Here is a 57,671-nt window from a genome sequence, read left to right as displayed (position 1 = left end):
ACCCAAGATTCCAAAAATGCTGAAATACATGAGGTTAGTGTTCTCATCAAATATTCTGCTTGTATATCAGTTATAGTGGTATCAGGAAAGAAAATTCTTTATGGGGAGCTAGATATTTCATATGAGCATTGTAAATAAAGTCCATCCTATTAGAATCAACTATAGCCTTTAATAGCACTCTATTTTCCATCCATAGTCGTATGAATCTTAGAGTAGTTTCTTCGGTACTAAAATATTCCATAGTTGTATGCTCATAATTTACCTTTTCAAAAATTTGTTCACATAAATATGAAAGAACATCAGAGGTATTATCAAATAGTCTGTAGAAAGTAGCTCGACTAACAGAAGATGCTCTCTGAATATCTGAAATTGTAATTTGGTCTATATTTTTTTCATTTAGGCATTGTAAAAATCCTTCACAAATTAGTCTAGCTGATTTTTGTGCTCGTTTATCATTTTGGATATGATACATTTTTAGCCTCCCTTGTATTATAAGTTGTAGCGTTATTGTATAATAAAAAACGTTTTGATACAATAGTCTCACAAAATCATGATATATACTTAAGGGGGATAAATATATGGAAAAATTTATTAAAGGTTGGCTTTCATGCTGGCTATATGTCATAACTGCAATCGGTAGTTTTCTTACTATATTACTTATCGGTAATTGGAATATATGGACTGTACCAACTAAATTAGCTGTGGCATCTGTTATTAGTTTGGTACTTCATGTATTGGAAGAATGGAAGTTTCCAGGTGGATTTTACTATATGTATAATTTACAACATGGCTCAAAGGAAGAAATTGCAGACCGTTATCCAATGAATCAGCTTACTGATATGTTGACTAATTTCATTCCTATTGCTTTTGGTTGTATTATGCTTTGTTTTGGAATGCCTTATATTGTTTGTCTAATATGGTTTTTACTATCTGCTATGGAAGTATTTGTTCATACACTTGCAGGCTTCCAAATGAAAAAAAGATTTGCTACTAAGGGAAAGAAGACTATATATAATCCAGGGTTTGCTACTACTTATTTATGCTTCCTTCCTGTATTTATTGGTTTTATCATTTCTTTCTTTAAATATCGTATGCCTACAATTTTAGAGATACTTCTTGCTATCGTGTTTACTCTGATTATGGCAAGAATTTGTATAAACTGGGCAGAGGATATATTTAAGAGTAAGAACTCTCCTTATCCATATAACTGGGGCAAAGGCTATTTTGATAAATTTGTTTCATCTAATCAAAGTGTAATAAAATAAGAAAATTATATAAAAGCTATAAAAAATAACTGTATTTAATAGGCAAAATATTATAATTGCCAATATACAGCTATTTTTTGTTTTAGGTTATATTATTTATTAAGTTATTTTATAAGTATTTTTTCCAAGATGCCTATTTGTAATATAATCTACTTGCAAAATTCAAATTTGTTGAATTAGGATTATACTCAAATAATTAACGTATATACAAATAATAATGCTAATAAGTCCATCTTTAAAAATTGGCCAATAATTCACTCTATTATTAAAAACATATATTTCTGCTATTCTTGATAAATCTTTTTTTGTTGCTTTTCTAATATTCATTATTTATATCTCCTCAATAAATTCCTATGAAACTATATAATAATATACCTTTTTACAATCCATTTAATTGTATATCAACATGAATTAGAAAATAACTACATTATTTGTTTTAAATAGAAAATTTTCAGTTCAATACAGAAAAATTAAAAGCATAGGCGATGAGGAGTATGATTTATAATTTTATATTTGATACAATAGTAATTAGTTGGTAAAAGTGAGAGTATTTAATAATGATTAAACTTTCTTTAACAAGACAGATTTTATTTTTGTTACCATTAATAGTTGTATTACCTTTATTTATGGGCATTGATGGAATAATGTATTCTGGTCCTATTGCTGACTTTATTGCAGGAAATGTATCAATAGTAATGATATATGTTGAGTTTAAGGATATAGGTAGTAATAGGGTTTCTCAAAAGAAAGTTGTTTAATGATAATGACTTAGATGGTTCAATTAGAAATTAAGATAAAATATTTAATTGAATATAATTTTCATGGAAATAACTTGCTATCAATATGAATTATTTACAAAGTGAATTCTTAATTTAAGAAGGAATTTTAACTCTACATTAAGGTTAATATACCTATCTAGGTTCTACTAGATAGATATATTAATCTTTTATTTATCCTTTTTTATTTCAAGTGATGCAAAAGCTTGCACTCTATCACAACATTCAACTTGATATTCTGGTATAGAGTAAGGAGAGTTTATATCTTTAAGTAGTTGCACTGGTAAAATAGTAGTTACAATTAGGGCTATAATAAATGCTATAGCACCAAAAAGCCAATCCCATCCAGTTACTAGATTATTATTAACAACATACATTATGTAGTAAATGCTTATTGGAACAAATAGAAAAATTACTGAAGCTAATCCAGGATTATACCAAGTTTTCATTCCACGATTCATTTTAATTCCATGTCCTAATAATTGAAATAGATTAAAAAACATAGTTGCAAGCCCAAGCCAAATAAACTGTGGCCAAATTATAGCAGCAATATAAAAAATATAAGCTGAATTATTTACTATCATTGAAGATTGCATATTTCCAGGAAAGTTACGGAAGTTAACTTTTTCACCGAAATTAGCTTTATTTATAACAACAGGACCGCCACCAGGTAATACATACTCTTCAAACTGATGAACAAGCAGTGCCATAAAACTAAACATAAGAATATTCTGAATAGGAGTTAATATATTAACGCCCCAAAATCCCATAAAAAATGATAAGAAAATAAAAGCAACTATAGTGAGCTTATACCAATTATTACGATAAAAATTCATAATATACCTCCTCTTGGTTTAATATATATTTAACTTAATAGTATATGCTAGTATTTAAAAGGTAAGTTTAATTTGTGCATAGCAACTTTTAAATATCTAGCAAACTATCATATAATAATTATAACAATGAAATATTGCTCATCAACCAACAGTTATAGTGTTGATTGTTGGATTTTATGGAGGGATAGAAAGAGTGAATAAACAACCAGAAGTATGTAAACAAACTAAAGCAAACTTGATAGAAGCATTTTGGCATTTGTATAAGGATAATAAGTTATATAAGATAAAAATTAAAGATATAACAGATAAAGCAGGTTATAATCGTAGTACATTTTATGAATATTTTTTTAATATTGATGATTTGCTTGAATATGCTGAAGAACAACTCATTAATAAAATGATTCAGCAATTAGAAGAGGCGGTGGAGAATTTTGATTCAGAAGAGCTTATTGTGAAAGCTGCAAAAGTGTATGAATATTATGGATATTATTTAAGTATATTACTTGGTCCTACAGGAGATCCTGCCTTTGCAGAAAAATATAAAGCAGCTGTTAAATTATTGATTATTAAAAAATTTAATCTAAAAGAAGATGATTTTCGGATTGATATCTTATGTGAATATAGTTTTGGAGCTATTTTATATTCAATTACTTATTGGTATAAAAATGGTAAGTCTTTTTCAGCTGAAGAGCTTGCCTCATTATTATATACAATAATGAAAAAGGGAATGTTTTCAGTATTAACATAAATGTGAATCAATATCTTATTGTTGATTTTCCAACATACGTTTTAAAACTGTCGGTTGATAAGGCAACAGGTGTAAATTATAATTCCATTATGTAAGAAGCAAGGAGGTCATAAAATGAAGAAAAGTATTAAAAGTTGGTATTATATTTCAGTTTATATTGCAAGTATGTTTGCCTTAATACTAGCAGTGGGAGAGTGGACACTAAGAGAAAAAACATTATTGATTTCACTAGTATTTATATTTCTACACTTTTTTGAGGAATTTGGATTTCCAGGAGGATTTCCTTGGATTGGTATGAAAGTTGAAAAGAACATAAACGATACTAATCCTAAGAATTGGCCATTTAATCAAATTGCGGCAATGTTTGGTAATGTATGGTTTGCAGTAGTTGTATATTTGTTACCTTTATTTTTACCAAAGGTTCGTTTTTTAACTTTGGCTGTTATTCTTTTTGCATTTGCTGAAGTCTTAATGCATTTAATAGTATTTAATATTGCACTAAAGAGTTGGTATAATCCAGGATTATTTACATCAATATTTGGTTTACTACCTGTTTCTGTATTTTATTTAAGTAAAACATTTGGTATGCATATATATACTGGAACAGACTTTATTATAGCTTTAGTATGGATTGTATTTAACTATTGGGTTGCATTTCGCTCTCCAATATTTAAGCGTTTGATAAAAATGCCAGACTATGAATTTACAACTGAAGAAGTTTATCGTGCAAAGAAATATATAGATAAATTTAAATAAAAGAAGATTGTTTAATGACATTATTTATATTAAATAAAGTGGTAGATTGAAACTATTATAAAGGGAGTAAAAGAAAGATTTAAAGTATTTCTTTTACTCCTTTTAATCTTTGATAAGCATTGTATGGAAGTAAACAACTTTATTTCTTGAAATAATAGATTGGAGCTTTAAATGATATTTAGTATTATCTGCTTGCATTTAAGACTCTAAGCTACCTCTTACACTTTAAAGCCATAATGCAATATTATTTGACTTTGACTATATATATTTATTAGATTATACTAAGGTTACAAGTTAAGCAAGAGCGCTTACAAAATATAATATCGCGGGGTGGAGCAGTTGGCAGCTCGTTGGGCTCATAACCCAAAGGTCGTAGGTTCAAGTCCTGCCCCCGCAACCAAAAAATAAATCTTATATTTTTTATAAGATTTATTTTTTTGCATAAATTATATAAAATTAAATTCTACTATGTGAGGAGAGTAAACTGTGAGAATAATACTAGAAAATAATCTATGTGAAAATAGAGGAAGATGAAAAGACCATAGTATATAGGCCTTTTTATCTTCCTCAAAATTTAATTAATATTCTTTTAGTAAAAATAAGTTCTTAAAGTTTTGCAGATTTTAAAGCATCACTTATTGCATTGATACATCCTTTAGAACTATAAGTTGCACCACTAACAGTATCTACATTAACACTTTGAGCTTCAATAACAGCAGCAAATATAGTAGAACTTGCTCTAGTTATAAATGGCTCGTCATCAACAGAATCAAAAATATCAATATCTGATATATTACCATCTTCAATAGTTACTTCTACGGTAATATTACCATTATACCCTGAACCACTACCAGTAAAGGTTCCGTCAGCGTAAGAAGGTCTTGTTGTTGAATCAAAATTATCAGCTTTAATAGATGGATAAACTACATAAGCACAACCTAAAGAAAAAATTACAATTGTTATAAAGTATATAAAGAAAGTAATTTTCTTATTTTTATATTTTTTTGATAAAGCTTTGTTTATTCTAAGTGCAGCATAAGTTAAGTATATAATACTATAAACTAAAACATTTATAAGATATTTAGCATTTCCAGTTCTAGCCATAGGCATCATTACAAGCAGTATGTGCAAATAAGTTAATCCATAAAAAGCATAAGCAAATCTTTGAAGGTTTTTCCAAGATTTATACTTCATTTTCTTTCTTACATTAGGAAAAGATGTAATCATAAGTGGAAGCATAATAGCAATTAATATTAAACTAATGATTGCAGCTAAAAGCATATTTAGTGCCATTGATTTTGGATTAGTAAATAATGCAACAAAGTGATATCTACCCCAAATTATGTTGTGAGCAAGGGTAAGAATACTTGCAATTATTGATAATTCAGCTCTTATAGGAAACAAAAGCTTCATAAGCTTACTACCATTTTTTAATGCGCCAGTATACATAACTATTATAAATAATGATGTTGCAAAAGCACTATTTGTAAAGAGTGGTAATATATAAAATCTTATAAATTCAGGAATATTAGCCATTGCATCAGTGTATGAAATTATAACTAGTATTAAAGAAATAATAGTAGCTAATATGTAACAAAGCTTAGAGTGTTTTTTTATAAAAGCATGTCCAACTCCTACTATTAGAATAGCAATAAATAAAGAAATTAATAAATTCATATAATTCTCCTTTATAAAAATATTTTTAAATAATATTAAGTATATAATAAGTCAATGATTCTATCAATAATAATTTTCAATTGATAGAAATTTTCAAAATAGATTTATAAAAAAATTAAATATATAATTAAATTGAAATTTCAATATTCATTAAAAAACGTTATCTATAAATAAAAATAGTCAAAAGGGTTGAAATAGAATGTGATTTTAGTAAAATAATAAAAGTAAAGATTGCGAAAAAAGTCGAAACGATATCAAGAAAATGGTACTAGTTAACAATATTATTAGTTGATTTGGTGATGAGAATGAATAAAAAAGGAATATTTATAATTGTTTCTTTGTTAATTATTATTTGTGGTTTAAATTGTTTTTATCATAAGGATACGAGTTCTTTGTATATGTATCCTAATTACAAAGAGAAAAAAATAAAGGTTGGATATTATTCATATTATCCCTATTATTATAAAGATAAAAAAGGGAATGTTCATGGATATTATCATGAATTATTAGATACTTTATGTTCTAATTTAAATATAGAATATGAATATGTAGATGTTAATATTAATAATGCAATAGAGATGTTAGAAAATGAAGAAATAGATATTTTAATGGGATTATATAATATACCAAATAAAAATTCTAAATTAATATATTCTGATAGTCATATAGAATTTGATAATCGATACATATATATATATGGTGATATTAATGAATCTCAATATGCGAATTTAAATGATTTAAATGGGAAAAAGTTTGCATATCTTGATGGAGACATAAAAAGTGAATGGTTAATTCAACTGTTAGGATATTATGATATAAATGTTGAACCAGTAAAGGTTAAGACAAATGATGAATGTATAAGCTTATTAAATTTGAAAGAAGTAGATGCAATATCTTCTAGTAAAATTTATGGAAGTGTAGAAGCTTATAAAGAAACAGTAAAGTATTACGTAGGTAGTGTTTATATTGTTGGTAATGGTAAAAGTAAAGAGGTCATAAAGTACTTTGATTTTTTCCTAAATAATAAAGTTGATAAACTAACATTTATATATAATAAATATTTTCAGAAAGGGTTAATTTTAAGGAATATTATATTAATTGCTCTTTCAATAATGACAATTGTTGGTATTATATATGTAATAATATATCCATATATAAAAAAAACAATTATAAAACGAAGAGTTACTAAAAATATAACAGAAGGAAACTTTTTATTATATTATCAGCCAATAGTAGATCCCTTTAAAAATATTGAAGTAGGGTTTGAAGGGTTATTAAGGTTAAAAGATAAAAATAATAATGTTTTATCTCCTTTTAACTTTCTTAAAGAGATAGAAAAAGGGGATATGTTTTATGAACTTACACTTTGGATATTAGAAAAAGTAATTTGTGATTATAAAATAATAAGTAACTATGAAAATTACAAAAATAAAAACTTTTATTTATCTCTTAATTTATCATTTAGAGAACTTGAAAATACAGAATTTATAAATAGAGCAATTAAATTAGCAGCAGATTATAATATTAAAAAGGGAAGTATTTCTCTTGAGATTATAGAAAAGGTTCATGCTAGGGATTTAGAAAAAATACAAATAGCAATAGCTTTATTAAAAGAAAGTGGATATAAAATTGCAATAGATGATTTTGGAGTAGAATATTCTAATCTTAGTATTTTGGAAGAAATAGATTTTGATAGTGTTAAATTAGATAAATGTTTTGCAGACAATATTTCAATATCACAAATTACTAGTGAAGTAATAGCATTTATATCTAAAATAACCCTAATAACAGATAAGATCCTTGTTATTGAAGGTATTGAACAGAAATATCAAATTGAAGAAATAAAAAAAATAGTAAATAAAAATGTATATATACAAGGATATTATTATAGTAAGCCTATGAATATTGTTGAGTTAAAAGAATTTTCCTTGGAATAATAGGATTATGAAAATGATATAAAATTAAAGTAAGCAGCCTTTATGTAAGGTTGCTTTTTATTTTAGATAATTATATACACTTAGTATTTATTTAATGGACATTTGTACAGAATATAATAAAGTTTAACAATAATTTAGGGTACATAAGTACATTTTTTTAGCACCACAAAGCCTTAAATACAAAGTTAATTAAAAATATAATAATTATATAAAGAATTTATTATATTAAAAAAAGAGAGGAATTTTTATGGAAAGTTTCACGTTAAGAGAAGCAACAAAAGGAGACTCGAAAATTATTGCAGAGCTGGTTTATAAAACAGAAGATGATCCTGAGCAGGTATGGGGTTATGGAAGTAAGGATGCAATAATAGACAGAATAAAAATATTAGTTGAATGCGAGAATTCTAGATATTCTTACAATAATGTTAAGGTTGCAGAACTAGACGGAAAGGTTTGTGGAGCTATTATATTATTAAAAGGTAAAGACTTATCAAAGTTAGATTTGATAACAAGTATTAGGTTAATTAAGAATATAAATGGTATTAAAAATAAGATAAGATTTATTAGAGATATTATTTTAGAGTTTAATTTTTTTGAATGTGGTGAAAATGAACTTTATATTGCTAACTTAGCAACTTTTGAAGAGTATAGGGGAATGGGAATTGGAAAAGCTCTTATTAAATTGGCTGAAAATAATGCTAAGGAAGAGGGATATAATACTTGTTCTCTACTAGCAAAAGATAAGGGGGTTAAAAGTTTTTATGAAAATTTAGATTTTGTTTTTGAAATCGAAGAGCCGTATTATTCACATGTTTTATATCGAATGGTTAAAGCTGTTTAAATTTTAGACTTTTATAATAAGTTTTATGGTTTTAGCTATAATTAATAATTATTTTAAAGAAAAATATAGATAATTTATATAAAGATTATTGTAAAAAGTATTATAAGAATATATAATATGAAAGAATTAAATAAAATCTAGTAGGATTACTAGGAGAGGTTCGTATGACCATCCCTCTATAAAAAACTAGGCTTAGTTATAGGAGTAATATTCTATAACTTAATAAGAATAAGTTTTGTTTATAGGACCTCTAAGTTTATAACTTAGAGGTTTATTTATTTTTGGACGGCAGAAGAAATCTCTCTTACACTTACTAATTTAAGAATAGGAGTGAAAAGAGTGAAAAAAAACAATACAAACAAATTAGTACTTATATCATTATGTATAGGTATAAATGTCGTAGGAGCACTGATAGCAGTAGCATTAAAGCTTCCTATATTTCTTGACACAATAGGGACATTTACAGTAGCATTTTTATTTGGACCAATATCAGGAGTGGTAACAGGAATATTAAGTTATTTAATAACTACGGTGACATTTGACCCATATGCAATATATTTTATACCTTCACAAATGGTAGTAGGACTTTTAGCAGGTATACTTTATAAAAAAGGTGGATTTAAGAAGACGGTTATTGCACCATTTAGTATATTATTAATTGCTTCATGTTCTGCTTTTGTTGCAGCAATTGCTTCAGCTTATGTATTTGGAGGAATTACTTCATCAGGTAATTCAATTATTGTAATGTATTTAAATAGTATAGGTTTAGAATTAGTGCCAAGCGTATTTATAACTCAAATATTAACGGAATTTATTGATAAAATTATAATAGTAGTATTAGTATTTAATGTTATTAAAGTGATACCTAAAAATTTTAAGTTACAAAGAAATGCTTAAGTATAGGAGAAAAGATGGACAGGTATAATAAGATTACTAATAAAAATAATAGGGAAATTGTTTTATTAAGAGCTTTTTCATGTGTTTGGGGAAAGTGTAGTTTTTGTGATTACATAGATGATAATGGAAAAGATGAGGAAGAATTAAATAAGCAAAATATAGAGATTTTAGATAATATAACTGGTGAGTTTGGTGTTCTTGAAGTAATTAATTCAGGAAGCTGTTTTGAAATACCTAAAAAAACTTTAGAGTATATAAAAAAGATAGTAGATGAAAAGAAAATTAAGTTGTTATTTTTTGAAAGTCATTGGTGTTATAGAAATAGATTAGATGAAATGAGAACCTTCTTTAATATTCCTATAATATTCAAGATTGGAATTGAAACATTTGACTATGAATTTAGAAATAATTATCTTAATAAAAATGCTAAATTTAAGGATGCGAAAGAAGTTGCAGAAAAGTTCCAATCGGTTTGTTTAATGGTTGGAATAAAGGGACAAACTAAGGAAATGATTGAAGAAGATATTAAAATAGTTTTAGAACATTTTAAGTATGCAACTATTAATGTTTTTGTTAATAATACTACTCATATTAAGAGGGATGAGGAATTAGTACAGTGGTTTAAAAAAGAATATAGTTTCTTAGATAATCATCCAACAATTGAAGTTTTATATCATAATACTGACTTTGGTGTAGGTGATTAATAATAAAAAATTAAGAAGTGGTGTTTATATAGTAATATGTATAGACACTACTTTTTTATATTTTGCTTGAATAAAAAACAAAAAATAAATATAAACCATTACAGGAAAATGTATAAAATATTCTTAACAATACCAATATAGAATACTATAGATAAAACTATAAGAATTAAAAAAGAGATTTAAAATAAATGGAAGGAGAATAAGTTATGAAAAGCTACAATGCACAAAATGATATAAAGATAAATAATATATTTAATAACAATATTATGATGTGTTGTTCCAACTGTATGTATAAATGTACAGTTAATTATTGTACGCATTTGTATATCTGATTCTTAAGTTATTTTTTAGATAAGCAAGAAAAACAGGTAAATGTGTAATAAGCATTTACCTGTTTTTTATATATATAATATAGTTCAAAATTAATTATTGATTAGGGGGATAAAATATGGATATGAGTTTTATACAAACTCACTATAAGCTATATGTAGAAGCTGGAATTTTAACTATAAAGATTGCAGTAATAGGAATACTATTATCATTAGTTATAGGAATTATTTGTAGCTTAATTAAGACTATGAAAATACCGGTACTTAAAACAATAGTCTCAATATATATTGAATTATCAAGAAATACGCCGTTATTAATTCAGTTATTCTTTTTATATTTTGGTTTGCCAAAGATAGGCATTGTCTTAAGCTCAGAAGCATGTGGAATTATAGGACTAGCCTTTTTAGGAGGAAGTTATATGGCAGAGGCATTTAGATCAGGAATTGAAAATGTGTCAGTAGTACAACATGAATCAGCCTTAAGTTTAGGGATGACAAAATCACAAGTCTTTTGGCATATTACATTGCCGCAAGCCTTTGAAACTTCAGTTCCAGTTTTATGTGCAAATATTATTTTCTTAATAAAGGAAACTTCAGTGTTTAGTGCTGTTGCTTTAGCAGACTTGATGTTTGTAGCTAAAGATTTAATAGGTATTTATTATAAAACAGATGAAGCATTATTTATGTTAGTAATAGCATATTTAATTATCTTGCTTCCTATTTCTTTAATTTGTACATTTATAGAAAGGAGAGTTCGTTATGCAGGATTTGGGAATTCGAGTGCTATTTGAGGGTAGTAATTTCTTAAGACTATGCCAAGGAATATGGGTATCTTTAAAAATTGCTTTAATTTCAATGATTCTTTCAGTAGGGCTTGGAATTTTAATGGGAGTAATAATGACTAGTGAAAATAAAATTGTTCGTGCAGTTTGTAGAGTTTATCTTGAAATTGTAAGAATAATGCCACAGCTTGTTTTATTATTCTTAGTATATTTTGGTGCCGCAAAACACATAGGAACTAACTTTTCAGGTGAAACTGCTGCAGTAATAGTATTTACTTTTTGGGGAACAGCAGAAATGGGAGACTTAGTAAGAAGTGCACTTATTGCAGTACCAAAACATCAATATGAAAGTGGATTTGCGCTTGCAATGACAAAGACACAGGTATTTATACATATTATAATACCTCAAACTATTAGAAGATTAATTCCATCAGCAATGAATTTATTAACTAGAATGATTAAAACAACTTCTTTAGTAGTACTTATAGGTGTAGTTGAAGTTGTTAAGGTTGGTAAGCAAATAATAGATGCAAATCGTTATACTACACCAGATGCAGCACTTTGGGTATATGGAACAATTTTTATAATGTATTTTGTAATTTGTTTTCCATTTTCAAAACTGTCAGAAGTATTAGAGAGGAGGCTAAGAGATTAAGATGGGGGATAAAATATTAGAAGTCAAAAATTTAACTAAGTCATATGATAAATCAAAAATAGTTTTAAATAATCTTTCATTTTCATTAGAAAAGGGAGAGGTTGTAGTAGTGGTAGGACCTTCTGGTTGTGGGAAAAGTACTTTTTTAAGGTGCTTAAATAAGCTAGAGCCAATAGATTCAGGGAAAATTATTTTAAATGGAAAGGAAATATCATCTGATAATAATAAGGTTCATGAAATACGTGAAAAAATAGGTATGGTATTTCAAAGTTATGAGTTATTTCCAAACATGAATATAATGAAAAATTTAATTTTAGCACCAACTTTAGTGCAAAAAAGAAATAAGGAAGAGGCTAAAGCGGAAGCAGAAAAACTTTTAGAGAGAGTTGGACTTTTGGATAGAAAAAGTGATTATCCAAGACAATTATCTGGAGGGCAAAAGCAAAGAGTAGCTATTGTTAGAGCTTTAATTATGCATCCACAAATATTATTATTGGATGAAATAACTGCAGCATTAGATCCAGAAATGGTAAGGGAAGTTCTTCAAGTTGTATTAGAATTAGCAAAGGATGGAATGACTATGCTAATAGTAACACATGAAATGGAATTTGCTAGAGCTGTAGCTGATAGAGTTATCTTTATGGATATTGGTAATATCATTGAAGAATCATCACCAGAAGAATTCTTTACAAATCCAAAGACTGATAGAGCTAAACAATTTCTTAATACATTTAGTTATGAAAGTGTATAAAGAATTAAAATTAATAAATTTAAAGGGGGATTTTACCATGAAAAAATTTTTAGGAGTACTTTTATCAATCACATTAATAATGGGGCTTTTAGTTGGATGTGGTTCTAGTACAAATGATTCAAACAATGGATCAAATGATGCAGGAAGTACTGACACAAGTGGAAGTGCTAAGGCAAGAACTTTAGATGAAATTAAGGAAGATGGGAAAATTAAAATAGGTGTCTTTAGTGACAAAAATCCATTTGGATATGTTGATTCTAACGGGGATGTTCAAGGTTATGATGTAGAGTTTGCAAAAAGAATAGGTAAAGACTTATTAGGTAGTGAAGATGCAGTAGAGTTTGTTTATGTTGAAGCTGCAAGCAGGGTTGAATATCTGAAATCAGGTAAAGTAGATTTAATATTAGCTAATTTTACAGTAACAGATGAACGTAAGGAAGCTGTTGATTTTGCTCTTCCATATATGAAAGTTGCATTAGGAATAGTATCACCAGATAGTGCATTAATTACTGATGTTGATCAATTAAATGACAAGAAGTTAATTGTTGTTAAAGGAACAACTGCAGAAACATATTTCTCACAAACTTATCCTGATTTAACTCTTGTTAAATATGATGAATATCAAGAAGCATATGATGCATTATTAGATGGAAGAGGAGATGCTTTTGCAACTGATAATACTGAAGCTTTAGCTTGGTCAAACCAAAATGAAGGCTTTACTACTGGTATAGAAAGCATAGGTAATATTGATACTATTGCACCAGCTGTACAAAAAGGAAATACAGAGCTATTAAATTGGATTAATGATGAAATTAAAAGCTTAGCAGATGAAGAGTTTTTCTTAAATGATTATAAAAAGACATTAGAACCTGTATATGGTGATGCTGTAAATCCTGAAGATATAGTAGTTGAAGGCGGAGAAGTAAATTAATAAAAAAAGTATTAAAAAAATAACAAAAACAGTTATTAACATATATTTGAAATAGCGTTATATTAATAACAACATTAAAACTACTAATTCCTGCAGCGTTACAGCTGAGTGATAAGGGGGGGAATTAATAGGTGGTTTTTTACGCACTAGAGTTTATTGTCTAGTGCTTTTTATTTTGCAAAAATATACATGTATATAAATTGAATTCTTAGCTTAAGATTAGAATTCATTATCTAGGGGCATGCCTGTTGTTATATCTCACCTGAACAGATGGGAATATTACAATGGCTAGCCATGAGACAAATATTTCATAGTAAGGGTAGGTAAAAAGATGAAGATAATGTGTTAATTTTTAAAGAAAATTATTAGAACTCCTGTTATTCCAGGTTTTAATGATAATGATGAAGCCATAAATGAAATCGGAGAATTTATTAAGGACAAAGAAAATGTAACTTATGAATTATTACCTTATCACGAGTATGGAAAAAAATAATTATATTTTTTAGAAAGAGAGTATTGGAGATTGCTAATAAATGCCTTAGGAGAGGTTGCACATATGTGTATTTTCCACTAAGGCAATAAACATGTTAAAATTGAAAAAAATGTAGAATGTAGTATAATAGAGAAAAGTTAGTAAATAAAATGAAACATATACTATATAAATTTTAATGTTAAAATATATAGTATAAAAGATGAAAAGGGAGAAAAGTAAATATGATACAAGTAAAAGATTTAACTGTTGGTAACTTTCAAGGTATTATTACTCTTATTTATGAAGATAAGCCAGCAAATAATGAAACTGTTGATATTTTAAAAGCTAAGAAAGTTTTTGAAGGAAAGTCAGGTCAAGTATTTTATAAGACTACAAATGATTTAAATTATGAGATTTTTGTAGGTCTTGGAAAATATGATGAATTAGAAAGAACTGATTTAGTAAATGCTGTTATTAGAGGAATTAAACAAGCTGAAAAATTAAAGATAAATGATTTAAGTATTAATTTTATAAAAGCAAATGGATTATGCACAGGTGGAGTTACAAAATCTATAGCTCAAGGTGTAAAATTAGCAAGTTATAAATTTGATAAATATAAGGGAAATAATGAAGCTTACACTCCTAACGTAACTATAATAGGTGGACCAAAAGAAAAATTTGATAAGATGAGAGAAAAAATCGAAGAAGCAAGCAATGTTGCTGATGGAATTATTTTAGCTCGTGATTTAGTAAATGAACCAGCTAATATATTATATCCTGAAACTTTAGCAGAAAGAGCTGTAGAAGCAGGAAAAGAAAGTGGATTTGAAGTAGAAGTATTTGATGAAAAGCAAATTGAAGCTTTAGGAATGAAAGCATTCTTAGAAGTAGCAAAAGGTTCAGTTCATAAACCAAGATTAATAGTTATGAGATACATGGGTAATGAAAATAGTGATGAAAGAGTTGGTCTTGTAGGAAAAGGTCTTACTTTTGATACTGGTGGATATTCACTTAAACCTTCAACATCTATGGATACAATGAAGAGTGATATGGGTGGAGCTGCAGCAGTTATAGGAACAATGCAAGCTCTTGCTAAAAATAAAGTAGAGAAAAATGTAGTTGCAGTAGTAGCAGCTTGTGAAAATGCTATTTCAGGTGGAAGCTATAAGCCAGGAGATATTATAGGTTCAATGGCTGGTAAGACTATTGAAGTATTAAATACTGATGCAGAAGGTAGATTAACTTTAGTTGATGCTGTTACTTATATTATTGAAAATGAAAAAGTAGATAAGGTAGTTGATGTTGCAACTCTTACTGGAGCTGTGTTAGTTGCACTTGGAACTGAAGTAACTGGAGTTGTAAGTAATAATGATGAGTTTTATGATGAACTAATGGTTGCTGCAAAGAGAAGTGGAGAAAAGTTCTGGAGATTACCTAATGATAAATGCTATAAAAAGTTATACAAAGGTGATTTTGCAGACCTTAAAAATACTGGTGGACGTTATGGTGGATCAATCACAGCAGGTATGTTCATTGGAGAATTTGTACAAGATAAGCCATGGCTTCATTTAGATATAGCAGGTACTTCTTGGAGTGATAGTGGAAATGATACAACACCTAAGGGGGGAACTGGAGCACCAGTTGCTACTTTATATGAATTAGTTGTAAAGCATGAGTGTAAGCATAAATAATATATAGAAATTTATAAAGGGCAATCTTATATTTAGATTGCTCTTTATTTATAATAAGGAGCACAGTTTATGAAGTTAAATAAAATACATCATATTGCAATTATTGCATCAAATTATGAAGTTTCAAAAAGGTTTTATACTGAAATTTTAGGGCTTGAGATAATAAGGGAAGTTTATAGAAAGGAAAGAGATTCTTATAAGCTTGACTTAAAGATTGGTGATAGTGAAATTGAGTTATTTTCATTTCCTAATGCACCAGTAAGACCAAGTTATCCTGAAGCAAGAGGGCTTAGACATTTAGCTTTTGAAGTAGATAATATTGATGAAGCTGTAGAAGAACTAAATTTACATGGAGTTGAATGTGAATCAATTAGAATTGATGAATTTACAGGGAAAAGATTCACTTTCTTTGAGGATCCTGATAAATTACCATTAGAATTATATGAAAGATAAATTTAAATATTATAATCATACAATAATTATTTTAGAAATTTAATATAGTATATTTTATAAATAATAAGTGTAATATTATAGTGGAACCATATTTTGGAGGAAGATCCATGTCATCAGACATTAAAGAAATAAGCAATTTAAAAGAATTATTATGTAGAAAAAAAGTTTCTAAAATAAAAAGTAAATATTACAAAGCTGAAAAGAAGATTTATAAAAAATATTTAAGAGATAAAGAAGAGGATTCAGAATTTTTGCTGAAAAGTAGCTTTATTGAATTTAGAAAAAGATATTTTAGCAATTTGTACAAGACTATTAATAATATAGTTGATAATTCTATAGGTAACTTAGAAAGTGATATGCTTGAATATATAGCGGAACGAGATAGATATAGAAGCTTTGAAGTTATATCATTAATAAAGAGCATATTTGATAGAAATCATATAATATGGGCACTTTATGATGAATATATTGAATGTAGAAAAAATGGAAAATGTCCTGAGACTATTATTATTGTTGTAGGACAAGAATATAGAAACATAGCTTTAAATATTTTTAATGTATTAGGAGAAAGAGTAAATAATGTGGTTTTTCTTATAAATAATATAAAAGTTCAACTTGCATTTACTTTTGAACTTGAAAATAATACTTATTATTTAACTAATAATAATATAAAATACTGCATTTTAGAAGATAAAAGAATACCTATATTAACACCATAAATAAGAGATATTAATATTTAAATATAAGAACAGTAGATTTTGTATTAATTTACTGTTTTTATGTTTTCTTAAAAAGAAAAGTTAAATAATACAAAAAGATTAATAATTATAGTGTATAAGACAAGGCAATAATTATTGTAGTTGTATAATAATTATTGCTATTATATTAACTTTTTTTAGATAATACTAATGAAAATTATGAGATATATATAATATTTGGATTTGCAAGATAATTTTTAATAAATATGTTATAATAAATAACAATATACATAAATTAGGATTAAATGTTAAATTTGTGTAAAAAGTGAATAGGGGTAAATTATGTGTAAGAATATAATAAATAAAAGAAATTATACAATAGAAGACCTAGAGGAGCTATTAGATAAAATTCCTTATGAAGTTTATATTAAAAATTTAGATGGGGTATATAACTATGCTAATAAAGCAACGGCAGATAGGATAGGCTTAAAAAAGGAAGAGGTAATTGGTAAAAAAGATTATAATATACGTACACCAGAAATGGCAAGAATTTGCGTTGAAGGAGATAAGGCTGTTTTAAAAAATGGAGATAGAGCTTTTATAGAAGATAAAATAATAACAGGTGAGATAGAAACTAGTTATGAGTTATTTAAAGTTTTGTTAAAAAATAATGAAGAAAATGAAGTAAAAATAGGGGGTATTGCAAAGTTTATAAGTGAAGATAATTCCATATGTAAAAGTATTAAGAAAAATTCAAATAATATAATGAATAAATCTAGGGATTTAAATAGTACTTCACTTTATAGTGAAATCTTAGAAGATTTAAAATCAACCATTGAATGTGAGGATGTTGCATTTTATTTGTATGACAAAAATCAAAATATGATGAAATTGCATGAGCATTTAGGTGAGCACCAGGTATTATTTAAAGATAAATATATTATAACTGATGAAATTAAGAATATTTATTATGAAAATTATGAATGTGAAATTAAGGAAGAGTTAAATAATGATAGCATCAAGTATATATATTTATTAAAAAATAATAATAATTTATTAGGATGTGTACATATTTATTATGAAAATAAGCCACAAAAATTAAAAGAAGAATTTATTAAGTATATATGCATAGTTTTATCATTTACTGAAGATAAAGAAAATCTTGAACATGCTGTAGAACTTGAAAGCTTAAAGACAGAATTTTTTGCCAATGTATCCCATGAATTTAAAACTCCTTTAAATATAATATTATCTACAGTGCAATTAATAATAAATTATATAGAAGTTAATAATGAGTACCCTGATTATGATAGTTGCAAAAGATATCTTAATAATATAAAACAAAATTCATATAGACTTTTAAAGTTAGCAAATAATTTAATTGATATTAGTAAAATTGATGGGAATTTTTATAATATTAATATGGGTAACTATAATATAGTAGAAATTGTAGAAAATATAGTTCAGTCTCTTGTAGTATATATGAAAAATAATAAAAGAAACATTATATTTGATACAATGGAAGAAGAGATAATAACTGCATGTGATCCAGATCAAATAGAGAGGATAATATTAAATTTACTTTCAAATGCAATGAAATTTACAGCTCATGATGGGAATATTTATGTGGTTATGGATATTAATAAAGAATGTAATAAGCTTATTATTAGAATAGCAAATGATGGGGAACCAATAAGTCTTGAAGATAGTTCTAAAATTTTTGGAAGATTTACTCAATCACAAAGTCTTTTAACAAGAAGAATAGAAGGTAGTGGAATAGGCCTTGCGTTAGTTAAATCATTGGTTGAACTTCATAATGGATGTGTTTATGTAAATACCGAAGTTAAGGAAGGAACAGAGTTTTGTATTGAACTACCAATAAGAAAGATAAAAAATTCTGTTAATACTGATGTTAGAGAAAAAAGTATTGTTTCTAAGGTAGAAAAATTCAATATAGAATTTTCGGATATATATAATTAAATGAAGCACTCTTTATCATAATGAAGTGATAGAGGGTGTTTTCTATTATATTTTATATAATATAAAGAAGTTTTAGTATTAATAAAAGGATAGAACTTTATTTTTAAATGTAAAATATTATTTAATTAGGGCGTAAAAGTTAAAGTGCTAATATAGTGAATAAAATTTTGAATATTAATTTACTTAATGAAACTTGTTTGTGATTCAAAATATTAACTAAAATCTAAATGAAATATTTAGTTAGTGGAAAGCACAATTTAATACATTCAGCAGGTGAAGAAAGCAGAGTTTCATTAGGTTAAGTATAGTAAGAGGTGTTTAATATGAATAATAAGAGACAATATTCAGATTCATTAAGAGTAGGAATTTTGCTGGCATTAACAGGAGGATTTTTAGATGCATACAGCTATATAAGTAGAGGAAAAGTATTTGCTAATGCACAAACAGGTAATATGGTTATGCTTGGGATTAATTTTATGAAAGGTAATTTTAGAGGAATTATAAATTATATTGTTCCTATTATTGCTTTTGCAATAGGAGTTTTATTAGCTGAAGTAATAAGAACAAAGTTATCAAAAAGTGAAAAGTTCCATTGGAGACAAGCTGTTTTGGCAATAGAAATAGTATTATTAATAATTGTTGCATTTATACCATTTAATTATTTAGCAAATACAATAATATCATTTATTTGCGCAATGCAAGTAGAAAGCTTTAGGAAGTTTCATGGAAATGCTTATGCAACAACAATGTGTACAGGAAACTTAAGAAGTGGTACAGAAAAGTTAGTTATATTTATAAGAAATAAAGATAAAAAACATTTAAAAATAGCATTTCAATATTATTTTATTATATTGATTTTTTGCTTAGGAGCAACAATAGGTGGTTTAATAACTTTAAATATGGACTTAAAGGCTGTGTTAATTGCAATTATTCCATTAATATTAGCATTAATAGTAATGTCCTATGAATAAAATTATGAAGGGCGCACAAAACTTTGCGTTTAGAATGTTTTGGATATTTAAGAATTAACAAATTCCATAAAGTTCTTGACTTGGAGTTAACTTCAAGGAGTAACATTAATATAAAGGTTAAATTTTAACTAAAGAATAATTAAGGATAAAAGGAATTAGAGAAATTATTTTTTATATGAGGTGAAATTAATGGAATCAAAAAAACTAGGATTTGGACTTATGAGACTACCACTTACAGAAAAGGATAATCAAGAAAGTATTGATATGGAACAGTTAAATAAGATGGTGGATACTTTTATAGAAAGAGGATTTACTTACTTTGATACTGCATATATGTATCATAATTTTAAAAGTGAAATTGCTTTAAGAGAAGCAGTTGTTAAAAGACATAAAAGAGATACTTTTACTGTTACTACAAAAATGCCAACAATGTTTTTAAAAAAGGAAGAAGATTTAGAAAGAATTTTTAATGAGCAAATGGAAAAGTGCGGTGTAGAGTACTTTGATTATTACTTGCTTCATAACTTAGGAGTAACTAACTACGAAATAGCTAAAAAGTTTAATGCATTTGATTTTGTTCAAAAGAAAAAAGATGAAGGAAAAGTTAAAAAAATAGGTTTTTCATTTCATGATACAGCAGATGTTTTAGAAACTATATTAACTGAACATCCAGAAGTTGATTTTGTACAATTACAAATTAATTATCTTGATTGGAATGATGGTGGAATTCAATCTGGTAAGTGTTATGAAGTGGCTAAAAAACATAATAAGCCAGTAATAGTAATGGAGCCAGTTAAAGGTGGAACATTAGCAAAAGTTCCAAAAGAAGCTGAAAAACTTTTTAAAGATTATAACAAGGATATGTCTATATCATCTTGGGCAATAAGATTTGTTGCTAGTTTAGATAATGTAATGATGGTTTTAAGTGGAATGTCTAATATGGAGCAGCTTTTAGATAATACTGGGTATATGCAAAACTTTAAAGCATTTACAGAAGAGGAACATAAAATAGTAGATAAAGCAGTTGAAATTATTAATGATTCAATAGCTATTCCTTGTACAGCTTGTGAATATTGTGTTGCTGGATGTCCTAAAAATATAGCAATTCCAAATTATTTTGCATTATATAATGCTGAAAAACAAGCATTAAATTCAGGATTTTCAACTCAAAAGGTATACTATGATAATTATACAAAAACTAATGGAAAAGCTTCAGATTGTATAGCCTGTAGAAAGTGTGAAAAGAGTTGTCCTCAACACATAAAAATTACAGAAGAGTTAAAGAAGGTAGCTAAATTATTTGAATAATAATTTTAATATTATAGGGTAAAAGAAGGGCAATATGGAGGTAACTATGGAGACACGTGAGATATTAGAAAAAGTTAAAAATAAAGAAATTTCTATTGAAGAGGCTGAAGGGTATTTTAAAAGAAAGCCTTTTGAGGAAATGGGATATGCAAAAATTGATACTCATCGTAAAGTAAGATCAGGATTTTCTGAAGTTATTTTTTGTAGTGGAAAATCTGATGAGCATTTAATTAATATATTTAGCAAGCTATATGAAGCTGATGGCGAGGTATTTGGGACAAGAGCTAGTAGCCATCAATATGATTTAGTAAAAGCAAAATATCCAGAAGTAAATTATGATCCTATATCAAAAATATTAAAGATTGAAAGAAAAGATAAAAAGCATGTTGGGAAAATTGTTGTATGTACAGCAGGTACTGAAGATATTCCTGTAGCTGAAGAAGCTGCACAAACTGCAGAATATTTTGGTTCAAAGGTAAAACGTATTTATGATGTAGGAGTAAGTGGTCTTCATAGGTTACTTTCACAGTTAGAAGATATTCAAGATGCTAATTGTATAATTGCAGTTGCTGGAATGGAAGGTGCTATTGCAAGTGTAATAGGCGGGTTAGTAGATAAGCCTGTTATTGCAGTGCCAACATCTATTGGATATGGAGCAAATATGCATGGAATATCTGCATTATTAACTATGATTAACTCATGTGCAAATGGAATAGCTACAGTTAATATAGATAATGGATATGGTGCAGGATATATTGCTACACAAATCAATAGGTTGGGGGTAAGAACTTGTGAATAGGTTATACTTAGAATGTTACTCTGGAATTAGTGGAGATATGTTTGTAGCATCACTTATTGATTTAGGTGCAAGTGTTGAAGTTTTAGAAAATGCATTAAAAAGTATACCAATACAAGGTTTTGAAACTAAAATAACTAGAGTTTCTAAAAGTGGTATTGATGCTTGTGATTTTAATGTTATTTTAAATGAAAAATATAATAATCATGATCATGATATGAAGTATTTATATGGTGATAATAAACAAGAAAATTTAGGTGAAAATCATAATTATAATATAAATAATGGTAGTAATAATCATGAGGAAAAAGAAATTTTAATTGAAGATTATAATATAAATAATCATTTGGATAATCATGAGGAAAAAGAAATAATAAATTTAAAAGCACATAATCGTGATCACCATGAGCATAGAGGATTAGAAGAAATAATAGAAATTATAAATAATACTGATATTACTAAAAATGCTAAAAAAATTGCAATTAAGATTTTTAAAATCTTAGGTAAGGCAGAAGCAAAGGCACATGGAGTCGAAATATCTGAAGTTCATTTTCATGAAGTTGGGGCTATAGATTCAATAGTTGATATTATAGCTGCAGCTGTTTGTTTAGATAACTTAAATATTTCAGAAGTTATTGTACCTGTTTTATATGAAGGAATAGGCTTTATAAGGTGCCAGCATGGAGTAATTCCAGTACCAGTTCCAGCTGTAGTTAATATTGTTTCTGAATGCAAATTAAATATAAGTATAACTAGTACAGAAGGAGAGCTAATAACTCCAACAGGAGCAGCAATAGTTGCAGCAATTAGTACTTCAAATAAACTTCCAGAAAAATTTTCTATATCTAAAATAGGAATTGGTGCAGGTAAGCGTAATTATGAAAAACCAAGTATTTTACGCGCTATGATTATTGAAAATATTTCTAATGAATATGAGGCATGTAATATTGAAAAAGATGATTATATTTATAAGTTAGAAAGTAATATTGATGATTGCAGTGGAGAAGCTTTAGGATTTGTAATGGAAAGGCTTTTTGAAGCTAAAGCAAGAGATGTATATTACACACCAGTTTTTATGAAGAAAAATCGTCCGGCATATAAAATTAGTGTAATTTGTAAAAAAGAAGATATAGAAAATATTGAAGAAATAATTTTTAAAGAAACTACTACTATTGGAATTAGAAAGCAAAAAGTAGAAAGAACTATATTAAAGCGTGAAGTTATTAATATGAAAACATCATTAGGGGAAGTTCAAGTGAAAGTTTGTGAACTATCAAATGGAAAAAGAATTTACCCTGAGTATAGTTCTATAGTAGAAATATGTAAAAGTAGTGGTTTATCATATCAAGAAGTATATGACATTATAAGAAAAGAAGTAAATTTATAATTTTATAAAATAACTCTGCCTCTAGAATAATCTAATATTTAGATTGTTTCTAGAGGTAGTTTTTTATAAATTTAATGCCATATCACCATGTTTAATCCATTGCTTCTTACGCATAAATTCAGAAATTATAAATGTAAGAAGAGCAGGAAGTGCAAAGTGCATAACTATAATTTGTAATAATACTATTTTTGATGAAGTGGTTTGAATCATAGTTTGATAAGCCATGATTTGTCCTACAAAACCAGCAGATCCCATTCCAGATCCAGTTGCATTATTGGTCATTTTTAAGAAAGTTGATGAAATAGGACCAAGGATAGCACTAGAAATTATTGCAGGAAGCCAAATAACTGGTTTTTTTAATATATTAGGAATTTGAAGCATAGATGTTCCAACACCTTGTGCAAGCAATCCACCAAATTTATTTTCTCTATAGCTTGCTACAGCAAATCCAACCATTTGACAACAACAACCAACAACAGCAGCTCCTGCTGTAATTCCATCTAAATTTAATATTACACCAATTGCAGCAGAACTTATTGGTAAAGTCAATAATATACCCATAATTACAGAAACAAGAATTCCCATTATGAAAGGTTGTTGTTCCATTGCAAACATAATTATTGTTCCAAGCCAGGTCATAAACTCTGAAATTGGAGGACTTAAAAGTAATCCAACTGTAGATCCAACCCCTATACAAACAAGAGGAGTAATAATTATATCTATTTTTGTTTTACCAGCAATAAGATGTCCAATTTCTATTCCAACTAAAGCTGCAATAAATGCACCTAAAGGTTCACCAGGTCCAGCTAAAGTTATAATACCAGTATCAGTCATTATATTTCCTGCAAGTAATTTTGTTGCAAATCCACCTACCATACCGGACACTGCAGCAGAAATTACTACTAAAGGAGTTTCTTTAAATTTATAAGCAACCCCAACACCTATTCCTGCACAAGTTACAGAAGCGGCTATTTTACCTATTAAAAATATAGTTAAACCTAAATTCCCAGAAATAAGATTTCCTATTTGCTGAAGAATTGTGCCTATTATTAGTGTTGAAAACAAGCCTAATGCCATTCCACTTAAGCCATCTATAAATATGTGATGTAAATAATTCTTAAATTTTTGCATTTTGTTAATCCCCCTTTTAATAAATCGGTGTATATACACGTGTTTACATAAATTAAGTTTATCATAAATTTTACAATAGGGTCAAATATATTATGTTTTTATAAAAAGTGTTAAGTAATGTTATAAAAAGTAAAAATATTGGTAAAACTTAATAAAAGTGAAAAGAAAATAAGTTTAAGGAATTGCAGAAGAGGAGAGAGTATTAATGGTTCCAAAATGTAATATATGCGGTAAGGTTGCAAGCTATTTAGACGTTAATTCAGGACAGTGGATGTGTGAAGATTGTTATAAAGAAAATTATAATAAAATAAATTTAGGAGATTATAGAAATAAAGTTAATTATGAGAAGTGTGATGAAGAAATTCAAAATATGTTAAATACAATGGAAAATATGATTGATGATATGATGAAACATAAGATGGCAAAGCTAGATAAAAGATTTAATAGTACAAAATTTACTAATGATATAGAAGAAATATTAAAATCTATGCCTAAAAGTGATATAGAAAGTATAGCAGAAAGGTTAAACTTTGGTAAAACTTATAGGTACAATAAAGATAAATTAATATTTAACTTAATTAATAGTTATAAAGAAAAAGTGTTAGAAAAAATTTATCTTTTTGATGACAGTGCATTAAAGGCATTTAAGTACTTTTCAAAAAATGATGGAATTATAATTTTAAATAATATTGATCATAAATATGTAAAGTTTGTTGAAGGTTTTATGGCTATAGGCATTTTATATCCATCAAAAAATGAAGAAAAAAAAGCGGTATTATTAATGCCTTCTATCGTAAGGGACTTATTATCTAATTTAAATGATTTTAATTTTAGATTAAAAATTAAAAACAATTCTAAGATTATAACTTTGGTTTCTGGAATGGCAAATGTTTATGGAGTATTAACTATAAATGATGTGGTAAATAAATTAAATAAATTTGGGTTTAGTAATATGGACTTTAGAGAAGTTTACGATATTGTTAACTCAGGTAGTAATTATAGTACGTCATATGTAATAAAAGATGGATATGTTTTTAACTGCAATATTAAATATTATAAAAAATTATATGAAAAGATTAAAAGTGAAAGTAAATCGATTGAGTATAAAGAGTATTCAGAAAAGGAGTTATTAGCATTTGGAAAAGATAATTGGCTAAGAAACTGTAAATGTGGTAAAGAATTTATCACAAGTTTTACAAATTGCTTTGAGCTTGACAATGAAGAGATAGATGATTTCTTAAATCAATTATATTATATAATTCAAGAAGATAGTTTAGATAATGTTCTTAATGAAGTTAGAAATATGATTGTTGAAGAAGAGGGTAAAGAGGTTGGAGTAAACATTATAAAAGAATATATATGTAACTTACCTATTTGGTATAAGAAGGGAAAGTGCATTAATGAAATAGAAGGAAAAACTATCTAAGTGTTAATTATAATCATATTTATCTTATTAAATTAATATAAAAATTAATAGTATTCCCTAAAATAGAAAATAAATTTCTTTTTTAGGGAAAATTTTTAAAAATATATAGAAATGTGAGAAAAGTATGATATAATAAACTTGTAGAGAGAAAACGTATACAAAATTATGGGAGGGTTAAAAATGAGAGAGGATTTAAGAGTTGTAGAAAAAAATGAGGAAGTTAATGAAGAATTAAATAAAGATGAAAAGGAAAAAATTCTTAAAGAATATGAGGATGAATTAGGATACTAGAAATGACACACCAATAATTAGTATTAAATAAATTTATTTAATTTTATTATTAACATATTAGTGCTCATAAATATAAGGGTATAATATTTTCAAAGATAAAAATTAGAGGGTAAATAATTTTTATAATTTCTATGGTATAAGGATAAATTTTCAATTAGGTATAAAAGGTATAAAGGGTTAAAAAGATAGTAATTTGGACAAGCAAATTACTATCTTTTTTGTTGTAGAAAATAAAAAAATACGAAGTAAAAATATAAGAAAACATGTAAATATAACCTTTAAGTTAGTATATAAATTTAATTAATATTTTTTTAGAAAATAATTTTAAAGATAATAAAAATATTTAGTATAATGGGGAATATGGATTAAATTACTAGATAATTATATGCATATTTCGACAAAGGAATGTCCAAATAAGCTATATAATAAGGTTGTAAACAATTTTGAAGTAAGTTCTAGGGGGATGAATATGGGTAGAAAAGAAAAATTAGTACAGCAATCAATAAAAGCTATTAATTTAATTAATGAAGTTAAAAATAGTACGAAAAAAGAAAATACATTAGAAGAAGTTACGGCTAATGAATGTGGGGACACAATATTCTTTAAATTTAATAATGGGAATATTATAGAATATAGTTTAAGTGAAATAGGATATATATTTAAAGATGATTTAGATGGGTTTGGGATATTTAATATTAGAGATTATAATGGTATTTATGATGATCTTAAGTTAATCCAAAAGGAAATTCAAGGTTTGTAAAAGTTTAAGGGATTATTTTGATAATTTAACTACTTACAATAAGTTTATAGAAAGTTAGTACAGTTTAAAATACAATATTATTTTATATAGAGAGGTGTACTAGCTTTTTATTTTTATATTTCTTAGGAAATATTTCCAAATGTACAGGAGATTTTAATTTGTGCTATACTTAATAGGACATAGTAAAATTTATAGTATACAAGGAGAATTATATGTACTTAGTAGATTACCATTTACATTCTAATAATTCATTTGACAGCAATGCAACTATAGAATCAGTTTGTGAGGCTGCAATTGAAAATGAAATTGACGAAATTTGCTTCACAGAACATTTTTCGGTTAAGGAAGGAATAAAGAGCCATGGCTTTTTAAATTTAAAGAAATATAGTGAAGAAATAAGCGTATGTAAAGAAAAATATAAAGGTAAATTAAGAATTAAAGTAGGAATAGAAATATGTGAGCCACATGAAAATGAGGAGATGCTTAAAGAAGCAATAGAATATATTCCTTTTGATTTTATATTAGGGTCTATTCATAATTTTGATTATAATGTAGGACTTAATACATATATGAGTAAGAATACAAAAGAAGAAAGTTATAGCAGATATTTTAAAGAAGTAAATAAGGTGTGTACATCACCATATATTGATGTAGTAGCTCATTTAGATTTGATGAAAAGATACGCTTTTAATACTCATGGTAATTATGATTTTAATGAATATATTGATATGATTAAAGAAGCATTAATTAACATAATTAAAAGTGGAAAAGGTATTGAAGTAAATACTTCAACATTAAGATCAGCAGTAAATGAAACTATGCCATCAGTAGATATTTTAAAGCTATATTATGAGTTAGGCGGAACTATTATTACTGTGGGATCTGATGCTCACAAAAGTGAAGATGTTGGTGCTGGAATTAGAGAAAGTATTGAAGTTTTAAAAAATATTGGATTTAAGAATATATATGTATTTGAAAATAGAAAACCTATAGCAGTAGAAATTTAATCACTTAATAATATAAATATATAAATCTAAAATTTCGAATTAATGAGAAATAATGTATAATATTTAATAAAATATAAATATTAATATGAGATTGAGGATAAATATGAGTGAAGAAGTTAAAGGTACAAAGGTTTATACAAAAGTAATAAAATATATTAAAGAAAAAATACTTAGTGGTGAGTTGAAAAATGGAGATAGATTACCTTCAGAGCGAGAAATGGCAGATAGATTAGAGGTTTCAAGAACTTCAATAAGAGAAGCTATTAGAATTTTAGATATTATTGGGTTAGTTGAAAGTAAAAGAGGTTCAGGCAATTATATAGCAGATAGCTTTGGTAATTCACTTTTTGAACCACTATCAATGATGTTTATGATACAGGAATATTCTACAGGGGATATCCATGAACTAAGAGAAACGTTAGAAATAGAGTGTTGTAGAGTTGCAACTAAATTAATATCTAAGGATAATATTAATTTACTACATGAAATAGTAAATGAAATGTATAAAAATCATGATGAGGAAAAGAGTTTATTATTAGATATTAAATTTCATGATATAATAGTAAAATCATCAAAAAATCCATTAATTATTAACATTCTTGAAGTGATATCTCAACTTATGGATAAATTTATTAAAGATTCTAGAAAGATTATTCTTTGTGAAGAGAATAACAGGGAAATTCTTTTAAAAATCCATAAGGAAATTGTTTCTTCTTTAGAAGAAAGAAGTGAAGATAGGGCTATAAGAGCTATGAAAAAGCATTTTAATATAATAAAAGTTGCTTACGAAAATTATAATGAATATTAAATTATTTAAGGAAAGAATATTGTAAATATGTTTATTTGCAATATTCTTTTTAATTTTACATGGGAAATGTTTACTGTTAATATAATAACAATTATTTACATTTGTTTTTGATAGATCTATAATAAAGATAAATTGGTAATACCAATTTAAGGAAAATGGGAAAGGGGTAGATTGATATTCTTAAACAATGGATTATAGTTTTATGCGTTTATTTCTTAGGGGAAGGCGTTTCTAAAGTTTTATCATTACCTATTCCAGGAAATATTATGGGTATGATTTTTTTATTTCTTTTTTTAGTTACTGGAATTATTAAATTGGAAAAAATAGAAGTTGCAGCAAAATCATTATTGGATAATCTAGCATTTTTATTTATTCCAGCAGGCGTTGGTCTCATGAATTCTTTTGGTATAATAAGCAGCTATGCAGCACAAATATTATTTATAGTTTTAATAACAACTTTTATAGTAATGTCTTCTACGGCATTAACGGTTCAATATGTTATAAAAAAGGTTGAAGCTATGTATAGTAAAAAGCTAAGTAGCAAAGATAAAAAAACAAAAGTTTCATTTGAAAGGATTGAATAGTATGGATTTTTTAACTTCTAATATGTTTTTTGGAATTTTTATTTCCTTAGTTGCTTATGAGATTGGCCAAATAATTTATGAAAAAACAAAGCTACCAATATTTAATCCATTATTAGTTGCTATAGTCATAGTAATAGCCTTACTAAAGATATTTAATATTGATTTTGAAACATATAATCAAGGTGGGCAATTTATTAATATGTTTTTAGGTCCAGCTACAGTAATATTAGCAGTACCACTTTATAAGCAATTATCATTACTTAAGAAAAATTTTATTCCTATAATTATTGGTATAACAGTAGGGTGTTTTGTGAGTGTAATATCAATAATATTATTATCAAAAGTATTTGGATTAGATAATAATATTATTATTTCATTATTGCCTAAGTCTGTAACTACACCAATAGGAATTGAAATATCTAATAGTCTTGGAGGCGTAACTGGAGTAACTGTATTAGCAATTATAATTACAGGTATAACAGGAGCTATTATTGCACCTATTGTATGTAAAATTTTTAGAATAACTAATCCTGTTGCAATCGGTATTGGAATAGGAACTGCATCTCATGCTGTAGGAACTTCTAAGGCATTAGAAATAGGAGAAACTGAAGGAGCCATGAGTTCGCTTTCAATAGGAATTGCAGGACTTATGACAGTTGTAATTGCTCCATTATGCTTTAGCATTTTAGGAATGATATTATAAAAGATAAGAAATTTTTATATGTTTTATTTAAGTCATTTTATGATAACTTAATTCAAAAACTTAGAATTTGATATTTATAATTATTTATTAGTATATTATGCCTTTAAAATTGGTAATACCAATTTAATTAATAAATAAAGGTTATGAGAATTTTTTAATTATAGGAGGAGAAGTTATGAATATTTTAGTATGTATAAAGCAAGTGCCTGGAACATCAAAAGTTGAAGTTGATCCAGTTACAGGGGTATTAAAAAGAGATGGTGTTGATTCTAAAATGAATCCATATGATTTATATGCATTAGAAACAGCTTTCAAAATTTCTGAAGATAAGGGCGGAGAAATAAGTGTAATTACTATGGGACCTCCACAAGCAAAAGAAATTATTAGAGAAGCTTATTCAATGGGAGTAGATAAAGGGGTCTTATTATCAGATAGAAAATTTGCTGGTGCTGATGTTTTAGCAACTTCCTATACATTATCTCAAGGTGTAGAAAGTATGGGGGATTTTGATTTAATAATTTGTGGAAAGCAAACCACTGATGGAGATACAGCACAAGTTGGACCTGAAATAGCAGAGTATTTAGATATACCTCATGTTGCAAATGTTAGAAAAATTGTAGAAGTGAAAGATAAATCAATAGTAGTTGAAATGGACATGCCAAATACTATTGAGTTAGTAGATATTAAATTACCAGCCTTAATTACTGTAGAAAAGGGAATATTTGAACCAAGATTACCTTCTTATAAGAAAAAAGTAGCAACAAAAGATAGAGATATTAAAGTAATGAGTTTAAGTGATTTTAAAGATCAAAGTGAAAATAATTATGGATTAAATGGTTCAGCTACACAAGTTGAAAGAATTTTTCCTCCAAAGGTTAATGATAAGAGAGAAATTTGGGAAGGAAGCAGTGAAGGAATAGCTGAGAAGTTTGAAAGTACATTAAAAGAATTAAAGTTTATTTAAGGGGGCTAGGAAATGGGAAGATTAGTAATAAATCAAGATAAAGTTATAAATAAAGAAGAGTTAGTTAAGATATGTCCTTTTGGAGCACTTGAAATAAAAGATGATAAATTAGATATAAATAGTGGATGTAAAATGTGTAAATTGTGCGTTAGAAAAGGACCAGAAGGTGCTGTTACATTTATTGAAGATGAAAGAGTAGAAATTGACAAGAGTCTTTGGAACGGAATAGCTGTTTATGTGGATCATGTAGATGGAGAAATTCATCCAGTAACACTTGAACTTATTGGAAAGGCAAGGGAGCTTGCAGATAAGGTAAATCAAGAAGTGTATTGTATAGCTATGGGAGAAAAAATTGAGGAAAATGTTCATGAGCTATTACATTATGGTGTAGATAAAGTATTTTTATATGATGATCATGAATTGAAATTTTTTAGAATTGAGCCATATACTTCAGCAATAGAAGATTTTATAAATAAAGTTAAACCTTCTGTATTATTAGTTGGTGCTACTACAGTAGGAAGGTCACTAGCTCCAAGAGTATCAGCTAGATTTAAAACAGGGCTTACAGCGGATTGTACAATTTTGGATATAAAAGAAAATACAGATTTAGTTCAAATAAGACCAGCTTTTGGTGGAAATATTATGGCTCAAATAGTTACGCCTAATTCAAGGCCACAGCTTGCCACAGTTAGATATAATGTTATGTCAGCACCAGAGAGAAGCGAAAATGAAAGCGGGGAAGTAGTTAAATTATCTCTTAGAAGAGAAAAGTTAAATTCTAATATTAATGTTTTAGAGGTAGTTCCAAAATCTAAAGAAAAGGAAATAAGTGAAGCTGATGTTTTAGTTGTTGCAGGAAGAGGAGTAAAAAGTGAAAAGGATTTATCTATGGTAAGAGAGCTAGCTCAAGTTTTAAATGGAGAGCTAGCAAGTACAAGACCATTGATAGAAGCAGGTTGGGTTGATGCAAAAAGACAAGTTGGATTAAGTGGAAGAACAGTAAGGCCAAAATTAATTATTACATGTGGTGTTTCAGGTGCAGTTCAATTTACAGCAGGAATGAATAATTCAGATTATATATTTGCTATAAATACAGATGAAAAAGCACCAATTTTTAAGGTAGCTCATTATGGAATTGTTGGTGATATATATGAAATACTACCAGCTCTTATTGAAAAAATAAAATATGCTAAGTGTGAAAAAGCTAATATATAATGGGAGGAATAAAGTATGAATTATAAAGTATTTGAAGAAAGTGATTATAAAAATATTTTAAATTTAATTGGTGATAATGATAGGGTATTATATGGAGAAAATATAAATGAGGATTATAGTCGTGACGAACTTGGTTCTGTAAGAGTTATGCCTAATGTGGTAGTACAAGCATTAAGCACAGAAGAGGTTTCTATGGTTATGAAATATGCTTACGATAATAATATTCCAGTAACTCCAAGGGGATCAGGAACAGGTCTTGTAGGAGCAGCAGTACCAATTAAAGAAGGTATAGTCATTGATTTAAGTAAAATGAACAAGATTTTAGAATTAGATGAAGAAAATCTTACATTAACTGTTGAACCTGGTGTATTACTTATGGAAATAAGTAAATATGTAGAAGAATTTGACTTGTTTTATCCACCAGATCCAGGTGAAAAAACTGCTACTATAGGTGGTAATATTAGTACTAATGCTGGTGGAATGAGGGCAGTTAAATATGGGGTAACTAGAGATTATGTTAGAGGACTAGAAGTTGTATTACCTAATGGAAAAGTTGTTAATGTTGGAGGAAAGGTAGTTAAAAATAGTTCTGGATATGCTTTGAAAGATTTAATAGTAGGATCAGAAGGAACATTGGGTATTGTTACTAAAGCAATTTTAAGATTGTTACCATTGCCTAAAAAGACAATAAGTCTTTTAATTCCATTTGATACCTTAGATAATGCAATAGAAACTGTGCCTAAAATTATAAAATCTAAATGTATACCAACAGCAATTGAATTCATGCAAAGGGCGGCAATTGTTGCAGCAGAGGAATTTTTAAAGAAGCCATTTCCAGATAATTCTTCAGATGCATATTTGTTATTAACATTTGATGGTAATTCTAAAGAAGAAATAGAAAAAGCATACGAAGGTGTAGCTAATATTTGTCTTGAGTCAGGGGCATTAGATGTATTTATATCAGATACAGAAGAAAGACAAGAAGCAATTTGGAGTGCTAGGGGTGCATTTTTAGAAGCAATAAAAGCATTAACAACTGAAATGGATGAAGTTGACGTAGTTGTTCCAAGAAATAAGGTTGCTGAGTTTGTTAAGTTTACTTATGAGGTAGAAGAGTTGCAAGATATAAGAATAAAGAGCTTTGGTCATGCTGGAGATGGAAATCTTCATATTTATATATTAAGAGATGATTTAAATGCTAGTGAGTGGAATGATAAGCTAAATAGTGTCATGGAAATATTATACAAGAAATCAAGAGAGTTAAATGGGCAAGTATCAGGTGAACATGGTATAGGATTTGCTAAGAAATCATATTTAAATCAATCTTTGCCAGAGGAATCTATTGATATTATGAAAGGGATTAAGTTAGCTTTTGATCCAAAGAATATTTTGAATCCAGGTAAGGTTTGTCAATAAATATTTATAGATTAAAATTGTAGCAAGGCATTATTTTGACTTTAGAAGAAGATTTAATTTATAATAAGCACCTTATAAAAAAGAATCAACAGCTTATTTAGCTGATGATTCTTTTATTTTTATGTTTTTTGGTAAATTAGATTTAATTTGTTTTAATAAACTTTTTGAATCAGTGCTTACTACAGTACAAATTAATAAGTCAAATTTAGTTGTTATCTTTAATTCATAAAGATTTTCTTTATCTTTTTTTGATTTTTCTAAAACAACACTTTGTATTTCATTTAATTCGGCATAGTTATTTTTTACTACAACACAATCATTATAAATACCAAAAGTTGTGCAAGAAAGATGAATACATGTAAATACAACTATATTAACTGCAACTAAAGCTATTAAATAGTAAGGTGAAATGTTATTTGCTATAGAGTATATAGCAAAAATAATGCTAATAATAGCAAAAATAATTGAAGGTAAGTAAGTTGTAATTGATGTTGTTTTAAAACTAAATTTTAAATTATTTTTATTTTTAAATATCTTTTTATAGTAAATGGAATAAACAACTGTTAAATAGTATACAGGTACTATTGCAAAGATTATTAAAAATATTGTGACCCAAATATTACTCATGGATAGTCCCCCTAAAATATTAAATTATTATAAAAAATATATAAATAACATTTTAAACTAATAAATTTACATAATCAATATTATTATATGTTATAAATTTATGAATGTTTTATAAAAGAAGAAGGAGAGTTAGTTTGAAATATAAATTTAAAATATAGATAAAAAATAATTATAATAAAAAGATACTTAAAGATTGAAAAATATATAAAAATGAAAAATTAATAAACCTAATATGAAAATAAAAAGACAGAATGTAGTATAGAAGTAGAAAATATAAAAAAAAAGTGCATGGAAATTATTTACAAATAATAATAAGAATAGTATACTAAATTCATAGTAGTTCTTACTTTTAAGTAATTCTTTATTATAAATTTTAACTACTAAATTGATAGATTTTATAATGTATAAAGCTAAAGGGGTGATGCTTCTCAATGTCGTTATTAGAAGATGTTCAGTTCATGAACAAATATGATAGAGAGGGGGCTTACAAAAAAATTAAAAACAGGCTTTTAAATAGTAATAAAATCAAGCCTTATAAAGGGTGGAAAAAGGAGATGATCCGATTTATCTAATATACTTAGAAAGGAGGATAGACTTTTTTATAATCATAAAGTAGATTTCAATTTTAATAAATAATTAAATAATGTATATACTAAGGAGCTACTTTTAAATAGCTCCTTTTATTTTTAATTAAAAAAGGTGGAAAGAATAATAATGGAATACATTACCGCGATAATTAAGAAAATAAGACCTTTTGTAAGCATTTTAATTTTCTTTGGTGTATTTACAGTTGTGTTTATGCTTGTATCAGGAACTATAAAATATACTTTGCCGTTTATTGTTGGACTAATTGCAGCATCGATTTTAGAAAAGCCAACGGAAGTTCTTATTAAGAAGTTTAATATGCGAGGTGAAATAGCAGCAATTATTTCCACATTAGTTTTTTATGCAATTACAGTTACATTATTGGTGGTAGGAATTATTTATTTTAGCTCTGAAATTAAGGATTTAGCTACAGATGGGTATGAATATATTTATGATAATGGTTCTAAAATAGGAAATTTAGTTCAAAATTCATTGTCAACATTTGAAAATATTGATGAATCAGTTTTAGACACCTTAAAAAGTAATATTAATAAATTAATTTCAGATGCATCAAATTACATTTTGGAATTTAGCGGAAGTATAGTTAATTATATAATTAACATAATATCCGCATTACCTTATATTGTATCAGTAATAATATTTGCTATATTATCAAGTTTTGTGTTTTTAAAGAAGTTTATAGGAAAACATTATTCACAAAATAAAGAAGTAAAGCTTAAGGCGGAAGGTGAATACGATAAATATATTAAAATAATTCTTGAAATTAAGGATGTTGTATTTAAATATATTGGAACATATTCAATTTTAGTTTTTTGTACATTTATTATTACTTTTATAGGTTTTAGTATTTTAAAAATTCCATATACTTTACTACTTAGTTTTATGTGTATGCTTTTAGATTTGTTACCTATAGTAGGTATGATATTACTATTTTTACCGCTTATGGTTATTTACTTTTTTAGTGGTAAATATATAACTGTTATCTTCTTAATTATTTTATTTTCAGTAATAATGATAACTAGAAATATATTAGAGCCTAAATTATTATCAGCATCGTTAGAATTATCACAATTAAGTGTATTAATTGCCATATTTGTTGGTTTAAATGCTGGCGGATTCAAAGGAATGATATATTTAATAGCATTATTCATTGGGTTTAACTTTTATAAGAAGTATGCAAATTTTGAGGGAGATTTTACTGATTGTAAAGATAAAATTAAAAATGAAGAACAATAATAAATTATGGTGTTCTATTATGAAACAACTCTTCTAAAAAAATAATAGGTAGTAAGATTAAGTAATTTAACTGAATTGATATTCTAAATTATAGATTTAATTAGTATAAGTTGTACATGATGTGCTAAATTGACTTATAAAAGAAAGAGTTTTAATTAAATTAATATTTAAAGATACTTATATAGTATATTATTTATTCAGTAAGTGAAATTCAAAAAAATATATTTTGTTAATTGAACTTGCCTGAAATTCCAAATTTCAATTTGGTAAGTTGAAGGTACACTTTAGTGTACTCAGCGACTGAAAGCAGTCGAATTTCCGTATTACTATATAGTAATGTATAGATGAAGTAGTGCTGAAGGTTTATTGTAGTATTTGAAATTTAACTGTAGTAATTAATTATAAAAAAGCAATAATCTAAAACGGAAAAATTTTTGGAAAATATGGCTATGCTATAAATCAAAATAAAAACGTTAAGAAAGGAATACAGGGGGGAGTTGCTTTGGTAAAAATTTTAGTTGCTGATGATGAAGTTAAATATGGTAGGAAGTTTCAATATAGTGTTGAAAAAGACATTTTTTTAGAAGATTGGATGCTAGGGAAAGTAAAAAGTTGTGATTTGCAAAGAGAAATTGATAAGTTTGGTATAATATATACCAAATCTATGGCTTTAATTGTTATTAAGCCTTTAATAAGCAAAGAATTATCTGATAAGATAGATATTCAAGATGAAAGATTGAGCTTTGCAATTAGTAGTATTGTTAAAGAAATAATGAGTAAATTTAAGGGATTAAATATATTTGTTGATTCTAAAGATCAAGTAGTTATTTTATGTGATGTAAATCCTATTAAAGAATGGCATTCAGTTGTAAATAATATTGAAAATGCAATTAATGCTAAATTAAATATTAATGTAGTTATTTGTGCATCATTTTTAAGAGAAGATCCTGTTCAAGTAAATATAGTATATAAATCTTTATGTAATAGATTAATGGACAAGAGTAAGAGACCAGATACGCTAATAGAGGTACAAAAATATATTAATAGACATTATTTTAAAGAAGATTTGTCTATAGCTGAAATAGCAAATAAGATGGAAGTAAGTCAGACTTATTTAATAAGGCTCTTTAAGAGAAATTTGAAAATGACATTTGTTGAATATTTAACAAATGTAAGAATAAAAAATGCTATAATTTTAATGAGGGATCCAACATTAACTTTAAGTAAAATTGCTGAATTAGTTGGCTATAACACACAACATTATTTCAACAATGTTTTTAGGAGACATGTTGGTATTTCACCTCAAGAATATAGATTAGGTATAAGTAAAGAAAATAGATTATAATATAATTTAAATAATAAATAATGGAAAATAAAAATTTATAATGGATAATGGAAAAAGCAATTATGGTAAAACTATTACTATAGTTGCTTTTTATTTTGAAATAAATATCCAATAAATATATAAATGATAAATATAAAAAAATTACTAATAATAACCATGGATTTTGTAAATACTAAATTTATTATCTTTATAGAGGTGAAATTATGGTTAAATGGAGAAACTTTTATTTAATGAAGATTTATGATTCTAAAAATAAATATATAGGAGTTGTAGATGATATTTCTATAGATTTTTATAATGGAGTTGTAAAGGGATTTACAATTTCACCAGCATCTATATTTAAAAAACATACATATGTTTCTGTGGATTCAATTATTTCAGTTGATGAGATTATGAAAATTAAAAATACAAGTAGATTTGAAGGATTAAAGTTTAAGGAAATAAAATATATGGATATAATAAATAAAGAAAAGAAGCTTCTTGGCGTTCTTGAAGATTTAATTATAGATGAAAAAACTTTTGAAATAAAAGGTGTTATTATAAGTTCAGGAATATTTGATAAAATGTTCAAGGGAAAAGAAGTTATAACTTTAAAACATTGTTCTCTTTGTGATGAGTATATTTTATATAATGGTAATTCAACTGTTAAGTTAAAAACTTTACCTCATAATTTAGGAGGAAGTAAGGATGCGCAAAAAGTATAAAGGGTTAATTATAAAGTTAATAATATCTATAATTATTGCTATTAGTATAGTAATGATATATGCTTTTGTTGAACCAATAAGGGCAGTTACTAATTTACTAATAATTTCAATAGTAATTGCTTATACACTAAAGCCTTTAAGAAATTATTTCTGTGAAAAACTCCATCTTTCTAATAAAAAGAGTTCGCTTTTAATTATATTATTACTTTTATTATCATTTGTAGGATTGATATATTGTATAGTTCCAACAATGTTAAAGGAAAGTGGAAATTTTGGTGTTATGCTTGATAGTATTGAAGAATATATTTTAAGTTTAGCAGCAAAATTTAAGTTAGATAGACTACCGATATTTGAAACAATTTATATACAAATTGGTGAAAAAATTAATATGATACTTAGTAATGCATCTACTCATTTAGTAGATAATTTAATAGATATGGGAGAAAACTTAGTTAGTCTTGCTATAGTACCTATTACAACGTATTATTTTTTAGCAGACTCAAAGCTTATTTATAATAAGTTATTGTTGATTCTTCCAACTGACAAAAGAGTTATAGTAAAAAATATAAATAAAAATATTGATAAAATATTAAGTAGATACATATTGAGTCAATTATTGTTATCTTTGATAATAGGAGTTTTATCTTTTGCTTTATTGTTAATACTTAGGGTTAAGTTCCCTTTAGTTTTATCCATTATAAATGCAGTTGCAAATATTATTCCTTATTTTGGTCCTATAATAGGGGGAGTGCCTATTATATTTATAGCTCTAACAGGTTCAGTTACTAAAGGAATAATTGCAGCTATTGGTGTTATTTTAATACAACAAGTTGAAGGTAATTTTTTGGCACCTAAGATTACTGGTGATAGCACTAATATGCATCCAATTATAATAATTATTTTATTGGTTTTAGGTGATAAACTTGGAGGTGTAATTGGAATGGTATTAATAGTTCCAATTGCAGTAATAATAAAGGTTATTTATGATGATATAGATTATTACTTGTTTTAAGTGTGATACTGTTTATTGACATAAATGAATAAATGAAATATAATTTTGTCATAAATCAATAGCATATAGCGATGAAGAGAATGAGTAAATATGATGTAAATATTAAGAGAGGAAGTGGATGGTGAAAACTTCTTATTTAGCATATTGAAGCTATCTTGGAGCTTATTTTACTTTAAGTGATGTATTATTTTATACATAATTAGGGTGGTACCGCGGAAATTATAAGTTTTCGTCCCTTTGTTTTTAGGGATGGAGACTTTTTTTATTAGTTGGATTCCTAAGAAACAAAAATTTGATTTAAGTTATTAATTAAATTACTAATAGAAAAAATTGGAGGTAGAAAGAATCATGCAATTTATAGGAGCAAATGAATTAAGAGAAAGCTTTATTAGCTTTTTTGAATCTAAAGAACATTTAAGAATGGAGAGTTTTCCATTAGTACCTAAAAATGATAATAGTTTATTATTAATAAATGCAGGTATGGCACCACTTAAGCCATATTTCACAGGTATACAAAAACCACCAAAAACTAGAGTTACAACTTGTCAAAAGTGTATTAGAACTGGTGATATAGAAAACGTAGGAAAGACTTCAAGACATGGTACTTTCTTTGAAATGTTAGGAAACTTCTCATTTGGAGATTACTTTAAAAATGAAATTATTCCATGGTCATGGGAATATGTAACACAAGTTTTAAAATTACCTAAAGATAAATTATATGTAACAATTTATTTAGAAGATGATGAAGCATATGAAATTTGGACTACAAAAACAGATATAGATCCAAATAGAATATTTAGATTAGGTAAAGATGATAACTTCTGGGAAGTTGGAACAGTTGGTCCATGTGGTCCTTGTACAGAAATTCACTTTGATAGAGGTGTAGATGTAGCGCCTGTAACAAATGTAGATGATTTTGTTGCTGCATCTGATGCAGATAGAATAGTTGAATTCTGGAACTTAGTATTTATTCAATTTGATAAACAAGAAGATGGTAGCTATGCTCCATTAAAGAATAAAAACATTGATACAGGTATGGGACTTGAAAGAATTGCAACTATAATGCAAGGTGTTGATAACATATTTGAAATTGATACAGTTAAGAATATCTTAAATAAGGTATCTTCTTTATCAGGTGTAGAATATGGAAAAGATGCAAATTCAGACACTTCATTAAGAATAGTAACAGACCATGTTAAAGCTGTAACTATGCTTATATCTGATGGAGTTCAACCAAGTAATGAAGGAAGAGGATATGTTTTAAGAAGACTTTTAAGAAGAGCTGCAAGACATGGTAGATTACTTGGAATTAAGGGATTATTCTTAAAGGATGTTGTAGAAGCTGTTGTTGAAAACTATGGTGGAAATTATTCAGTATTAGTTGAAAATAAAGATTATATAACAAAGATAATTACTTTAGAAGAAGAAAGATTTAATGAAACTATAGATAGTGGAATGAACATCTTAAATGGATATATTAAAGAATTAGAAGAAGCTAAATCTACAGTACTTTCTGGAGAAAAAGCATTTAAATTATATGATACTTATGGATTCCCGTTAGAATTAACAGAAGAAATTCTTGAAGAAAAGAATATGACTGTTGATCACGAAGAATTTAAGAAGGAAATGGAAGCTCAAAGAGAAAGAGCTAGAAGTGCAAGAGGAGAAACTTCTTACATGGGAGCTGATGAAAATCCAATTAACAAAGTTAAAGCTGACGTTGAAACTGAATTTGTTGGATATACAACTACAGAAGGAACTGGAAAAGTTATGGTTCTTGCAACTGATGAAGCTTTTGTAGAAGAATTAAATGAAGGAACTAAAGGTTATATCTTAACTGATAAGACTACATTCTATGCAGAGATGGGTGGTCAAATTGGTGATACAGGTATGATAACTGGAGCTAATGGTTCTGCATATGTTTATAATACTAAGAAAAATGTTGGTGGTAAGACAGTTCACTATGTTGAAGTTAAAAATGGAAGCATTAAAATTAATGAAGAAGTTACTTTAACTGTTGATAAAGTGAGAAGAGCTAACGTTTGTAAGAATCATACAGCAACTCATATGCTACAAGCAGCATTAAAAGAAGTTGTTGGTGCTCACGTTCACCAAGCTGGATCTTTTGTTGATAATGAAAGATTAAGATTTGACTTTACTCATTTCCAAGCTATGACAGCTGAAGAAATTCAAAAGGTTGAAGATTTAGTAAATGATAAAATAATGGAAGTTGATACTGTAGAAACTAAGCTTATGACAATTGAAGAAGCTAAAGAATCAGGAGCAACTGCACTTTTCGATGAGAAATATGGAGATAAGGTAAGAGTAGTTGCAGCCGGAGAGTTCTCTAAAGAACTTTGTGGTGGTACTCATGTATCTAATGTTGGAGAAATTGGATTATTTAAAATAGTTTCTGAAACTGGTGTAGCTGCTGGTATAAGAAGAATAGAAGCTTTAACTGGTAGAGCTGCTATAAAATACATGGAAGAAAAGCAAAGATTATTAAAAGAAGCTTGTGCAGCACTTAAATGTACTGAAAAAGATGTTTTAAAGAAAATATCTACTCAAGGTGCAGAAATTAAAGAAAAAGATAAGGAAATTGCAGAGCTTAAATCAAAGCTTACAAGTGGAGCTTTAGATGATATCTTAAATAGTGCAAAAGATATAAATGGTGTTAAGACTATAGCTTATGGACTTGAAGGTGTTGATGGTAATGCATTAAGAGACTTAGCTGACAAGATAAGAAGTAAGATGGGTTCAGGAGTTGTTGTTTTAGTAAGTAACTTAGGTGATAAAGTTAATTTAATTACTATGGCAACTAAAGATGTATTAGATAAAGGAATACATTGTGGAAAGATAATTAAGGAAGTTGCAACTGTTGTTGGAGGAGGCGGTGGTGGAAGACCAGACATGGCTCAAGCCGGTGGTAAAAAACCAGAGAATATACCTCAAGCTATAGAAGCAGCATTCCAAACTGTAGAAAATTTAGTAAAATAGTTAGTTGAAATAGTATACAATTATGTAAATTTAGGTTATAATATAGTTAGATAAAGTAATTAGTTAATATTTCAAATGATTAAGAATAAATAAAAATACTTTCGTAAGGGGGTGAAGCTGCAAGTAGCAGCTACAATATGGAAAATAATCTTGATAGAACAATGCAATTTGACTTAAACATTAACAAAGAGGATTTAACTAAATCAATTTTAAATGATGTATATACAGCATTGAAAGAAAAGGGATATAACCCAATAAACCAATTGGTAGGATATCTGATTTCAGGGGACCCTTCTTACATTACTAGTTATAACGGAGCAAGAGCTTTACTTAGAAAACTCGAAAGAGATGAAATACTTGAAGAGGTAATAAAATCTTATCTAGATATTAAATAAAAGGTGCCCGTTTAGCGGGCGCCTTTTATTTATAAAAAAATTAAAGTGTTATAAGTAATTTAAGACTAGAAAAATAATTGTATAAAAGTTATTATAAATAAATACGTTACTTATTAAAAGAAATGCAAAGGAGTTTCTATGAGAATATTAGGACTTGATATGGGTTCAAAAACTATTGGAGTTGCTTTAAGTGATCCATTAGGATGGACAGCACAAGGTATAACAACTATTAGAAGAAGTAAAAAGGAACAGGATTTAGAAGAAGTTCATAAGATATGTAAGGAATACGGCGTTGAAACAATAGTAGTTGGATTACCTAAAAATATGAATGGAACTATTGGTGAGGCTGGGGAAAAAGCTTTAGAATTTTCAGAATTGCTTAAAGAAAAAACAGGCTTACCTATAGAAATGTGGGATGAAAGATTAACAACAGTTGCAGCACATAGAGCTATGTTAGAAGCGGATCTTTCTAGAAATAAAAGAAAGAAAATTGTTGATAAAATTGCAGCTACATATATACTGCAAGGTTATTTAGATCGCTTAAGATTAACATCTAAATAAGGTAGAAGGTAATAGGTAAAAATATTTAAAAGGTGGTATTTACCAGGCATTAGATTAATTGGTTTAAATATTAGTTTGTGAAAGTATCAAAAAAACTATAAAGAGTTTTTGTTAATAGTTATTATTTATTACTTATTATCTTTTACTTAAAATTAACTGTTTGCAGTTTAAGTTTTTTGTGTAATAATATAAGAAACAATTATGATGATAAAGAGGAGTTATAATAATGGAAAAAGATTTAAAGACAATACAATTATTCGATGAAGATGGAAATGAAATAAACTTAAATGTAATAGCATTCTTTGATATGGTTAATCCAGAAACAGAAGAAAAAAGTGAATATGTTATAGTTCAAGAAGCTGGATATGAAGATGAAAATCCTTTTGCTTTAAAGGTAATTAAAGATGAAGAAAATGAAGATATGTTTGAATTAATTGATAACGAAGTTGAGTTAGCAGCTATAGAAGAAGCTTATAACACAATTTTCATGGATGAAGAATAAAAAAAGAAATGAGGTGTTAAATATGAGCACAGTTAATGTGGATATTGAATTATTAAAAGAAAACTTAAAACAAAAGGGCTATAAGTTAACGCCTCAAAGAAGAGCTATTGTAGATATAATCATCGAAAAAGAAGGAGAACACTTAACCGCAGAAGAGATATATGATGAGGTAAAGAAAGTATGTCCTGATATTGGGTTAGCTACAGTATATAGAACAGTTTTATTGTTAGAAGAGATAGGTGTTATTTTTAAATTAGATTTAAATGATGGTTGCAGCAGGTATGAATTAGTTCATAGTGAAGAAGAACATAGACATCATCATTTAGTATGTAATGAGTGCAAGGCTGTATATGAGGTGCAAGATGATCTTCTAGATGAATTAGAAGCAAGAATTGAAGGTGCATATGGATTTAAAATTTTAGATCATAGTGTTAAATTTTTTGGGATTTGTTCTGAATGCTGTAAAAAACATAAGGGTGAAAATTAAGAGTAGTATTTAAAAAAGGTATTGCTTGTGATTACATAAAAGAGAAAAGAAGGAGGGGACATATGAAGAATGAAAAAGCTAAGGTTAAGATTATACCATTAGGTGGAGTTAATGAAATTGGGAAAAATTTAACTGCTATCGAATACAAAAATGATATTGTAGTAATTGATTGTGGATTAAAATTCCCTGATGAAGATATGTTCGGAATTGATTTAGTTATACCTGATATAACGTACCTTATAAAAAATAAAGAAAAAGTATCTGGGATTTTCTTGACTCATGGTCATGAAGATCACATCGGTGCATTACCATATGTATTAAAACAATTAAATGTTCCGGTTTATGGGACAAAATTAACATTAGGAATTGTCGAAACTAAATTAAAGGAACATGGTTTACTAAGTACTACTGAACTTATTAGGGTAAAACCAAGAGATGTAATTAGATTAAACTCTGTTTCTGTTGAATTTATTAAAACAAATCACTCAATTGCAGATTCTGTTGCAATTGCTATTCATACACCTTTAGGAGTGGTACTTCATACTGGAGATTTTAAGGTGGATTATACGCCTATAGATGGAGAACCTATGGATTTTGCAAGATTTGCTGAATTGGGTAAAAAAGGTGTTTTAGCAATGATGGCTGATTCAACTAATGTTGAAAAGTCAGGATATACAAAATCAGAAAAAATTGTTGGAGAAAGTCTTGTAAGAATATTTGGAAAAACTAAGGGAAGAATAATTATTGCGACATTTGCTTCTAATATTCATAGAATCCAACAAATAATACAGGCTGCTTCAGTATATGGCAGAAAAGTTGCTGTATCAGGAAGAAGTATGGAAAATATAATGAATGTTGCAATTGAATTAGGATATATTGAGGTTGATGATAATACATTAGTCTCTATTGACCAAATTAATAAATATAATAATGATCAAGTTGTAATCATTACTACTGGAAGTCAAGGAGAGCCAATGTCTGCATTATCTAGAATGGCTGCATCTGAGCATAGAAAGGTAAATATAGTTGAAGGTGATACAATAATTATTTCAGCTACACCTATTCCAGGAAATGAAAAGCTTGTATCAAAAGTTGTAAATCAATTATTTAAAAAAGGAGCAGAAGTTATTTATGATTCTGCAGAAAATATACATGTATCAGGGCATGCATGTCAAGAAGAATTAAAACTAATGCAAACTTTAGTAAAACCAAGACATTTTATACCTGTCCATGGTGAATACAGACATTTAAAACAACATGGTGAATTAGCTATTAAATTAGGATTAGATTCTAAAAATGTAGTTATTCCTGAAGTTGGAGATGTTATAGAAGTTACCAGAAATGGCATAAAGAAAAATGGAACTGTTATTTCAGGTCAAATTTTTGTAGATGGTCTTGGAGTTGGAGATGTTGGAAATATAGTATTAAGAGATAGAAAGCATTTATCTCAAGATGGTATATTAACAGTAGTAGTTACTTTATCTAAAGAAACTAAAACTATAGTAGCTGGCCCAGATATTATATCAAGAGGTTTCGTATATGTTAGGGAATCAGAAGGGTTAATTGATGAGGCTAGAGAAATAGTTAGAAATACTTTGCTTGATTGTGAAGAAAAGAATATTACTGATTGGGCAACATTAAAGTCAAATGTTAGAGATGAACTTAGAAGTTATCTTTATGAGAAGACAAAGAGAAAGCCAATGATTTTACCTATTATTATGGAAATTTAAGTCGTAGTTGACAAGTTGCTGAGAAAATAGTAGAATAATTGATGGATTTGGGAATTGGATACGAGTGTATCCAATTTTCTTTTTGGGTAAAATATTTATAGGTTTACAAAGCTAAAAATCTAAATCTTAAGTACATAGTTTATTATCTTATTTTGTTACATAATTTGATGTTGATTATTTTAAGATTTAGTAATTTGAACTTTCATTAACTTGGCAAAGCAAAGGCAATATGAACTTTGGATGCTTGGTTAAAAAAGAAAGATAAGCCTTTAAAATAAAAGCAATGAATTTAAATTTTATGTTTAAGTTCATAATTAAAGTTAATGGAGGAAGTTAAATGGAATTAATAACTAGAGACGACATTAGAAATATAGCTATTATAGCTCACGTTGACCATGGTAAGACAACATTAGTTGATGCCATGTTTAAAGAAAGTCACGTATTTAGATCAAATGAAAAAATGGATGAAAGAGTAATGGACTCTAACGATTTAGAAAAGGAAAGAGGAATCACTATTCTTTCTAAGAATACTGCTGTAATGTACAATGGGATAAAAATCAATATAGTTGATACACCAGGGCATGCTGACTTTGGTGGAGAAGTTGAACGTGTACTTAAAATGGTTGACTCAGTTTTACTTGTTGTTGATTCTTATGAAGGACCAATGCCTCAAACTAAGTTCGTTTTAAAGAAAGCTTTAGAATTAAAATTAAAGCCAATCGTTGTTATAAATAAAATAGATAAACCAAATGCAAGACCAGAAGAAGTTATTGATGAAGTATTTGACTTATTCTTAGAATTAGGTGCGGATGATGAACAATTAGACTTCCCAATAATCTATGCTTCAGCTAGAGAAGGATTTGCTAGATTTAATGTTGAAGATACAAATGATGGAATGGAACCATTATTTAAAACAATAATAGATCATGTTGAACCACCAAAGGGATACATTGATGGACCATTACAAATGCTTGTTACTACTTTAGATAGTAATGCTTTCGTTGGAAAAATAGCTATCGGTAAAGTACATAGAGGAACTGTTAAAAAGAACCAAAACGTTACTTTAGTAAGACAAGATGGGACAAAATCTAATTACAAAATAACAGCTGTATTTGGATACAATGGATTAAAGAGAGAAGAAGTTGAAGAAGCAGGACTTGGAGATATAATAGCAGTAAGTGGTATTATGGATGCTAACATTGGTGAAACAATTGCAGATGCTTCAAATCCAGAAGCTTTACCATTCATTGAAATTGATGAACCAACACTTAACATGAACTTCATGGTAAATGATTCACCATTTGCAGGTAAAGAAGGAGAATTTGTTACATCTAGACATTTAAGAGATAGATTAATGAAAGAATTAGAAACTAACGTAAGTTTAAGAGTTAGAGAAATAACTCCAGATTGCTTCGAAGTATCAGGAAGAGGAGAACTTCACTTATCAGTTCTTATAGAAACAATGAGAAGAGAAGGATTTGAATTACAAGTTTCTAAACCATCTGTTATATTCAAAGAAGAAAATGGTAAGAAGTTAGAACCAATGGAATACTTAACAATAGACGTTCCAGAAGAATTCATGGGTGCTGTTATGGAAAAAATGGGACCAAGAAAAGCTGAAATGGTTAATATGACATCTGCTGTTAATGGATATACAAGATTAGAGTTTGTTATCCCTGCTAGAGGGCTTATCGGATTCAGAAATGAATTCATGACAGATACAAAGGGTAATGGTATCATGAACCACGTATTTGAAGGATATGCACCATACAAGGGTGAAATCGAAGCTAGAAGCAGGGGATCAATAGTTTCATTTGAACAAGGTGAAGCAATTGCTTATGGATTATTCAATGCTCAAGAAAGAGGTAGATTATTCATAACTCCAGGTACACCAGTATACCAAGGAATGGTAGTAGGAGAATGTGCTAGAGCTGAAGATTTAGATATCAACGTTTGTAAAGGTAAGAAGTTAACAAATACAAGAGCTTCAGGTTCTGATGATGCTGTTAAATTAGTACCAGTTACAACATTAACTTTAGAGCAATCAATTGAATTCATAGGAAATGATGAATTAGTTGAAGTTACTCCAGAAAGCATAAGAATCAGAAAGAGATACTTAGATGCTGCTGAAAGAAAGAGAATGATAAGCAGAAGCAAAAAATAATTATGTAAATTGTTTATAATTTCATAGAAAAGTATTATAATAGTGAATAGCTAAGTTTTTAGCTATTCACTTTTAAATACAGGGGGTATTTATGAAGAAAAAGGTTAAAAATACCGGCAAAGTAAAAAGAAGAAGAAAACAGAGAAAAAGAAATTCAAACATAATTATTGGTTTTATATTGATTATTATTTTATTTTTAGGAATTTTCAAATTTACATCTACAATAAATAAACCACTTAAAATTTCTAATGAAGAAGTAGTTTTAGTTGAAGATGGAGATAGCTTTTATAATATTCTCTCTAAGTTGAAAAATGAAAATAAAATAAAAAGTCCGTTAATTATAAAATTATATGCAAAATTAACTGGACTAAATTTAGAAGTTGTTCCAGGAAGTCATACTTTAGAAAAGGAAATGTCAGTAAAAGAAATAGCAGAAACTTTAAGGGATGCAAATAATAAGAATGCAATAACTGTTACTATTCCAGAAGGTTTCAATATTGAAGACATTGCAGCTAGACTACAAGAACAAGAAGTATGTACTTCAGATGAATTCATAAATGCAGTAAAAAGTTATCCCTTACCATCATATGTAAAGGATAATCCAGAGAAAAGATATAATTTAGAGGGATTTTTATTTCCAGATACATATAGCTTTGAACTTGGTGTTGAACCACAATACATAATTGAAACAATGATAAAGAGATTTGAAGAAGTATTTAAAGAAATTACTGCTAGTGATACTATTACTGAAGCTGATGTTGAAAAAGTAGTTAATGTTGCATCTATTATAGAAAAAGAAGCAAGAGTGGATGAAGATAGACCATTAATTGCATCAGTTATTTATAATAGATTAAGACAAAGTATGCCACTTCAAATTGATGCAACTGTAATTTATGCACATGGATATTATATTGAAAGTGTTAGAAATAGGCATTTAGCAATTGAATCAAAATATAATACATATTTATACAAAGGTTTACCAGTAGGTGCAATATGTAATCCAGGTTTAGAATCAATTAAAGCAGCATTAAATCCTGCAAGTACAGATTATTTATTTTATCTGTTAGCATCTGATGATGAACATTATTTTACAAATAATTATGATGATTTCTTAAAGAAAAAAGAAGAATTAGGATATTAACATATACGGAGGTTTAGTATGAGTGGAGTTACCTACGACTATATGGAGGAATATATTAGAGGATTGATTCCTGAAAGTGAAGGGAAATTAAAAGAGTTAGAAGACTTCGCTAAGGAAAATGGAGTGCCTATAGCTCAAAAAGAAACTATAAAGTTCTTAGAGTTCATGGTAAGTATGAAAAAGCCACTTAGAATTTTAGAGCTTGGTACTGCTATTGGATATTCTGCAATTATAATGTATGAAGCAGCAGGATGTAATCCTCATATAACTACCATAGAGAGAAGCGAAGAAATGATAAAATATGCAAAAGAAAATATAAAAACATATGGGTTAGAAAATAATATTACCATAGAGGCGGGAGATTGTCTTGAAGTGTTAGAAAAGTTAGAAGAACCTTATGATTTAATTTTCATGGATGCAGGAAAAGGTCATTATAATCACTTTTTACCGCATTGTTTAAGATTATTAAAAGAGGATGGAATAATAATCGCTGATAATGTCTTATTTAGAGGTATGGTTGCAAGTGATGATTTAGTTAAAAGAAGAAAAATTACAATAGTTAAGAGAATGAGAACTTACTTAGATTTAGTATCACAAGATAAGGACTTAATTACTTCTGTAATTCCAATGGGAGATGGAATTGCTATAACTAGAAGGAGGTAAATCAATGAGAAAACCTGAACTACTAGCACCAGCTGGTAATTTAGAAAAGCTAAAAATAGCTATAGATTTTGGAGCAGACGCAGTATATATTGGTGGAGGCAAATTAAATCTTAGAGCATTTTCAAATAATTTTTCAAATGAAGAAATGATTGAAGGTATTAAATATTGTCACGATAGAGGTAAGAAAATTTATGTAACATTAAATGTTTTTGCTAGAAATCATGATTTGCCTTCAGCAGGAGAATATATAAAAGGTCTTTATGATATAGGTGTAGATGCAGTTATAGTTGCAGATCCATCATTAATTGCTATATGTAAAGAAGTAGCGCCAGAATTAGAAATACATTTAAGTACACAAGCAAATACTGTTAACTGGATGGCAACTAAGTTCTGGTATGATTTAGGAGTTAAAAGAATAGTATTAGCTAGAGAATTAACTTTTAAAGAAATAAATGAAGTAACTGAAAATATTCCAAAGGGATGCGATATTGAAGCATTTATTCATGGTTCAATGTGTGTTGCTTATTCTGGAAGATGTCTAATATCAAATTATATGATTAAAAGAGATGCTAACAAAGGAATATGTGGTAATGTATGCAGATATAAATATCATCTAGTTGAAGAAACTAGACCAGGTGAATATTATCCTGTAATAGAAGACGATAATGGAACATATATAATGAACTCAAAAGACTTATGTATGATTCATTATATTCCTGAACTTGTTAAGAGTGGCATTTATTCTTTCAAGATAGAAGGAAGAATGAAGAGTGAGTTCTATGTTGCATCTGTAGTAAAAGCATATAGAGAAGCATTAGACAGCTACTGGGAAAATCCAAGCAACTACCAGTTTAAAGATGAATGGATGGATATGCTTAGAAAAGTAAGCCATAGACCATATCATACAGGATTCTATTTAGGTATTAATGGTGAACAAAACTATGATGATGCTGGTTATGTTAGAGATTACGAAATAGTTGGTATGGTTAAATCATATGATCCAGAAACAAAGACAGCAACAGTTCTTCAAAAGAATAGAGTATTCGAAGGTGAAGAAGTCGAAGTTTTAAGACCGGAAGTTCCATACTTTAAAATTAAATTAGAAGATATGTATGATTTAGATAAAGATAAGAAGACTGATGTTGCTAATAGAGCGCACATGATGTTTACTGTAAAGGTTGATGTTCCTTTAAAGGTAAATGATATGCTAGTAAAAGCAAATAATGTTATTAACATAAACAACAACTAAGGAGGAAATGCAGTAATGTCTAAACCAATATTAATAGGAATTACTGGTGGAACAGGTTCTGGTAAAAGTACAATTGCTGATGCGTTATATTCTAATTTTTCAAATGATTGTATTGCAATGATACAACAAGATATGTATTATAAGGATCAAAGCCATTTATCAATGGAAGAAAGAGTTAAAACAAATTACGATCATCCTATGGCTTTTGATAATGATTTATTAGTAGAGCATTTAAAAACTTTAATAAATGGAGAGTCTATAGAAAAACCAAGTTACGACTTTACTGTACATAATAGAGCAAAAGAAACTACAACAGTAGAATCAAGAGATATAATTTTGGTTGAAGGTATATTGATTCTTGAAGATCCAAGAATAAGAGAACTTTTAGATATTAAAGTTTATGTTGATACAGATGCTGATATTAGAATTCTAAGAAGACTTGTAAGAGATATTAATGAAAGAGGAAGAACTGTTGAATCAGTTGTAGATCAATATCTTAATATTGTAAGACCAATGCACTTACAATTCACTGAGCCTTCAAAAAAATATGCAGATATAATTATACCTGAAGGTGGACATAATTATGTTGCTATAGATTTATTAATGGCAAAAATAAGAGATATATTGAAGTAATTTGAATAAAACACCTCTTCTTAGGCTAGAATTTAGCTAAGGAGGTGTTTTTTTTGTATGGTTTTAAAATTAATAATAAAAAATCACTTGCAGTGGGAATAGTATTTTTTAGCATTTTTATTGCTTTAACTATAAGGTTATTTTTCCTAATGATAAAGCCAACTAGTACAGTTCAAGGGCAATTGGAAAACCATCAAGTTGAATATACTAGTGATAAGAATTATAAGATTTTTGATACTAATGGGGAAAGTTTAATAAACTATAAAAATAAATATGTAATGGTTCTTGATACAAAGCCTTTTAAATTAAACAACTATGAAGAAACATTACAAGATTTATTAGCTTTAAATTTTATTATGAAATCTGAAGATGAATCTTTTAACTTTTCTGATATTATGCAACAAAGTGGAAAGCTTTATTATAATATCACAAAAGAAACTTATGATAAGATAAATAAACTTAATGATATAAAGGGGATATATACTTATGTTTATGATGAGTTAGATTTAAAAGAAAGCTGGAGAGTTGAGAATATCATAGCATCAATTGATAAAGATAAAGTTGAAGAGGAATCATTTGAAAGTGAAATTACTAGTATAATACAAGATAATAATAGACCAACTACTGGATTTTATTTAGATGATAAATCTATTTATAGAACTAATGAAACAAATTCAGGTATAAATAATAAAAATATACGACTTACAATCGATGAGTCAATATCAGATAAGATTAGAGATGTTTTAAAAGAAGATTCATTTAGTAATTTAGATAACGTTGGTGTTGTTTTGCTAGAGGCAAACACAGGTAAAATAAGAGCAATGGTTCAAAAAGATGAATCAGAAGCTAATGTAAACTTAGGAATAGGTCAATTAGGATTTGAACCAGGATCTATATTTAAAATTTTAACAGAGGCTATTTCATTAAATGAAGGGTTAGTAAATATAACTAATACATTTACTTGTAATGGTGATATTTGTAAAAGTGCTCATGGAACTTTAACTGTAAATGAAGCATTTGAAGTATCTTGTAATGATATATTTGCAAAATTAGGTCAATTAATAGGATATGAAAACATGTTAAAGTATACAACGAATTTAGGATTGTACAATAAAGTTTTAGGTTTAGCAGGTGAAAATAGAGAAGAGGCAGTAGGGGTAATACCAAAGCTAACTGATGGAGTAAGTAATTTTGCTATTGGGCAATGTGTAACTGTAACTCCACTTCAAATTGCTGGTGCTATTAATTCTATAATTAATGATGGTGTTTATATTAAGCCATCACTTATCGAGGCAATTGTAGATGATGATAATAATATTATTGAAAATATTCAAAATGAAGAAAATAGAATATTTACATCAACAACATCGAAGTTAGTTAAGAATAGCATGAGTGATGTTATAACAAATGGTACTGGTATTGCAGCTAAGGTAGATGGTATAACTCAAGGTGGTAAAACTGGTACAGCAACAGGAGAAGGTGGAGCAACAACTCATGGTTGGTTTGCTGGTTATTTTGAACTAAATGATAAATTATATACTATGGTAATAGTTGCTCCAAATATAGATGGTGTAGATGAGAATGGAACAGAACTTGCTGGTGGAAATACAGCAGCACCTATATATAGGGAAATAATAAAGTCATTAATAAGTGAGTAAAATGTATGAAAAAAATTAATTTATAATCTTCAAGCAATATTTTAAGAAAATATCATATTATATAATAAGCACTACTAGGAGGAAGCTTAGTGATATTTTTTAGTAATATTCTGGAGTTATTCTGTACTAATGTTTTTCTTACAGGATATATATCAGGTAATAACACGTTTCCACAGCCTTTAGATGAAAAAGAAGAAGAGAAGTATTTGGAACTATTAAAAGCTGGTGATAAGAAGGCTAAAGGAGTATTGATAGAGAGAAACCTTAGGTTGGTTGCACATATTGTGAAAAAGTATCAAATACCGAATAAAGATATAGATGAGCTTATATCAATCGGTACAGTGGGGTTAATTAAAGCAATTGATTCATTTGATGCATCAAAGGGAACAAGATTAGCTACATATGCATCTAGATGCATTGAAAATGAAATTTTAATGCTCTTCAGAAGTAGTAAAAAGCAAAAAGGAGAAACATTTTTACATGATCCTATAGGGGTAGATAAAGAAGGTAATGAAATAAGTTTAATCGATGTATTAAGTAGTGATAAAGATTCTGTAGTTGATAAAGTTGAAACTAATATACAAATAAGAGCTCTTTATTCAAAGATTAATACATCATTAAGTGAAAGAGAAGGAGAAATTATAAGGATGAGATATGGCTTGGTAGATGGTAAATGTAAAACTCAAAGAGAAATAGCAAGCCTACTTGGTATATCACGATCCTATGTTTCTCGTATAGAAAAGAAAGCGTTAAAGAAATTGAGAAAAGAACTTAGTGCTAAATGACAAAAAAAGAATTAAGCTTACAAAATTAGTTGTGATTATTGTATTATTTTACTAAAATGTAATTAATGATAAAAAAATAAGATACGATCAGATATAAAATCAGGGAGAAAATAATATGTATATACTACAGGAACTTTTAAGTAAAACGATACAAATGAAAGCATCGGATTTACACTTAACTGTTGGTCTACCACCAACTATAAGATGTAATGGTAAACTTATTCATTTAGGGCAAGATAGATTATCACCAAATGATGTTGAAGAGTTTTCAAAAGAAATATTAAAAGAAAAGTATGATGAGTATTTAAGTATCGGAGAATTTGATACGTCTTATTCAGCACAAGGAATCGGAAGATTTAGGGTGAATGTTTTCAAACAGAGAAATAGTGATGCTATAGCAATAAGAGTTATTGCACTTAAAATACCAACATTAGATCAATTAAAGCATCCAGCAGTACTTAAAGATATTGTAACTAAAAAAAGAGGGCTTGTTTTAGTTACAGGACCTACTGGCAGTGGTAAAAGTACAACGTTAGCAGCTATGATTAATGAAATAAATAATACAAGACAAGCACATATAATAACCTTAGAAGACCCTATAGAATACTTACACAAGCATAATATGTGTATAGTTAATCAAAGAGAAATTGGTAAGGATAGTAAAAGTTACCGAAGTGCGTTAAAAGCTATATTAAGAGAAGATCCAGATGTAATTTTGGTTGGAGAAATGAGAGATTTAGAAACTATATCCATTGCTATTACAGCAGCTGAAACAGGACATTTAGTTTTTTCTACATTACACACAATTGGAGCGGCAAAAACTATAGATAGAATAATAGATGTATTTCCACCTCATCAACAACAACAAGTTAAGATACAGTTATCATCGGTATTACAAGCTGTTGTATCTCAACAACTATTACCTAATATTGATAGCAATGGACGTGTTGCTGCTTTAGAGATAATGGTGAGTACTCCAGGAATACAAAATTTAATTAGAGAAGGTAAAACACATCAAATTGAATCAGCAGTACAAACAGGAAGTAAATATGGTATGAAAACTATGGATATGGCTATATCTGAATTATATAAAAAAGGTGTTATATCAATGGAAACAGCAATGACGTATGCAGTGGATAGGGAAACTTTAAAAAGATTAATGATTTTATAAGAAATATCAAGGGCGTAAGAAATTACGTCCTTTTATTATAACTAAAATTTAAAGTTTAAATATATCAAATTAAAGCTATTTATAGGATAAAATCTAATATGTGGATTTCATAAATAAAGTTAAATTACAATTTTGTAAATAAAAGCTCATTATAAGAGTAAATCTGAATGATAAGTTTTCGATAAAAATAAAAAAATGTTAAAAGTTAGAGGGATTTTTAAAGTTTTGTTGAATATATAATTTGATGGATTAAAATATATTATTTTAAAATTAGCAATTATTATTATTATATAAAGATATAGAAATAAATTATAGTACATTATAGATAAAAGTAACATTTTTTGATCATTTTTTTTATGAAATATAAAAAAATCATTACAATTTTCTTCAATAGTTAGCATTTTACTATTGTTAACATATATGTAATGATGTAAAATTAGAGTACGGAATAATTTATGTTTAATACTATAATTAAGCTAATTAAGAAGAACTAATAAAGTAATATTATGAAAGTATTTTAATTACTAATAGAGAGTTTTAAGGAGGAGTTATTTTGTTAGATTTCGAGTTAGATATGCAGGAATTAACTAATATAAAAGTAATTGGATGCGGTGGTGGCGGTGGTAACGCCGTTAATAGAATGATAATTGAGGGGTTAAGAAATGTTGAGTTTATAGTTGTTAATACTGATAAACAAGCATTATTGCTTTCACAAGCTACTACAAAGATCCAAATAGGTGAAAAACTTACAAAAGGTCTTGGAGCTGGGGCGAATCCTGAAATTGGAAAAAAGGCTGCGGAAGAAAGTAGAGAAGAAATAGCAGAAGCAATAAAAGGTGCTAACATGGTATTTATTACTGCAGGTATGGGTGGAGGAACTGGTACAGGTGCCGCTCCAGTAGTTGCAGAAATTGCAAAATCTATGAATATTTTAACAGTTGGTGTTGTTACTAAACCTTTCCCATTTGAAGGAAAGAGAAGAATGAGACATGCTGAAATGGGATTAGAAAACTTAAAGCAACATGTTGATACATTAGTTATAATACCTAATGAAAAACTTCTTGCTATGGCAGATAAGAAGACAACATTATTGGATTCATTTAAATTAGCAGATGGAGTATTAAGACAAGGGGTACAAGCTATTTCTGACCTTATTACTATACCAGGCGTAGTTAATGCTGACTTTGCTGATATTGAAACAGTAATGAAGGATAAAGGATTAGCACATATGGGTGTTGGTTATGGTAAAGGTGATAATAAAGCACAAGATGCTGTTAGACAAGCAATCTCTTCTCCTTTATTAGAAACTTCAATAGATGGAGCTACTGGAGTTATAATAAACTTTACTGGTGGAGTAGATTTAGGAGCGATTGAAGTTTATGAAGCTGCTGAAATAGTAAGAGAAGCAGCTGATATAGATGCTAATATCATATTTGGTGCAGTTATTGATGAAACTTTAAATGATGAAATCAGATTAACTGTTATTGCAACAGGATTTGAAGAAGATAATGGTAAAGTTATAGCTTCAGCACCTGAAGCAAAAATTGAACCAAAACCTGTAACAGAAAGTATTAAAAGGGAAGAAGAACCTGTTAAGGCAACTCATAATGATCCATTATTAGATTTAGACAGAGAAAGCGTTAATATACCAAGTTTCCTAAGATCAAGAAAGTAAAAATTAATAATTATAATATAAAATAAATAGAAATTGTAATAATTACAATTTCTATTTATTTTTTTGTTTTTAATTATGATTTTAATTATATTATCAAAGTGATTAAAAATGAAATAAAAGATTTATTATAACAAATAAGAATATTTAGGCATAATATGTAAAAAAACTTTGTTTAAAAAATAAATTTTACTCCGTTAAAATGACAAAAAAAATTTAGAGATAAAGCTATAATTTATATATTGAGGTGATGAACATATGGAAGTGTATATTGATATTTATATATTTGAAAATATAGTAATCAATTTGTTCTTACTATTACTTACTTTCAAATTATTAAGGTTTAGCTTTAATAAACGGAATATATGTATTGCAGCGGCTTTAGGA

The 57,671-nt window shown here is 27.6% G+C and carries 56 protein-coding genes, 1 tRNA gene, 1 riboswitch and 1 other annotated feature (2 of these 59 only partly in view); of the genes, 50 read left to right on the top strand and 7 right to left on the bottom strand.

Features of this window, described 5'->3' with window-relative positions:
• Positions 1–47 carry the 5' portion of a hypothetical protein gene (locus I4V63_RS15745; RefSeq protein WP_279325738.1) on the bottom strand. Its footprint begins 85 nt before the window's first position, so the window shows 47 of its 132 coding nt (coding positions 1–47); its start codon is at positions 45–47; its stop codon lies off the left edge, out of view.
• A 23-nt stretch (positions 48–70) separates the two neighbouring features.
• A complete protein-coding gene (locus I4V63_RS02735) occupies positions 71–472 on the bottom strand; it encodes a TetR/AcrR family transcriptional regulator (protein ID WP_195999763.1) in 402 nt (133 codons plus the stop codon).
• Positions 473–578: 106 nt separating this feature from the next.
• Here I4V63_RS02735 and I4V63_RS02730 point away from each other — a divergent pair, with 106 nt between their 5' ends.
• Positions 579–1,265, top strand: a complete 687-nt coding sequence (locus I4V63_RS02730) for an HXXEE domain-containing protein (protein WP_195999762.1) — start codon at positions 579–581, stop codon at positions 1,263–1,265.
• A gap of 162 nt (positions 1,266–1,427) precedes the next feature.
• On the opposite strand, the gene I4V63_RS15555 is transcribed toward I4V63_RS02730, so the two are convergent.
• Complete coding sequence (locus I4V63_RS15555) at positions 1,428–1,592, bottom strand: hypothetical protein (protein ID WP_243280431.1); 165 nt, start codon at positions 1,590–1,592, stop codon at positions 1,428–1,430.
• Between the two features lie 230 nt (positions 1,593–1,822).
• Between I4V63_RS15555 and I4V63_RS02720 the strand changes: the two genes are divergently transcribed.
• Complete coding sequence (locus I4V63_RS02720; protein WP_243280430.1) at positions 1,823–2,023, top strand: hypothetical protein; 201 nt, start codon at positions 1,823–1,825, stop codon at positions 2,021–2,023.
• A 188-nt stretch (positions 2,024–2,211) separates the two neighbouring features.
• Here the strand turns inward: I4V63_RS02720 and I4V63_RS02715 are convergent, their stop codons facing one another.
• Complete coding sequence (locus I4V63_RS02715) at positions 2,212–2,877, bottom strand: HXXEE domain-containing protein (protein ID WP_195999761.1); 666 nt, start codon at positions 2,875–2,877, stop codon at positions 2,212–2,214.
• 193 nt (positions 2,878–3,070) lie between these two features.
• Between I4V63_RS02715 and I4V63_RS02710 the strand changes: the two genes are divergently transcribed.
• The 3 genes from I4V63_RS02710 (at position 3,071) to I4V63_RS02700 (ending at position 4,781) form a co-directional block, all read left to right on the top strand.
• Positions 3,071–3,625: a TetR/AcrR family transcriptional regulator gene (locus I4V63_RS02710; RefSeq protein ID WP_195999760.1), complete on the top strand. Its 555-nt coding sequence runs from the start codon at positions 3,071–3,073 to the stop codon at positions 3,623–3,625.
• A gap of 114 nt (positions 3,626–3,739) precedes the next feature.
• Positions 3,740–4,381 (top strand): HXXEE domain-containing protein, encoded by a 642-nt coding sequence (locus tag I4V63_RS02705; protein ID WP_195999759.1) that lies wholly within the window; start codon positions 3,740–3,742, stop codon positions 4,379–4,381.
• 324 nt (positions 4,382–4,705) lie between these two features.
• Positions 4,706–4,781: transfer RNA gene (locus I4V63_RS02700), tRNA-Met, on the top strand.
• A gap of 206 nt (positions 4,782–4,987) precedes the next feature.
• Here I4V63_RS02700 and I4V63_RS02695 read toward each other — a convergent pair.
• A complete protein-coding gene (locus I4V63_RS02695) occupies positions 4,988–6,058 on the bottom strand; it encodes an FMN-binding protein (RefSeq protein ID WP_195999758.1) in 1,071 nt (356 codons plus the stop codon).
• Positions 6,059–6,363: 305 nt separating this feature from the next.
• Here I4V63_RS02695 and I4V63_RS02690 point away from each other — a divergent pair, with 305 nt between their 5' ends.
• The 16 genes from I4V63_RS02690 (at position 6,364) to larC (ending at position 23,641) form a co-directional block, all read left to right on the top strand.
• The gene (locus I4V63_RS02690) at positions 6,364–7,995 is read left to right on the top strand and encodes an EAL domain-containing protein (protein WP_195999757.1); all 1,632 of its coding nucleotides are present in this window, start codon (positions 6,364–6,366) and stop codon (positions 7,993–7,995) included.
• A gap of 247 nt (positions 7,996–8,242) precedes the next feature.
• Positions 8,243–8,836, top strand: coding sequence for a GNAT family N-acetyltransferase (locus tag I4V63_RS02685; protein WP_195999756.1), 594 nt, complete (start codon positions 8,243–8,245; stop codon positions 8,834–8,836).
• A 149-nt stretch (positions 8,837–8,985) separates the two neighbouring features.
• Positions 8,986–9,032, top strand: a riboswitch (PreQ1 riboswitch).
• Positions 9,033–9,175: 143 nt separating this feature from the next.
• The gene (locus tag I4V63_RS02680; protein WP_195999755.1) at positions 9,176–9,733 is read left to right on the top strand and encodes an ECF transporter S component; all 558 of its coding nucleotides are present in this window, start codon (positions 9,176–9,178) and stop codon (positions 9,731–9,733) included.
• 14 nt (positions 9,734–9,747) lie between these two features.
• Positions 9,748–10,437: a radical SAM protein gene (locus I4V63_RS02675; protein ID WP_195999754.1), complete on the top strand. Its 690-nt coding sequence runs from the start codon at positions 9,748–9,750 to the stop codon at positions 10,435–10,437.
• A 448-nt stretch (positions 10,438–10,885) separates the two neighbouring features.
• Positions 10,886–11,557 (top strand): amino acid ABC transporter permease, encoded by a 672-nt coding sequence (locus I4V63_RS02670; protein WP_195999753.1) that lies wholly within the window; start codon positions 10,886–10,888, stop codon positions 11,555–11,557.
• Complete coding sequence (locus tag I4V63_RS02665) at positions 11,526–12,203, top strand: amino acid ABC transporter permease (protein ID WP_195999752.1); 678 nt, start codon at positions 11,526–11,528, stop codon at positions 12,201–12,203. The genes I4V63_RS02670 and I4V63_RS02665 overlap by 32 nt, the downstream gene beginning before the upstream one ends.
• Before the next feature lies 1 nt (position 12,204).
• Entirely contained in the window at positions 12,205–12,954 is a 750-nt protein-coding gene (locus I4V63_RS02660; protein ID WP_207746484.1) for an amino acid ABC transporter ATP-binding protein, read from the top strand.
• A gap of 37 nt (positions 12,955–12,991) precedes the next feature.
• On the top strand, positions 12,992–13,885 hold the full coding sequence (locus I4V63_RS02655) for a cysteine ABC transporter substrate-binding protein (protein ID WP_195999751.1): 894 nt from the start codon (positions 12,992–12,994) through the stop codon (positions 13,883–13,885).
• A gap of 714 nt (positions 13,886–14,599) precedes the next feature.
• Positions 14,600–16,048: a leucyl aminopeptidase gene (locus tag I4V63_RS02650; RefSeq protein WP_195999750.1), complete on the top strand. Its 1,449-nt coding sequence runs from the start codon at positions 14,600–14,602 to the stop codon at positions 16,046–16,048.
• Positions 16,049–16,117: 69 nt separating this feature from the next.
• Positions 16,118–16,501, top strand: a complete 384-nt coding sequence (locus tag I4V63_RS02645) for a VOC family protein (protein WP_195999749.1) — start codon at positions 16,118–16,120, stop codon at positions 16,499–16,501.
• Positions 16,502–16,608: 107 nt separating this feature from the next.
• Positions 16,609–17,220: a hypothetical protein gene (locus I4V63_RS02640; RefSeq protein ID WP_195999748.1), complete on the top strand. Its 612-nt coding sequence runs from the start codon at positions 16,609–16,611 to the stop codon at positions 17,218–17,220.
• Between the two features lie 321 nt (positions 17,221–17,541).
• Positions 17,542–19,179, top strand: a complete 1,638-nt coding sequence (locus I4V63_RS02635) for a PAS domain-containing sensor histidine kinase (protein WP_207746483.1) — start codon at positions 17,542–17,544, stop codon at positions 19,177–19,179.
• A 323-nt stretch (positions 19,180–19,502) separates the two neighbouring features.
• The gene (locus tag I4V63_RS02630; protein ID WP_195999747.1) at positions 19,503–20,150 is read left to right on the top strand and encodes a YoaK family protein; all 648 of its coding nucleotides are present in this window, start codon (positions 19,503–19,505) and stop codon (positions 20,148–20,150) included.
• A gap of 189 nt (positions 20,151–20,339) precedes the next feature.
• Entirely contained in the window at positions 20,340–21,458 is a 1,119-nt protein-coding gene (locus tag I4V63_RS02625; RefSeq protein ID WP_195999746.1) for an aldo/keto reductase, read from the top strand.
• Between the two features lie 46 nt (positions 21,459–21,504).
• Positions 21,505–22,257 (top strand): nickel pincer cofactor biosynthesis protein LarB, encoded by a 753-nt coding sequence (larB, locus tag I4V63_RS02620; RefSeq protein ID WP_195999745.1) that lies wholly within the window; start codon positions 21,505–21,507, stop codon positions 22,255–22,257.
• Complete coding sequence (larC, locus tag I4V63_RS02615; RefSeq protein ID WP_347707711.1) at positions 22,250–23,641, top strand: nickel pincer cofactor biosynthesis protein LarC; 1,392 nt, start codon at positions 22,250–22,252, stop codon at positions 23,639–23,641. The genes larB and larC overlap by 8 nt, the downstream gene beginning before the upstream one ends.
• 63 nt (positions 23,642–23,704) lie before the next feature.
• Here the strand turns inward: larC and I4V63_RS02610 are convergent, their stop codons facing one another.
• Positions 23,705–24,772 (bottom strand): PTS sugar transporter subunit IIC, encoded by a 1,068-nt coding sequence (locus I4V63_RS02610; RefSeq protein WP_195999744.1) that lies wholly within the window; start codon positions 24,770–24,772, stop codon positions 23,705–23,707.
• Between the two features lie 205 nt (positions 24,773–24,977).
• Between I4V63_RS02610 and I4V63_RS02605 the strand changes: the two genes are divergently transcribed.
• From I4V63_RS02605 to I4V63_RS02565, 9 genes are all read left to right on the top strand, one after another.
• On the top strand, positions 24,978–26,198 hold the full coding sequence (locus I4V63_RS02605; RefSeq protein ID WP_195999743.1) for a hypothetical protein: 1,221 nt from the start codon (positions 24,978–24,980) through the stop codon (positions 26,196–26,198).
• A 760-nt stretch (positions 26,199–26,958) separates the two neighbouring features.
• Complete coding sequence (locus tag I4V63_RS02600; protein WP_195999742.1) at positions 26,959–27,249, top strand: hypothetical protein; 291 nt, start codon at positions 26,959–26,961, stop codon at positions 27,247–27,249.
• A 212-nt stretch (positions 27,250–27,461) separates the two neighbouring features.
• Positions 27,462–28,256 carry a histidinol-phosphatase HisJ family protein gene (locus I4V63_RS02595; RefSeq protein WP_195999741.1) on the top strand — a complete coding sequence of 265 codons (795 nt, stop codon included), beginning with the start codon at positions 27,462–27,464 and terminating at the stop codon, positions 28,254–28,256.
• Positions 28,257–28,359: 103 nt separating this feature from the next.
• The gene (locus tag I4V63_RS02590; protein WP_195999740.1) at positions 28,360–29,064 is read left to right on the top strand and encodes a FadR/GntR family transcriptional regulator; all 705 of its coding nucleotides are present in this window, start codon (positions 28,360–28,362) and stop codon (positions 29,062–29,064) included.
• A 170-nt stretch (positions 29,065–29,234) separates the two neighbouring features.
• Positions 29,235–29,648, top strand: coding sequence for a CidA/LrgA family protein (locus tag I4V63_RS02585; protein ID WP_195999773.1), 414 nt, complete (start codon positions 29,235–29,237; stop codon positions 29,646–29,648).
• 1 nt (position 29,649) lies between these two features.
• The gene (locus tag I4V63_RS02580) at positions 29,650–30,351 is read left to right on the top strand and encodes an LrgB family protein (protein WP_195999739.1); all 702 of its coding nucleotides are present in this window, start codon (positions 29,650–29,652) and stop codon (positions 30,349–30,351) included.
• Between the two features lie 175 nt (positions 30,352–30,526).
• A complete protein-coding gene (locus I4V63_RS02575; RefSeq protein WP_195999738.1) occupies positions 30,527–31,315 on the top strand; it encodes an electron transfer flavoprotein subunit beta/FixA family protein in 789 nt (262 codons plus the stop codon).
• Positions 31,316–31,327: 12 nt separating this feature from the next.
• Positions 31,328–32,530: an electron transfer flavoprotein subunit alpha gene (locus I4V63_RS02570; RefSeq protein WP_195999737.1), complete on the top strand. Its 1,203-nt coding sequence runs from the start codon at positions 31,328–31,330 to the stop codon at positions 32,528–32,530.
• A 15-nt stretch (positions 32,531–32,545) separates the two neighbouring features.
• Positions 32,546–33,946, top strand: a complete 1,401-nt coding sequence (locus I4V63_RS02565) for an FAD-binding oxidoreductase (protein ID WP_195999736.1) — start codon at positions 32,546–32,548, stop codon at positions 33,944–33,946.
• Positions 33,947–34,039: 93 nt separating this feature from the next.
• Here the strand turns inward: I4V63_RS02565 and I4V63_RS02560 are convergent, their stop codons facing one another.
• The gene (locus tag I4V63_RS02560) at positions 34,040–34,573 is read right to left on the bottom strand and encodes a hypothetical protein (protein ID WP_195999735.1); all 534 of its coding nucleotides are present in this window, start codon (positions 34,571–34,573) and stop codon (positions 34,040–34,042) included.
• A 714-nt stretch (positions 34,574–35,287) separates the two neighbouring features.
• On the opposite strand from I4V63_RS02560, the gene ytvI reads away from it, so the two are divergent.
• The 20 genes from ytvI to I4V63_RS02460 all read left to right on the top strand — a co-directional run.
• Positions 35,288–36,415 (top strand): sporulation integral membrane protein YtvI, encoded by a 1,128-nt coding sequence (gene ytvI / locus I4V63_RS02555; RefSeq protein ID WP_195999734.1) that lies wholly within the window; start codon positions 35,288–35,290, stop codon positions 36,413–36,415.
• Between the two features lie 502 nt (positions 36,416–36,917).
• Positions 36,918–37,760: an AraC family transcriptional regulator gene (locus I4V63_RS02550; protein WP_195999733.1), complete on the top strand. Its 843-nt coding sequence runs from the start codon at positions 36,918–36,920 to the stop codon at positions 37,758–37,760.
• 203 nt (positions 37,761–37,963) lie between these two features.
• Positions 37,964–38,464, top strand: a complete 501-nt coding sequence (locus tag I4V63_RS02545; protein WP_195999732.1) for a PRC-barrel domain-containing protein — start codon at positions 37,964–37,966, stop codon at positions 38,462–38,464.
• Positions 38,448–39,476 carry an AI-2E family transporter gene (locus I4V63_RS02540; RefSeq protein WP_195999731.1) on the top strand — a complete coding sequence of 343 codons (1,029 nt, stop codon included), beginning with the start codon at positions 38,448–38,450 and terminating at the stop codon, positions 39,474–39,476. Before I4V63_RS02545 ends, I4V63_RS02540 begins: the two co-directional genes overlap by 17 nt.
• 62 nt (positions 39,477–39,538) lie before the next feature.
• Positions 39,539–39,716 (top strand) — a binding site (T-box leader).
• A 108-nt stretch (positions 39,717–39,824) separates the two neighbouring features.
• Positions 39,825–42,473 carry an alanine--tRNA ligase gene (alaS, locus tag I4V63_RS02535; RefSeq protein WP_195999730.1) on the top strand — a complete coding sequence of 883 codons (2,649 nt, stop codon included), beginning with the start codon at positions 39,825–39,827 and terminating at the stop codon, positions 42,471–42,473.
• A gap of 137 nt (positions 42,474–42,610) precedes the next feature.
• Entirely contained in the window at positions 42,611–42,868 is a 258-nt protein-coding gene (locus I4V63_RS02530; RefSeq protein ID WP_042397057.1) for an IreB family regulatory phosphoprotein, read from the top strand.
• Between the two features lie 138 nt (positions 42,869–43,006).
• A complete protein-coding gene (ruvX, locus tag I4V63_RS02525) occupies positions 43,007–43,429 on the top strand; it encodes a Holliday junction resolvase RuvX (protein ID WP_195999729.1) in 423 nt (140 codons plus the stop codon).
• Between the two features lie 226 nt (positions 43,430–43,655).
• Positions 43,656–43,931, top strand: coding sequence for a DUF1292 domain-containing protein (locus I4V63_RS02520; protein WP_195999728.1), 276 nt, complete (start codon positions 43,656–43,658; stop codon positions 43,929–43,931).
• 22 nt (positions 43,932–43,953) lie between these two features.
• Positions 43,954–44,418: a Fur family transcriptional regulator gene (locus I4V63_RS02515; RefSeq protein WP_195999727.1), complete on the top strand. Its 465-nt coding sequence runs from the start codon at positions 43,954–43,956 to the stop codon at positions 44,416–44,418.
• Positions 44,419–44,480: 62 nt separating this feature from the next.
• Positions 44,481–46,148, top strand: coding sequence for a ribonuclease J (locus I4V63_RS02510; protein WP_195999726.1), 1,668 nt, complete (start codon positions 44,481–44,483; stop codon positions 46,146–46,148).
• A gap of 337 nt (positions 46,149–46,485) precedes the next feature.
• Complete coding sequence (gene typA, locus I4V63_RS02505; protein WP_195999725.1) at positions 46,486–48,312, top strand: translational GTPase TypA; 1,827 nt, start codon at positions 46,486–46,488, stop codon at positions 48,310–48,312.
• 91 nt (positions 48,313–48,403) lie between these two features.
• Positions 48,404–49,453 (top strand): endolytic transglycosylase MltG, encoded by a 1,050-nt coding sequence (mltG, locus tag I4V63_RS02500; RefSeq protein WP_195999724.1) that lies wholly within the window; start codon positions 48,404–48,406, stop codon positions 49,451–49,453.
• Positions 49,454–49,471: 18 nt separating this feature from the next.
• Positions 49,472–50,116, top strand: coding sequence for an O-methyltransferase (locus I4V63_RS02495; protein WP_195999723.1), 645 nt, complete (start codon positions 49,472–49,474; stop codon positions 50,114–50,116).
• Positions 50,117–50,120: 4 nt separating this feature from the next.
• Positions 50,121–51,365 (top strand): U32 family peptidase, encoded by a 1,245-nt coding sequence (locus I4V63_RS02490; RefSeq protein WP_195999722.1) that lies wholly within the window; start codon positions 50,121–50,123, stop codon positions 51,363–51,365.
• 15 nt (positions 51,366–51,380) lie between these two features.
• Positions 51,381–51,998, top strand: coding sequence for a uridine kinase (gene udk / locus I4V63_RS02485; RefSeq protein ID WP_195999721.1), 618 nt, complete (start codon positions 51,381–51,383; stop codon positions 51,996–51,998).
• A gap of 44 nt (positions 51,999–52,042) precedes the next feature.
• Complete coding sequence (locus I4V63_RS02480; protein ID WP_347707710.1) at positions 52,043–53,656, top strand: penicillin-binding transpeptidase domain-containing protein; 1,614 nt, start codon at positions 52,043–52,045, stop codon at positions 53,654–53,656.
• 89 nt (positions 53,657–53,745) lie between these two features.
• The gene (sigK, locus tag I4V63_RS02475; protein WP_195999720.1) at positions 53,746–54,441 is read left to right on the top strand and encodes an RNA polymerase sporulation sigma factor SigK; all 696 of its coding nucleotides are present in this window, start codon (positions 53,746–53,748) and stop codon (positions 54,439–54,441) included.
• Between the two features lie 115 nt (positions 54,442–54,556).
• Positions 54,557–55,612: a type IV pilus twitching motility protein PilT gene (locus I4V63_RS02470; protein ID WP_195999719.1), complete on the top strand. Its 1,056-nt coding sequence runs from the start codon at positions 54,557–54,559 to the stop codon at positions 55,610–55,612.
• A 553-nt stretch (positions 55,613–56,165) separates the two neighbouring features.
• Positions 56,166–57,287, top strand: coding sequence for a cell division protein FtsZ (gene ftsZ / locus I4V63_RS02465; RefSeq protein WP_195999718.1), 1,122 nt, complete (start codon positions 56,166–56,168; stop codon positions 57,285–57,287).
• Between the two features lie 255 nt (positions 57,288–57,542).
• Positions 57,543–57,671, top strand: partial view of a sigma-E processing peptidase SpoIIGA gene (locus tag I4V63_RS02460; RefSeq protein ID WP_195999717.1) — the 5' end (the start) only. 672 nt of this gene lie beyond the right edge of the window; the window shows 129 of its 801 coding nt (coding positions 1–129); its start codon is at positions 57,543–57,545; its stop codon lies off the right edge, out of view.

Source organism: Clostridium sp. 1001271B_151109_B4 (assembly GCF_015670405.1).
GTDB lineage: Bacteria > Bacillota > Clostridia > Clostridiales > Clostridiaceae > Clostridium.
This window is presented reverse-complemented; position numbering and strand designations above follow the sequence as displayed.

What these genes read in the sequence shown, in the direction of transcription:
- I4V63_RS02595 (WP_195999741.1), top strand. Translation starts at nt 27,462, where the DNA reads ATGTACTTAGTAGATTACCATTTACATTCTAATAATTCATTTGACAGC.
- typA (WP_195999725.1), top strand. Translation starts at nt 46,486, where the DNA reads ATGGAATTAATAACTAGAGACGACATTAGAAATATAGCTATTATAGCT.
- I4V63_RS02640 (WP_195999748.1), top strand. Translation starts at nt 16,609, where the DNA reads ATGTCATCAGACATTAAAGAAATAAGCAATTTAAAAGAATTATTATGT.
- I4V63_RS02570 (WP_195999737.1), top strand. Translation starts at nt 31,328, where the DNA reads ATGGGAAGATTAGTAATAAATCAAGATAAAGTTATAAATAAAGAAGAG.
- udk (WP_195999721.1), top strand. Translation starts at nt 51,381, where the DNA reads ATGTCTAAACCAATATTAATAGGAATTACTGGTGGAACAGGTTCTGGT.
- I4V63_RS02560 (WP_195999735.1), bottom strand. Translation starts at nt 34,573, where the DNA reads ATGAGTAATATTTGGGTCACAATATTTTTAATAATCTTTGCAATAGTA.
- mltG (WP_195999724.1), top strand. Translation starts at nt 48,404, where the DNA reads ATGAAGAAAAAGGTTAAAAATACCGGCAAAGTAAAAAGAAGAAGAAAA.
- ytvI (WP_195999734.1), top strand. Translation starts at nt 35,288, where the DNA reads ATGGAATACATTACCGCGATAATTAAGAAAATAAGACCTTTTGTAAGC.
- I4V63_RS02470 (WP_195999719.1), top strand. Translation starts at nt 54,557, where the DNA reads ATGTATATACTACAGGAACTTTTAAGTAAAACGATACAAATGAAAGCA.
- I4V63_RS02635 (WP_207746483.1), top strand. Translation starts at nt 17,542, where the DNA reads ATGTGTAAGAATATAATAAATAAAAGAAATTATACAATAGAAGACCTA.
- I4V63_RS02610 (WP_195999744.1), bottom strand. Translation starts at nt 24,772, where the DNA reads ATGCAAAAATTTAAGAATTATTTACATCACATATTTATAGATGGCTTA.
- larB (WP_195999745.1), top strand. Translation starts at nt 21,505, where the DNA reads ATGGAGACACGTGAGATATTAGAAAAAGTTAAAAATAAAGAAATTTCT.
- I4V63_RS02590 (WP_195999740.1), top strand. Translation starts at nt 28,360, where the DNA reads ATGAGTGAAGAAGTTAAAGGTACAAAGGTTTATACAAAAGTAATAAAA.
- I4V63_RS02675 (WP_195999754.1), top strand. Translation starts at nt 9,748, where the DNA reads ATGGACAGGTATAATAAGATTACTAATAAAAATAATAGGGAAATTGTT.
- I4V63_RS02495 (WP_195999723.1), top strand. Translation starts at nt 49,472, where the DNA reads ATGAGTGGAGTTACCTACGACTATATGGAGGAATATATTAGAGGATTG.
- I4V63_RS02625 (WP_195999746.1), top strand. Translation starts at nt 20,340, where the DNA reads ATGGAATCAAAAAAACTAGGATTTGGACTTATGAGACTACCACTTACA.
- I4V63_RS02690 (WP_195999757.1), top strand. Translation starts at nt 6,364, where the DNA reads ATGAATAAAAAAGGAATATTTATAATTGTTTCTTTGTTAATTATTATT.
- I4V63_RS15555 (WP_243280431.1), bottom strand. Translation starts at nt 1,592, where the DNA reads ATGAATATTAGAAAAGCAACAAAAAAAGATTTATCAAGAATAGCAGAA.
- I4V63_RS02695 (WP_195999758.1), bottom strand. Translation starts at nt 6,058, where the DNA reads ATGAATTTATTAATTTCTTTATTTATTGCTATTCTAATAGTAGGAGTT.
- ruvX (WP_195999729.1), top strand. Translation starts at nt 43,007, where the DNA reads ATGAGAATATTAGGACTTGATATGGGTTCAAAAACTATTGGAGTTGCT.
- I4V63_RS02520 (WP_195999728.1), top strand. Translation starts at nt 43,656, where the DNA reads ATGGAAAAAGATTTAAAGACAATACAATTATTCGATGAAGATGGAAAT.
- I4V63_RS02730 (WP_195999762.1), top strand. Translation starts at nt 579, where the DNA reads ATGGAAAAATTTATTAAAGGTTGGCTTTCATGCTGGCTATATGTCATA.
- I4V63_RS02515 (WP_195999727.1), top strand. Translation starts at nt 43,954, where the DNA reads ATGAGCACAGTTAATGTGGATATTGAATTATTAAAAGAAAACTTAAAA.
- I4V63_RS02490 (WP_195999722.1), top strand. Translation starts at nt 50,121, where the DNA reads ATGAGAAAACCTGAACTACTAGCACCAGCTGGTAATTTAGAAAAGCTA.
- I4V63_RS02670 (WP_195999753.1), top strand. Translation starts at nt 10,886, where the DNA reads ATGGATATGAGTTTTATACAAACTCACTATAAGCTATATGTAGAAGCT.
- I4V63_RS02605 (WP_195999743.1), top strand. Translation starts at nt 24,978, where the DNA reads ATGGTTCCAAAATGTAATATATGCGGTAAGGTTGCAAGCTATTTAGAC.
- I4V63_RS02565 (WP_195999736.1), top strand. Translation starts at nt 32,546, where the DNA reads ATGAATTATAAAGTATTTGAAGAAAGTGATTATAAAAATATTTTAAAT.
- alaS (WP_195999730.1), top strand. Translation starts at nt 39,825, where the DNA reads ATGCAATTTATAGGAGCAAATGAATTAAGAGAAAGCTTTATTAGCTTT.
- I4V63_RS02720 (WP_243280430.1), top strand. Translation starts at nt 1,823, where the DNA reads ATGATTAAACTTTCTTTAACAAGACAGATTTTATTTTTGTTACCATTA.
- I4V63_RS02645 (WP_195999749.1), top strand. Translation starts at nt 16,118, where the DNA reads ATGAAGTTAAATAAAATACATCATATTGCAATTATTGCATCAAATTAT.
- I4V63_RS02715 (WP_195999761.1), bottom strand. Translation starts at nt 2,877, where the DNA reads ATGAATTTTTATCGTAATAATTGGTATAAGCTCACTATAGTTGCTTTT.
- I4V63_RS02540 (WP_195999731.1), top strand. Translation starts at nt 38,448, where the DNA reads ATGCGCAAAAAGTATAAAGGGTTAATTATAAAGTTAATAATATCTATA.
- I4V63_RS02735 (WP_195999763.1), bottom strand. Translation starts at nt 472, where the DNA reads ATGTATCATATCCAAAATGATAAACGAGCACAAAAATCAGCTAGACTA.
- I4V63_RS02665 (WP_195999752.1), top strand. Translation starts at nt 11,526, where the DNA reads ATGCAGGATTTGGGAATTCGAGTGCTATTTGAGGGTAGTAATTTCTTA.
- I4V63_RS02530 (WP_042397057.1), top strand. Translation starts at nt 42,611, where the DNA reads ATGGAAAATAATCTTGATAGAACAATGCAATTTGACTTAAACATTAAC.
- I4V63_RS02580 (WP_195999739.1), top strand. Translation starts at nt 29,650, where the DNA reads ATGGATTTTTTAACTTCTAATATGTTTTTTGGAATTTTTATTTCCTTA.
- I4V63_RS02545 (WP_195999732.1), top strand. Translation starts at nt 37,964, where the DNA reads ATGGTTAAATGGAGAAACTTTTATTTAATGAAGATTTATGATTCTAAA.
- I4V63_RS02600 (WP_195999742.1), top strand. Translation starts at nt 26,959, where the DNA reads ATGGGTAGAAAAGAAAAATTAGTACAGCAATCAATAAAAGCTATTAAT.
- I4V63_RS02650 (WP_195999750.1), top strand. Translation starts at nt 14,600, where the DNA reads ATGATACAAGTAAAAGATTTAACTGTTGGTAACTTTCAAGGTATTATT.
- I4V63_RS02705 (WP_195999759.1), top strand. Translation starts at nt 3,740, where the DNA reads ATGAAGAAAAGTATTAAAAGTTGGTATTATATTTCAGTTTATATTGCA.
- I4V63_RS02655 (WP_195999751.1), top strand. Translation starts at nt 12,992, where the DNA reads ATGAAAAAATTTTTAGGAGTACTTTTATCAATCACATTAATAATGGGG.
- I4V63_RS02630 (WP_195999747.1), top strand. Translation starts at nt 19,503, where the DNA reads ATGAATAATAAGAGACAATATTCAGATTCATTAAGAGTAGGAATTTTG.
- I4V63_RS02685 (WP_195999756.1), top strand. Translation starts at nt 8,243, where the DNA reads ATGGAAAGTTTCACGTTAAGAGAAGCAACAAAAGGAGACTCGAAAATT.
- I4V63_RS02510 (WP_195999726.1), top strand. Translation starts at nt 44,481, where the DNA reads ATGAAGAATGAAAAAGCTAAGGTTAAGATTATACCATTAGGTGGAGTT.
- I4V63_RS02575 (WP_195999738.1), top strand. Translation starts at nt 30,527, where the DNA reads ATGAATATTTTAGTATGTATAAAGCAAGTGCCTGGAACATCAAAAGTT.
- I4V63_RS02660 (WP_207746484.1), top strand. Translation starts at nt 12,205, where the DNA reads ATGGGGGATAAAATATTAGAAGTCAAAAATTTAACTAAGTCATATGAT.